General features: G+C 61.1%; 35 protein-coding genes. 18 read left to right on the top strand and 17 right to left on the bottom strand.

The genetic code is table 11. The annotated features are described in order from the left end of the window. Positions 1 to 13 precede the first annotated feature (13 nt). The 3 genes from PQG80_RS17715 to PQG80_RS17705 form a co-directional block, all read right to left on the bottom strand. Positions 14 to 610, bottom strand: a complete 597-nt coding sequence (locus PQG80_RS17715) for a DUF1802 family protein (RefSeq protein WP_271752768.1) — start codon at positions 608 to 610, stop codon at positions 14 to 16. 76 nt (positions 611 to 686) lie between these two features. Continuing rightward, on the bottom strand, positions 687 to 2,063 hold the full coding sequence (locus PQG80_RS17710) for a cryptochrome/photolyase family protein (RefSeq protein WP_271752767.1): 1,377 nt from the start codon (positions 2,061 to 2,063) through the stop codon (positions 687 to 689). Further along, on the bottom strand, positions 2,060 to 3,496 hold the full coding sequence (locus PQG80_RS17705; RefSeq protein ID WP_271752766.1) for an NAD-dependent malic enzyme: 1,437 nt from the start codon (positions 3,494 to 3,496) through the stop codon (positions 2,060 to 2,062). The genes PQG80_RS17710 and PQG80_RS17705 overlap by 4 nt, the downstream gene beginning before the upstream one ends. Positions 3,497 to 3,723: 227 nt before the next feature. Here PQG80_RS17705 and mtnK point away from each other — a divergent pair, with 227 nt between their 5' ends. Both mtnK and mtnA read left to right on the top strand, forming a co-directional pair. Continuing rightward, positions 3,724 to 4,938, top strand: a complete 1,215-nt coding sequence (gene mtnK / locus PQG80_RS17700; protein ID WP_271752765.1) for an S-methyl-5-thioribose kinase — start codon at positions 3,724 to 3,726, stop codon at positions 4,936 to 4,938. A 38-nt stretch (positions 4,939 to 4,976) separates the two neighbouring features. After that, a complete protein-coding gene (gene mtnA, locus PQG80_RS17695; protein WP_271752764.1) occupies positions 4,977 to 6,056 on the top strand; it encodes an S-methyl-5-thioribose-1-phosphate isomerase in 1,080 nt (359 codons plus the stop codon). 66 nt (positions 6,057 to 6,122) lie between these two features. Here mtnA and PQG80_RS17690 read toward each other — a convergent pair whose 3' ends face one another. Next, positions 6,123 to 6,446, bottom strand: a complete 324-nt coding sequence (locus PQG80_RS17690) for a YunC family protein (protein ID WP_271752763.1) — start codon at positions 6,444 to 6,446, stop codon at positions 6,123 to 6,125. A 190-nt stretch (positions 6,447 to 6,636) separates the two neighbouring features. On the opposite strand from PQG80_RS17690, the gene PQG80_RS17685 reads away from it, so the two are divergent. Continuing rightward, positions 6,637 to 7,059, top strand: coding sequence for a hypothetical protein (locus PQG80_RS17685; protein ID WP_271752762.1), 423 nt, complete (start codon positions 6,637 to 6,639; stop codon positions 7,057 to 7,059). 36 nt (positions 7,060 to 7,095) lie between these two features. On the opposite strand, the gene PQG80_RS17680 is transcribed toward PQG80_RS17685, so the two are convergent. The 3 genes from PQG80_RS17680 to PQG80_RS17670 form a co-directional block, all read right to left on the bottom strand. Next, the gene (locus PQG80_RS17680) at positions 7,096 to 8,925 is read right to left on the bottom strand and encodes a putative bifunctional diguanylate cyclase/phosphodiesterase (protein WP_271752761.1); all 1,830 of its coding nucleotides are present in this window, start codon (positions 8,923 to 8,925) and stop codon (positions 7,096 to 7,098) included. A 140-nt stretch (positions 8,926 to 9,065) separates the two neighbouring features. Beyond that, the gene (locus PQG80_RS17675; RefSeq protein WP_271752760.1) at positions 9,066 to 9,455 is read right to left on the bottom strand and encodes a DUF423 domain-containing protein; all 390 of its coding nucleotides are present in this window, start codon (positions 9,453 to 9,455) and stop codon (positions 9,066 to 9,068) included. 62 nt (positions 9,456 to 9,517) lie between these two features. Continuing rightward, complete coding sequence (locus tag PQG80_RS17670) at positions 9,518 to 11,995, bottom strand: type IA DNA topoisomerase (protein ID WP_271752759.1); 2,478 nt, start codon at positions 11,993 to 11,995, stop codon at positions 9,518 to 9,520. A 264-nt stretch (positions 11,996 to 12,259) separates the two neighbouring features. On the opposite strand from PQG80_RS17670, the gene PQG80_RS17665 reads away from it, so the two are divergent. From PQG80_RS17665 to PQG80_RS17635, 7 genes are all read left to right on the top strand, one after another. Next, positions 12,260 to 13,882: a response regulator gene (locus PQG80_RS17665; RefSeq protein WP_271752757.1), complete on the top strand. Its 1,623-nt coding sequence runs from the start codon at positions 12,260 to 12,262 to the stop codon at positions 13,880 to 13,882. Between the two features lies 1 nt (position 13,883). Further along, positions 13,884 to 15,671, top strand: coding sequence for a sensor histidine kinase (locus tag PQG80_RS17660; protein WP_271752756.1), 1,788 nt, complete (start codon positions 13,884 to 13,886; stop codon positions 15,669 to 15,671). A 2-nt stretch (positions 15,672 to 15,673) separates the two neighbouring features. Beyond that, a complete protein-coding gene (locus PQG80_RS17655) occupies positions 15,674 to 16,660 on the top strand; it encodes a substrate-binding domain-containing protein (protein ID WP_271752755.1) in 987 nt (328 codons plus the stop codon). Positions 16,661 to 16,718: 58 nt separating this feature from the next. Further along, positions 16,719 to 18,002 (top strand): extracellular solute-binding protein, encoded by a 1,284-nt coding sequence (locus PQG80_RS17650; protein ID WP_271752754.1) that lies wholly within the window; start codon positions 16,719 to 16,721, stop codon positions 18,000 to 18,002. Positions 18,003 to 18,129: 127 nt separating this feature from the next. Further along, positions 18,130 to 19,515, top strand: coding sequence for an ABC transporter substrate-binding protein (locus PQG80_RS17645; protein ID WP_271752753.1), 1,386 nt, complete (start codon positions 18,130 to 18,132; stop codon positions 19,513 to 19,515). Positions 19,516 to 19,597: 82 nt separating this feature from the next. Continuing rightward, positions 19,598 to 20,503, top strand: a complete 906-nt coding sequence (locus tag PQG80_RS17640; RefSeq protein WP_271752752.1) for a carbohydrate ABC transporter permease — start codon at positions 19,598 to 19,600, stop codon at positions 20,501 to 20,503. 13 nt (positions 20,504 to 20,516) lie between these two features. Next, positions 20,517 to 21,362, top strand: coding sequence for a carbohydrate ABC transporter permease (locus PQG80_RS17635; protein ID WP_271752751.1), 846 nt, complete (start codon positions 20,517 to 20,519; stop codon positions 21,360 to 21,362). A 33-nt stretch (positions 21,363 to 21,395) separates the two neighbouring features. On the opposite strand, the gene PQG80_RS17630 is transcribed toward PQG80_RS17635, so the two are convergent. Both PQG80_RS17630 and PQG80_RS17625 read right to left on the bottom strand, forming a co-directional pair. Further along, a complete protein-coding gene (locus PQG80_RS17630) occupies positions 21,396 to 23,069 on the bottom strand; it encodes an ABC1 kinase family protein (protein ID WP_271752750.1) in 1,674 nt (557 codons plus the stop codon). 13 nt (positions 23,070 to 23,082) lie between these two features. Beyond that, the gene (locus PQG80_RS17625; protein WP_271752749.1) at positions 23,083 to 23,400 is read right to left on the bottom strand and encodes a phasin family protein; all 318 of its coding nucleotides are present in this window, start codon (positions 23,398 to 23,400) and stop codon (positions 23,083 to 23,085) included. Between the two features lie 207 nt (positions 23,401 to 23,607). On the opposite strand from PQG80_RS17625, the gene yhbH reads away from it, so the two are divergent. The 5 genes from yhbH to PQG80_RS17600 all read left to right on the top strand — a co-directional run bounded on the left by yhbH (position 23,608) and on the right by PQG80_RS17600 (position 29,659). Next, entirely contained in the window at positions 23,608 to 24,753 is a 1,146-nt protein-coding gene (gene yhbH, locus PQG80_RS17620; protein WP_271752912.1) for a sporulation protein YhbH, read from the top strand. Positions 24,754 to 24,834: 81 nt separating this feature from the next. After that, the gene (locus PQG80_RS17615) at positions 24,835 to 25,014 is read left to right on the top strand and encodes a hypothetical protein (protein ID WP_271752748.1); all 180 of its coding nucleotides are present in this window, start codon (positions 24,835 to 24,837) and stop codon (positions 25,012 to 25,014) included. 107 nt (positions 25,015 to 25,121) lie between these two features. Then, on the top strand, positions 25,122 to 26,768 hold the full coding sequence (locus PQG80_RS17610; RefSeq protein WP_271752747.1) for an SGNH/GDSL hydrolase family protein: 1,647 nt from the start codon (positions 25,122 to 25,124) through the stop codon (positions 26,766 to 26,768). A 120-nt stretch (positions 26,769 to 26,888) separates the two neighbouring features. Beyond that, on the top strand, positions 26,889 to 27,920 hold the full coding sequence (locus PQG80_RS17605; RefSeq protein ID WP_271752746.1) for an ABC transporter substrate-binding protein: 1,032 nt from the start codon (positions 26,889 to 26,891) through the stop codon (positions 27,918 to 27,920). 122 nt (positions 27,921 to 28,042) lie between these two features. After that, positions 28,043 to 29,659 (top strand): AraC family transcriptional regulator, encoded by a 1,617-nt coding sequence (locus tag PQG80_RS17600; protein WP_271752745.1) that lies wholly within the window; start codon positions 28,043 to 28,045, stop codon positions 29,657 to 29,659. A 109-nt stretch (positions 29,660 to 29,768) separates the two neighbouring features. Here the strand turns inward: PQG80_RS17600 and PQG80_RS17595 are convergent, their stop codons facing one another. Both PQG80_RS17595 and PQG80_RS17590 read right to left on the bottom strand, forming a co-directional pair. Then, positions 29,769 to 31,571 carry an S-layer homology domain-containing protein gene (locus PQG80_RS17595; RefSeq protein WP_271752744.1) on the bottom strand — a complete coding sequence of 601 codons (1,803 nt, stop codon included), beginning with the start codon at positions 31,569 to 31,571 and terminating at the stop codon, positions 29,769 to 29,771. A 97-nt stretch (positions 31,572 to 31,668) separates the two neighbouring features. Then, positions 31,669 to 37,779, bottom strand: coding sequence for a DUF4962 domain-containing protein (locus PQG80_RS17590; protein WP_271752743.1), 6,111 nt, complete (start codon positions 37,777 to 37,779; stop codon positions 31,669 to 31,671). 354 nt (positions 37,780 to 38,133) lie between these two features. Between PQG80_RS17590 and PQG80_RS17585 the strand changes: the two genes are divergently transcribed. After that, complete coding sequence (locus tag PQG80_RS17585) at positions 38,134 to 39,540, top strand: extracellular solute-binding protein (protein ID WP_271752742.1); 1,407 nt, start codon at positions 38,134 to 38,136, stop codon at positions 39,538 to 39,540. Positions 39,541 to 39,544: 4 nt separating this feature from the next. Here the strand turns inward: PQG80_RS17585 and PQG80_RS17580 are convergent, their stop codons facing one another. The 6 genes from PQG80_RS17580 to PQG80_RS17555 form a co-directional block, all read right to left on the bottom strand. Continuing rightward, positions 39,545 to 41,575, bottom strand: a complete 2,031-nt coding sequence (locus tag PQG80_RS17580) for a family 20 glycosylhydrolase (RefSeq protein WP_271752741.1) — start codon at positions 41,573 to 41,575, stop codon at positions 39,545 to 39,547. A 717-nt stretch (positions 41,576 to 42,292) separates the two neighbouring features. Continuing rightward, the gene (locus tag PQG80_RS17575) at positions 42,293 to 43,159 is read right to left on the bottom strand and encodes a carbohydrate ABC transporter permease (RefSeq protein WP_271752740.1); all 867 of its coding nucleotides are present in this window, start codon (positions 43,157 to 43,159) and stop codon (positions 42,293 to 42,295) included. 12 nt (positions 43,160 to 43,171) lie between these two features. Then, positions 43,172 to 44,080 (bottom strand): ABC transporter permease, encoded by a 909-nt coding sequence (locus PQG80_RS17570; protein ID WP_271752739.1) that lies wholly within the window; start codon positions 44,078 to 44,080, stop codon positions 43,172 to 43,174. Positions 44,081 to 44,167: 87 nt separating this feature from the next. Then, a complete protein-coding gene (locus PQG80_RS17565; RefSeq protein ID WP_271752738.1) occupies positions 44,168 to 45,751 on the bottom strand; it encodes an extracellular solute-binding protein in 1,584 nt (527 codons plus the stop codon). Positions 45,752 to 45,981: 230 nt separating this feature from the next. Beyond that, positions 45,982 to 48,192: a helix-turn-helix domain-containing protein gene (locus PQG80_RS17560; RefSeq protein ID WP_271752737.1), complete on the bottom strand. Its 2,211-nt coding sequence runs from the start codon at positions 48,190 to 48,192 to the stop codon at positions 45,982 to 45,984. 31 nt (positions 48,193 to 48,223) lie between these two features. Continuing rightward, on the bottom strand, positions 48,224 to 51,388 hold the full coding sequence (locus tag PQG80_RS17555; protein ID WP_271752736.1) for a glycosyl hydrolase: 3,165 nt from the start codon (positions 51,386 to 51,388) through the stop codon (positions 48,224 to 48,226). A gap of 811 nt (positions 51,389 to 52,199) precedes the next feature. On the opposite strand from PQG80_RS17555, the gene PQG80_RS17550 reads away from it, so the two are divergent. After that, positions 52,200 to 57,110, top strand: coding sequence for a DUF4962 domain-containing protein (locus PQG80_RS17550; protein WP_271752735.1), 4,911 nt, complete (start codon positions 52,200 to 52,202; stop codon positions 57,108 to 57,110). Between the two features lie 40 nt (positions 57,111 to 57,150). Further along, a partial coding sequence (locus PQG80_RS17545) for a cohesin domain-containing protein (protein WP_271752734.1) occupies positions 57,151 to 57,671 on the top strand: 521 nt, incomplete at its 3' end.

The following is a 57,671-nucleotide window of genomic DNA, read 5'->3' as shown; positions in this document are numbered from 1 at the left end:
CCGGGTCCGGCCTCTAGTGAGGCTGACCCGCTCCGGCGCCGCGACGGTCAAGCGCATGCTTGACGGCTTGCAATTGTTCTTGAAACGCCTCGTCGCCCAGGACGGGACGCGCGTCAGCGCGGGATACCTCGCTTGCCAGACGAAGCCAGGACTTGCAGCCGCCGTACTGGTCTCCGTTCGGCAGCGCGACCGGACGGTCCAGCAGGTAGACGCGCAGCAGCAGCACGTGAAGCGGCTTCGTTTTTTTCCACTTCAGCCGCTCTTCGGCATACTGCTCAGTCCATAGGTGATAAGGCTCCAGCTTCTGCAGCGTCTCGCTGTCCGTAACCTCGATATCCGCTACGACGTCGGCATACGAAGAGATCGTGATCGTATCCGGGCTTGCATTAAACGCTGCGATCGTCTCCGCGACGCTCGGATCCGCGCCCGGCTTCACCAACTGCTCGCGCTGATGCTCATACGACGGAAACAAGAAAAACGACGGACTCTCCAGCCGGAATTCCCGCGTCTCCTCCGCGATCCCGCCCTTGCGCAGCACCATGATCTGCTTGCCCGCCTCGAGCGCCTTGACTGCCACCGCCCATTCCCGCAGCGCGATCGGTTGTTCCATAGTCGACACGCCTCCTGTCGAATCAGCTCCCCTTATTATAGCATGCGAGGGAAGGAAGCCAAGGCAGGCATCTATATTAATGAGAGCGGTCGCGTTCATCCGGTTCGTGCGCCGCCCGTTTGAACATCGATTTGTAGGTCGCGATGGCGTCCAGCCGGGACTGCCTGAGGTCGACGATCGCGTCGGGCGCGGGCTCGTGGATCGAGGCGGCGGCATTCACGCGGGAGGGCGGCAGCCAGGTCCGAAGGTATTCGCCTAGGGGATCGTAGCGTTTGGACTGCGTGACAGGGTTCATAATCCGGAAATATGGCGCGGCGTCAAAGCCGAGGGAGGAAGCCCACAGCCAGCCGCCTCTATTCAGCGCGTTGTCGTAATCGGACAGCTTCAGCCTGAAGTATCGTTCCCCGAAAATAAAAGGACAACGCAGATTTTTCGTCAAAAACATGGCGCTGGTCATCCGCAGACGATTGGGCATCCAGCCGGTCTCTTTCAGCTGCGTCATCGCGGCGTCGATCACCGGAATGCCGGTTCTGCCCTCGCGCCAGGCGGCAAAATGCCGGTCGTCCAGGCCGGACAGGTCGAACTTGCGCTCATAATGGAAATAGTCCGGGTCCATGCGGGATTGATAGAGATAGAAATCGCGCCAAGCCAGCTGCCGAAGCCAGCTCTCTTTCGCCTCGGAAGCAGCGTCGCCGGCCGAGACATATACGGTTCTGGCGGAGATCGCGCCGCAATTCAGCGATTCGGAAAGACGGCTCGAGCCGTCTCTCGCATATTCGTCTCTTGCCTCGCTATATCGCGTCAGCCCGCCGCTTAGAAACTGGCGGAGACGCCTCTCCGGGTCCAGGACGCGCGGACCGGCGCGCATGACGGCGGCGACCGCTTCGGGGATCCCGAAGCCAGGCAAATCCGCCTCGCGCACGTCGGTCAAATCCTGTAAAGTCATGACGTACGCCGCTGTGAAGCGCTGCGCGAGATAGGCCCGCCAGCGCTGATAGAAGGGCGTGAATACCTTGTAGCCCTCCTGCCGGCCCGTCCATTCATGAAAATCGCGGATGGGCGCGAGCGGGAGATCCGGCAGCGCGCGATAGATAACGCCATGCTCCCGCGCGACCTCCGCCAGCTCGCGATCCCGCTTGATCGCATAGGGGGTGTAATCCTCGTGCACGACGACCTCGCCGATCTCCGGGTGACGCGCGAGCAAAGCCGCCAGCAGGCGCGCCGGCTCGCCGTAGAACAGATTCAGCTTGCGGCCGACCGCTTCGTATGCCGCATGGAGCCTGCCGGCCGCCCGGAGGAAAGCGATGCCGCTATGCTCCGATAGCCGATCGTGCCGCAGCAGGAACGGATCGAGAAACAGCGCGTGCATGCTGGCTTCCCCGCTCGCGGCGATATAATCCAGCGCCGGCAGATCGGAGGTCCGCAAGTCCTTGCGATGAATATACAGCTTCACATTCCGGCCTCCGCTTGCCCCGCCTTTTCGTCGTCGTGGAGACTGCGCTTGTCCTGCCTGCGGGCGACTTTGTCCGCATAGGCAGCGTCGATGACCGCTTTTCTCACGTTCTCGACCACCGCGGCGTTGAATACGCTTGGTACGATGTATTCGCTGCTCAGTTGCTCGTCCGTGACGACTGCGGCGATCGCCTTGGCGGCGGCCAGCTTCATTCCTTCGGTGATGCGGGAAGCGCGGCAGTCGAGCGCGCCGCGGAATATGCCGGGAAAGCAGAGCACGTTGTTGATCTGGTTCGGGTAGTCGCTGCGCCCGGTGCCGATGACGGCGGCGATGCCCTGGATCAAGTCCGGCCGGATCTCCGGCTCCGGATTCGCCATCGCGAACACGATCGGATCGGCGGCCATCGACCGAACCTGCTCTGCCTGGAGCACGCCGGGGCCCGATACGCCGATAAAGACGTCGGCGCCTACCAACGCCTCCGTCAGACCGCCCTTGCGGCCCTCCGGGTTCGTGTTCTGCGCGCACCACTGCCAGGCCGGGTTGTCGTACGCGCGGTCTCGGTCCAAGATGCCTTCGCGATCGACGGCGACCACCGACGGCACGCCTGCCGAATGCAGCATCCGGACGATCGACATGCCGGCCGCGCCGATCCCGCAGACGACGACGCGGAGCGCGTCCATGCGTTTGCCGACGCATTTGGCCGCGTTCATGAGCGCGGCGATCAGCACGACCGCCGTACCGTGCTGGTCGTCGTGGAAGACGGGGATATCGAGCAGCTCCTGCAAACGGCGCTCGATCTCGAAGCAGCGGGGCGACGAAATATCCTCCAGGTTGATGCCTCCGAACCCGGGCGCGAGGCTGCGCACGATCTCGACGATCGCGTCCGAATCCTGCGTATCCAGGCAGATCGGAAAGGCGTCGACACCCGCCAGCTCCTTGAACAGCATCGCCTTCCCCTCCATGACGGGCATCGCGGCGGCAGGGCCGATGTTGCCCAGGCCGAGCACCGCGCTGCCGTCGCTGACGACAGCCACCGTGTTGCGCTTGATCGTCAGCGAAAAGGCGGATGCCGGGTCCTCATGGATGGCCATGCATACCTTGGCCACCCCCGGCGTATAGACACGGGAGAGATCGTCGCGCGTACGGATCTTGATGCGCGGCGTGACCTCCAGCTTGCCGCCGAGATGGATCAGGAGCGTCTGGTCGGAGATATTCACGATCCGCACGCCTTCTACGGAGCGGATCGCCGCGGCGATCGCCTCCTGTCCGGCATCGCTGCGGATCGTCAGATCGCGTATGCTTTTCTGTCCCGGCCGTATGACGTCTATCGCGACGATATCGCCGCCGGCCGCCCCGATCGCCGTCGCGATCGCGCCGAACGCCGCCCTGTCCGTATCCATTTCGAGACGCACGATGAGATTAGAACCGTTCATCCATATCCCTCCCGTAATCTTCGTTCGGCAATACCTTAACATGCCTTAAGGGCGACATCAAACGCCTCCGCTATTCCGTCTGTTCGCGAGGCCCATTTTACCTTTATAATAGGAACCGGATCGAGACCGTCAGCATTCGCCTTGCCGGGCGATTTGTTCTATACTGTCTTGTAGATCGTCCGCCCCGCGGCGGACAAGCCGCGCACATTACCGGAGGTGCCCCTTTCATGAGCAAGTATCATCCGCTGAGCGAATCCGAAGCCATCGAGATCGCCAGCACTTTCACAGAAGTGTTCCCGACAGGCGAGGAACTGGTCTCCCGGGAGATCGGGGACGGCAACCTGAATCTCGTATTCCATATCACCCAGCCGGCGACCGGCCGCAGCCTTATCGTCAAGCAAGCGCTCCCCTACGTTAAGATCATCGGCGATTCGTGGCCGCTCAGCCTCGACCGCGCGCGGATCGAGGGCGAGGCGCTCATCAAGCAGGGCGAACTCGCGCCCGGCCTCGTGCCGGTCGTATACCGGTCCGATGCCGACATGGCCCTTACGATCATGGAGGACCTCAGCGATCACGTTATTATGCGCAAGGGGCTGATCGAAGGCGGCGTTTATCCCGAATTCGCCGAGCATCTCGCGGAGTTTCTGTCCCGCACGCTGTTCTTCACGTCGGACCTCGGCATGAATCAGCAGGACAAGAAGGTGCAGCTCGGCCGCTTCATCAATCCCGATCTGTGCAAGATTACGGAAGACTTCGTACTTAATTTTCCTTATTACGACGCGGAGTCCAACAATATCGAGCCTCACCTGCGCGACGCGGCGGAGGCGGTATGGCGCGATAGCGAGCTTCAGCTCGAAGCTGCCAAGCTGCGCGAGAAGTTCCTGACCCAAGCCCAGGCGCTCCTCCACGGCGATCTCCATACGGGCAGCATCTTCGTCACGCTGACGTCGACCAAGGTCATCGATCCGGAATTCGCCTACTACGGACCGATGGGCTTCGACATCGGCGCGACGATCGCGAACCTGCTGCTGAACTATGCGGGTCAAGAGCACTGGAGCGCGGACGAATCTACCCGCCGGGATCGAAGAGCTTATCTGCTCACGACCGTGACGGAGCTGTGGACGCGGTTCGAGCGCAAGTTCCGCGCGCTGTGGGACGCGCACGGCACGGATCGCCGTCTCGCCGTGCCGGGTTATCAAGACGATTATATGAAGCGATTGCTCCAGGACACGATCGGCTTCGCGGGGGCCAAGGCGCTGAGGCGCGTATACGGGCTTGCCCAAGTCGCCGACATCGCGACGATCCCCGACCGCGAGGCGCGCGAGCGGGCGCAGCGGCTGGCGCTGAACATCGCGCGGAACCTGATCGTATCGAATCGCGCCGCCTCGTCCATCGAGGACCTCGTCCGGATCGCCGAGACGGCTGCCGGAGGCCGGAGCTAGTCAGACAAGACGAACTTAAAACGTAAGGAGATCGATCGATGAGCGACATTCAAAATACGGCGAACCCGATTAAAGGCGTGCTGGAGCCGATCCGGTGGAACGACGGGAAGCTGGAGCTGCTGGACCAGCGGCTGCTCCCCGAGCAAACCGTGTACCTGAGCCTGACCACGGCGCAAGAGGTATGGGATGCCATCCGCGAACTGGCCGTGCGCGGCGCGCCGGCCATCGGCATCGCCGCCGCCTTCGGCGTCGTGCTGGGCGTGCAGGGCTTCGGCGGATCGCCGGCGGCCTTGGCCGAGGAGGCGCTCCGGCACGCCGCTCATCTCGCGACGTCGCGTCCGACGGCCGTAAACCTGTTCTGGGCGCTGGACCGCATGAAGGAACGCGCCAAGACGCTCGCGGCATCGGGCATCGCGACCGGCGAGATCATCGGCGCGCTCCTCGAAGAAGCGCAGCGGATCCAGGCCGAGGATATCGAGACCAACCGCCGGATCGGCGAGCATGCCCTCACTTTGTTCCAGGACGGCATGGGCGTGCTGACCCACTGCAATGCGGGCGGACTGGCGACCTCCAAGTACGGCACGGCGCTGGCTCCCTTCTATCTGGCGCTGGAGCAAGGCATCGCGCTCAAGGTATACGCGGACGAGACCCGGCCGGTGCTGCAGGGCGCGCGCCTCACCGCGTTCGAGCTGCAGCAGGCGGGCGTGGACGTTACGCTGATCACGGACAACATGGCGGCGCACGTGATGTCCAAGGGCTGGGTGCAGGCGGTCATCGTCGGCACCGACAGGGTCGCAGCCAACGGCGACGTGGCCAACAAGATCGGCACGTACGGCGTCGCGGTGCTCGCCAAGGCGCACAACATTCCGTTCTATGTCGCTTGTCCGATGTCTACGATCGACCTGTCGACGCCGACCGGCGCGAGCATCCCGATCGAGGAGCGCCATGCGGACGAGGTCACCTTCGGCTTCGGCAAGCGGACGGCGCCCGAGGGCGTCAAAGTATACAATCCCGCGTTCGACGTGACGCCGAGCGAGCTGGTGACGGCCATCGTCACGGAGAAGGGCATCGTGACCGCGCCGTACGACAGCGGACTCCGCAAGCTGTTCGAAGAATAAAAGGATGGCCGTCATCGGCAAATGCGGTTACTCGGGGAGTAACCGCATTTGCCTTCGAATCGGCCTTTAGTTCTTCGGCGCGGACAGCTCAGCCATGCGGGCGATCGCCGCGCGGCCTTGCATGCCGGGCACGATGCCTGCCCGCTGCGCCTCGTGCGTGACGGATTCGAGCGGCGCCGCCAGCAGCTGGTCGAGCGTCTTGACGCCGACCGCCCGGCCGGCGAGAATGCCTCTGTCCTTCAGCTTGTCGTTGAGCAGCGCGACGTCGAGCGCGCCGCACATAATGTAACCGTCTCCGGCGGTTACCGCCAGCAGCGTCGTCTTGGGAAGCAGAACCTCGATTCCGAGAGCGGTGTGTCCGTCGATGACGATCGGTACCATCCTCATCATATCGTTCACCTCCATGGAGCGACTTGGCCAAGCGCGGGTTTCCGCCTTACAACATATGCGTCCTGCGACCTATAAGACGATATGCCGGTACCCAAAATAATACTATGTCGCCCTCTTCATTCATGATATATTTATCCTTGCAAAGTGATCCTTTAGATAGACAAACTGTTTATTAGATAGGAGGCAACTCATGACTAAAGCTTCAGATAGCAGCTCAGAACATTCCTATCTATTCTCAGTGGAGATCATGGTGCGGGGCAACACCAGCGGGGAAGCGCTGGAGAAGCTGTTGAAGCCTTTGAACGAAGCGGGGTATGCCGACTTCCGCATACAATCCGGCATCTCGCTCGGAGAGACGATTCAAAAGGAATTGAAGGAAGCCAAGACCAAGCATCAGGTGCTCACCGAATCGCTCGATGCGCGGATTCGGAATTATATCAAAACCTCCCGCTTGATCCGTCTTACCGTGAACCGGGCCAAAGGGGACAAGCTCAGCGTCCCGTGCAGGGTCGTGAACTTCGACCCGGACAACGAGCTGCTGACGGTCTATCACGTAGACGAGAAAAGCGTATATTCGTTCCGGTTGAACGAAATCGACGATTTTGCCGAATAAATGCGATAGCGTAAAAACGAAAACGCCGCTCCCTCGTCAGAGGGCAGCGGCGTTGTTATTGTCCAAGGCGGTAATGGCGGGCAATCCGTGGTCGCGGTTCAGCAAATCGGCGATCTCTTCAGCGGGAAGCGGCGGGCTGCCGTAGTAGCCCTGCATCTCGTCGCAGGCATGCTGCTGCAGGAAAAGAACTTGCTCCTCGGTCTCGACGCCTTCGGCGATGACGCCGATCTGGAGATTGTGCGCCATGGCGATGATCGCGGCGACGATCGCTCTGTCGTTGGGATCCTGGTGGATATCCCGCACGAACGAGCGGTCGATCTTGAGGCAATCGATCGGCAGCCTCTTGAGGTAGCTGAAGGAGCTGTAGCCCGTGCCGAAATCGTCCACGCTGATGCCGACGCCCAGATCGCTGAGCGACTCCAGAATCGCCGTCGCCCGTTCGACGTCCATCGCGATGCTCTCCGTGATCTCCAGCTTAAGGTACGGAGCCGCCAGGTCGGTCTGGTCCAGAATCTCGGCGATCCGCCCGACGAGGTTCGGCTGGGCGAACTGCCGGATCGACAGATTGACGGAGATCGGATAGGCCGGCAGCCCTGCCAGCTGCCAGTCCCGGTTCTGCCTGCAAGCCTCGAGCAGCACCCAGTCTCCGAGCGCCATGATCAAGCCGCTCTCCTCCGCGGCCGGAATGAAATGGGATGGCGGCACCATGCCGCGCTCCGGATGCCGCCAACGGATCAGCGCTTCGAAGCCCACGAGCCCGCCGCTCCTGAGATCGTATTGGGGCTGATAATACAGCAGGAATTGGCGGCGGTTCATCGCTTCGACCAGCTCATGCTGCAGCGTCAGCTTGTGGAGCGCGGTATTCTCGAAGGCGGGGTCGTAGAGCAGGCAGCCGTTGCGGCCGTTTTCCTTGAGTCGGTGCAAGGCGGTGTCGGCTCGCTTGAGCAGCCCGTCCGCACCGGTCGGGTCGCCATCCCGGGTCGCCAGTCCGATGCTGACCGTGACATGGATCATCACGCCGCCGAGCTCGAACGGCGCCTCGAATTGCTTCATTAACCCTTGAATCTGCGCGATCGCCTGCTCGTCGCGCTCGAAGCCCTCGAACATGCCGATGAACTCGTCGCCCTCCGCGCGGGCGATGTTCTCCGTATCCGGGAACCAGCGCGTCAGCCGCTCCGCGACCTGCAGCAGCAGCATGTCGCCGAAGTCCCGGCCGTATGACGCGTTGACCAGCTTGAAGCGGTCGATATCCATATACCACACGGCGATCCGGCTCCCGGATCCATCGGCGGCCTGCATCCGCTCCGACAGTCGGTTCATGAAAAACCTGCGGTTCGGCAAACCCGTCATATCGTCGTAATAAGCCATGTAGCGGATCCGTTCGATCGAGCGTTTCTGGTCGCTGTTGTCCTGGGTGAACACGGCGATGCCCGCGACTTCTCCCCCGCGCAAATAAGGGCTCGTCTCGACATGCGCTTCGATGGCGGCCCCGTCGGCGCGCAGGAGCTTGATGTCCGCTACGCACTTTTCCCCTTGCAGCGTTCGCTTGAAGATGTCGGCGGCCTGACCGGCCGATCCCGCATGCATGATATCTCGAAAATGGAGGCCGAATACCCGTTCGGAAGTGGTGCCGAGCAGAGGCAGCAGTTGTCGGCTGATGTTCTCGACGACGCCGCTGCGGTTAATGATCGTCAGCGAGATCGGGCTCTCCCGAAGCAGGTTCATCCAGTCCGCGTCGACCTCGGCCGCGATCTTCCGCGATTGCCGTCGCTCGCGTCCAAGCATGAACAGCAGCATCGCCGCCACGACCAGCAGCACCGCCGCGAGGCTCGCGGCGAAGAGCGCTGCCGCGCTCCAATCGTCCATGATGCGTCCCTCCTTTCTCCATGGAAGTTCGTCCGTTGCAGTTTGCTCTAGGTTTCATTATAGTGCAAACTTACCAATCGTACAGCAATATTCCATTCGAGAAAGAAAAGCGGAGACCGAAGCGGCGCGAATGCTGCCGATTAAGACGCGGAACGGACGCCCTTGCGGGCCGCAAGCACTAGACAAGCCCACCCTGCCAGGAACGCGACGCCGCCGATCGGCGTAATCGCGCCGAGCCAATCGACGCCGCTAAGCGCCAGGATGTATAGGCTGCCCGAGAAGATCACGGTGCCGGTCAGCAGGAGCCTGGCGGACCAGCGGATCAGGCCGGCGGCCGACTGGAGGCGGTCGGACAGTAGCGCCACCAGCAGAATGCCTAAGCCGTGATACATCTGATAGCGTACGCCGGTCTCGAAGATCTCCAGGTAATGCTCCGACAGCGCGTCCTTGAGCGAATGGGCGCCGAATGCCCCGAACGCGACAGCCAGTCCGCCGACGATCGCGCCGATGCTCACGTATTTGGTTTGCATCTCGTAATTACCTCCGTTGATAAGTAAAAGTTCGTTCGCAGCCGATGGCGGGTTGCGACGGTTCAATCTTCTATGTCCAGCCTGCCGGTGGACGGATCCGCGAGTACGATCCGACCTTCGCGCGACGAGCCGGACGCGTCCGTGAGCCGGAGCTTGCCGGTCCGGCCCTGCCGGATCAGCTCGGACGCCAGCCGGTCGTCCAGCGTCTGGCCGAAGCTGTCCCGCCAGACGACGAAGCCGCATCCGGATTTGTACTCGCTGCACCCGTAGCCTTTGCGGCCCATGAAGATCGAACCGCCGCAGCCCGGACGGGGGCACTTGGCAATCACGGCAGGCCGGCTGGCCGGCGGCGCTGCCGACTCATGAGACGCAGGCGGCGCGGAAGTGCCGGACGACTTCGGCGGAGCGGATGCGCGCGATTTGGCACTCGTCGCGGTGCCGGCGCTCTTTGCGGTCCCGGCGCTCTTCGCTCGCGGCGATCGCCCGCCGGCAGCCTCGCCCGCTTGCCCCTCGGCGCGCTTGCTCCCCGCGCCCTGGGCCCGGCTGCGCGTCGACGCCCCGCCGGCGCGATCGGCCCCGGTCTCGCCTTCGCCGGCGGCTCCGCCTCTGCCGCGTCCGCGCCCCCGGCCCGCTGCCGGCTCCGGCCGCGCGAACGCGTCCTTCGCCGCAGGCTGCTGGACGCGGACCTTGTCCACGATCAGTCGCGTGAACTTCTGCACGTTGGCCATAAATACGTCGGCCGAGGCTTGTCCGCGCGAGATCTCGGCGAGCCGCCGCTCCCACTGGCCCGTCATCTCGGGCGAGGCGAGCAGCTCGACGCCGGCGCCGCGGATGAGCTGGATCGCGGACCTTCCCTTCGGCGTGATGACGATGCGCTTCCCCTGCATTTCCACGTAGCCGACCTGCTTGAGCCGCTCGATCGTCGCCGCGCGCGTCGCGGGCGTGCCGAGCCCGGAATCCTTCATGACGTCGCGCAGCTCCTCGTCCTCAATTTGCTTGCCCGCGCTCTCCATCGCCTTCAGCAGTGTACCCTCGGTATACGGCTTGGGCGGCTGCGTCTCCTTCTCCTTGGCCTCGGACTCGGCGCACAGCACCGGCGCCTCCGCCTGCAGCGAGAAGTCCCCGCTCGTCTCCACCTCTTCGCCCCTCTCGGACTCCGCATCGTCGTCCTTGCCCGACGCAGGCGCATCCGCCTTGCCTTTCTTCGCGCCTCCGCCGGATGCCGAACCTCCGCCCGCAGCGTCTTCGTAGACGACCTTCCAGCCCTTGGCGATCATCTGCTTGACCGTCGTCTTGAACGTCTCGCCGGACACCTCGGTGAGCACCGTGTGCACCTTGAACTCCGCCGGGGGATAGAAATGAGAGATAAACCGGCGGACGATCATGTCGTACAGCTTGCGCTCGTCCGGCGACAGCGCCCCCGCCTTCTTCGCGGTCGGCATGATCGCGTGGTGATCCTCGACCTTGGCCGGATTGCACACGCCCTTGTTGCCGGTATGGACGAGCCGTTTGTTGCCGCCGGCCGCGAGCGCCTCGAAGTCCGTTCCGCGCAGCGCGTCAAGCGCCTTGTGCATCTCCGGGATATTCTCGTTGTTCACGTAGTTCGAGTTGGTCCGCGGATAGGTGATGACCTTGTGCTTCTCGTACAGCGCCTGCGCGACGTCCAGCGTCTTCTTGGCCGAGAAGCCGAGCTTGCCGTTCGCCTCGCGCTGCAGCAGCGTCAGATCGTACAGCCGCCAAGGATATTCCTTCGTATCCTTGACTTCGTAGCTCGCGATCCGGCCTTCTTTGCCTCGTACCTTGTCCGCGATGGCCTTCGCCTTGTCAGGATCCGCGATCCGCTCCCCCTGCCATAATCCGCGGTAATCGGTCTCGCCCTGGACGAACTGCGCCGACACCTCGTAAAACTTGAGAGAATCGAACGCCTCGATCTGCACCTGCCTGTCGTAAATCAGCGCCAGAACCGGCGTCTGCACCCTGCCGACGGACAACAGCTCGTTGTGCCTCGTCGTGAACGCGCGCGAGCCGTTCATCCCGATCAGCCAGTCCGCCTCGCTCCGGGCCCGCGCCGCCCGCGTCAGGTTCTCGTATTCGGCCCCGTCCTTGAGCTCGGCGAAGCCCCTGCGGATCGTCTCGGCCGTCAAGTCCGAGATCCACAGCCGCTTCACCGGCTGCGACAGGCCGAGGTGCCGCTGGATCAGCGAGAATATATGCTGGCCCTCGCGCCCCGCGTCGCATGCGTTGACCAGCCGGTCGCAGCGCTTCGCCACCTCGCGGATCGTCTCGAGCTGGTCCTTGGTCCGCGGGTTGGGCAGCAGCTTGAAGCGGTCGGGGATGATCGGCAGATCGGCGAGTCTCCACTTCTTGTATTTCTCGTCGTACAGATCCGGCTCCGCGAGCCCGATCAGATGGCCGATGGCCCATGTAATAATGTAATGTTCTCCCTCAAGGTAGGAGCGTCTGTTCTGGGCCTTCGGCTCGATGACGGCGGCGATGTTACGGCCCATGTCCGGCTTCTCCGCGATGACCAGGGTCTTCAACGGCGCTCTCCCTCCCGCATGGCGATTGTCGAAGCGCAAAAACGAACCCCCGGCTGACAGAGGACCGTCGTCCGGGGGCGTGCTTCGCCGCGCTCGCGCTTATATTCAAATGATAACATGAAGGCGTCAATTTGCGCCACAACGCCAGTCCTTCGTTCCCCGTCGTCGGATAATGCCCCCCGACGATACATTATTATCCCCTCGTCCGGCAGGCGGGTCTTCGATTATGATGAGAACTAGGATACGAGGGGAGGAACGCGCGACATGTACAAAGTCATGCTTGTCGACGACGAGGCCGTCGTCCGCGACGGCTTGAAGAACACCATCGACTGGGCCAAGCACGGCTTTGCCCTGATCGGCGACTATGCCAACGGCCGGGAAGCCTGGGACGCGATCGAAGAAGCGAAGCCGGATCTCGTCATCTCCGACATCAGCATGCCCTTCATGGACGGCCTCGAGCTGACCGGCCTGATCGCCGCAAGCTATCCTTATATCAAGGTGCTGATCCTGACGGGCTACGATCAATTCGAATACGCGCAGCAGGCGATCAGGCTGAAGGTGACCGACTTCATCCTGAAGCCGATCACGGCCGCGGAGATCCGGACGCTGCTGGACAGGATCCGAGCGGAGATGGACCAGGAGATGCAGCGCCGCGAGGATCTTACCCGACTGCACAGCCAGCTGCATCAGAGCCTCCCCCTGCTTAAGGAGCGGTTCCTGGAGCGGCTCGTCGCGCTTGGCCTTACCCGCCCCGAGATCGAGGAGCGGTTCGCTTACTTCGGCATCCCGCCGGCTTCTCCGCCTTTTCTTGCGATCGCCGCGGACATCGACGATTTCGGCGATCGCGACGCGCATTTCAGCGACGCGCACGACGCGGAGTTCCTCCGCTTCGCCGCCTACAATATTTTCGAGGAAACGGTGCAGGACCGCGAGGACGTCCTGCTGTTCCGCACGAGAGAGGAGCGCATGGTCGCGGTGCTGTACGGTCACGACGACGAGAGCGCGCTGTACGAGCAGGCCTTCGGCGTCGCCGAGCAGCTTCGCCATCACGTAGAGCGGTTCCTCGGCTTCACGGTGACCGTCGGCATCGGCAGGCCCTGCGCGTCGGCGGAGCAGCTGCCGCAGTCTTACCGCGGCGCGCTGTCCGCGCTGGACTATCGGTTCCTGATGGGCAAGAACCGCGTGCTCGGCATCGCCGACCTCGAAGGCGAGGCCGCGGCGGCCCCCTTGCTCGCGGACAGGTGCCGACGTCTCGCCGCTGCCGTGCGCACGGGATCGTCCGACGAAGCGTACGCGCATATCGAAGATACCGTACGCGAGCTCAAGACGTCGCGTCTGCCGATCGAGGCCTGCTTTCTCCATATGCAGAAGCTCGTCCTCACATTGACCGACGCCATCCAAGAGATGGGCATCCCTACGGGCTCGGAGGCGCTCCCCCTTTGGCTGACCGACGTCTACAAGTTCAAGACGCTCGACGAGATCGAGCGCTGGCTCAAGGAGATCGTGGCGGCCATGATGGATGCCGCGGCCGGCAGCCGCAACCGGTTCATCCTGGAGCAGATCGGCAAGGCGACGGCCTATATCGAAGCGCATTACGCGAGCGACAAGCTGACCCTGCAGGAATTGTGCCGGCACGTCTTGATGAGCACCAGCTACTTCAGCCAGATGTTCAAGCAGCACACCGGCGAGACGTTCGTCGAATGTCTGACCCGCGTGCGCATGGACAAGGCCAAGACGCTCCTGCGGACGACGCCGCTCAAGTTCTACGAGATCGCCGCGCAGGTCGGGTACGCCGACCCGAACTACTTCAGCCTGCTGTTCAAGAAGCATGCCGGCATGACGCCCCGCGACTTCCGCGACGGGACGGCCGAGGAGGCGTACCGCTGACATGCTCCGTAAATTCAGGCCGTTCCTGCCGCTCTTCCCGCTTAAGAGCATCCAGGCCAGCATCGCCGTCGCCTTCTCCTGTCTCATCCTGGTGACGATCGCGGCGACGGCCTTTATCAGCTACAGGCTGTCCGCCGGCGCCGTCCGGCACAATTCCGAAAACTATATCGAAGAGGTCATCAAGCAAGTCAACACGAATATTCAGTCCTACGTCGACAATATGGAGAATATCTCACTGCTCGCGCTGACGAACAAGGACGTGAAGTACTATATATCGAACAATAGCTTCATAACCGAAGAGGAGCGCAGACCGTACGAGAAACGCATCTCGGACCTGTTCCAATCGATCCTGTACACCCGCAAGGACATCGCCTCCATCATGGTATTCGGCTACAACGGACGGTACGTGAGCGACCGCCGCATCACGACGCTGAACCCCAACGCGCCGCCCCGAGAGCAGTCCTGGTATATCGGCGCCCGGCAGGCCGGCGGCAAGTCCGTCATTTCCGCGCCGCATGTGCAGAACATCATCAAGGACGAATACCGGTGGGTGGTGTCGCTCTCCCGCGAGCTGAAGAATACGGACGGCATCACCGCGGACGGCGTGTTCCTCGTCGACCTGAACCTGAGCGTCGTGAGCGACCTGCTGAAGCAGATCGACATCGGCAAAAAGGGCTATGTATTCATCGTCGATCGCGAAGGCGACATCGTCTATCATCCGCAGCAGCAGCTCATCTACAGCAGCCTGCGAACTGAGCGCATCGAGGACGTCCTGCGGGCGCCAAGCGGTACCTCCTTCGCCGTCAGCGACGGGAACGGCAAGCGGTTCTACTCGGTGCAGGACACGAGCTTCGGCTGGAAGATCGTCGGCGTCGCCTATGCGGGAGACCTGATCGGGTACAAGGGGACGCTGCGCAATTCCCTGCTCATCTCCCTCATCGGCATCGCGGTGGCCCTCCTCATCTCGGTGGCGCTCTCCCACCGCCTGTCCCGCCCGATCCGCAGCCTGCAGCGGAATATGCGGCTCGTCGAGAAAGGAAACTTCGAAGTCAAGGCGCCCGTGCAGCAGATGGACGAGATCGGACAGCTGAGCCGAACCTTCAATATGATGGTGGGCCAGATTAAAAACCTGATGGACGAGGCCATCTCCACGCAGGAGCACAAGCGCAAGAGCGAGCTGGCCCTGCTGCAATCGCAGATTAATCCGCACTTCCTGTACAACACGCTGGATTCGATCGTCTGGATGGCCGAGCAGAAGCAGCACGAAGAAGTGGTGCTCATGACGTCCGCGCTCGCCCGCCTGTTCCGAGCGAGCATCGCCAAGGACCAGGAGCTCGTGCCGATCCGCGTCGAGCTTGAGCATATCCGCAGCTACCTGCTGATCCAGAAGATGCGGTATGCGAGCCAGCTCGAATACCGCATCGAGTTCGACGAAGACATCCTGCGGTTCAAGACGCTCAAGATTCTGCTCCAGCCCTTCGTGGAGAACGCCATCTACCACGGTATCCGCAACAAGCCGGAGAAAGGAACGATCGTGGTCCGAGGCATAGCGCTTGGAGACGCGATCGTCTTCGAGATCGAGGACGACGGAGCCGGCATGACCGCCGAGGCGATCGATAGGATCTGGCATCCCGCGCCTGTCGAGAGCGGGTTCGCCGGAGGGATCGGCATCGGCAACGTACACGAGCGCATTCGCCTGTTTTTCGGACCGGCTTACGGCATCTCCATCCAAAGCGAGCCGTACGAGGGCACGCGCGTCACGATTAAAATACCGAAGGTGGCGGATTAGCGATGCGCAATCATAAATATGCCTGGTCGCTCTCGCTGCTGCTGGCTTCGGCCGCCCTGTGCGCCGGCTTGTATATCAAGCTATATTATTCGGCATCGGGCGGAGAGCGCTCCGTCTCCGTCGTGCTCAAATCGAGCAGCGTGCGTTCGAGCTTCTGGCAGGCCGTCAGCGCCGGCGCTGCCGCGGCCGCCAAGGAAGCGGGCGCGACGATCGATATCCAGGGCCCGCTGCAGGAGTCCGACGCCGAGACGCAGATCCGGCTGCTCCACGATGCGCTGGCCGCCCGCCCGTCGTCCGTCGTCGTGGCACCGGTCGACGACCCGCGCGTCTCGGAGGCCGTGCACGCGATCCGAAGGGCGGGCATCCGGGTCGTCGTGATCGATATGCCGCTTCTGACGGGCAATACCCCGGTGTCGGTGCTGAACGATCACCTTGAAGCGGGCCGGCAGGCGGGCGAGACGGCCGCCGGGCTGGCGGACGGCAGCCCCAACGTCGCGATCGTCGGCGACTTCGAGAGCTCCCGCGTGTCCAGGGAGCGCGAGGCGGGGGTCAAAGAGGCGGTCGGAGCGTATCCGGGCGGCGCCACGGAGATCTATTATTGCGAAGATTCGGAGGACAAGGCGTACCAGATCATGCAAGCCGTGCTCGCCATGCCGGAGCCGCCTGGTGCCGTCGTCGCGCTCAACGAGCCGGCGGCGCTCGGCGCCGCGCGCGCCATCGTCGAGGCGGGCGACCAGCGGATCAAGCTGATCGGCTTCGACAGCTCGGTATACGAGATCCGGCTGCTCGAGGACGGCATCATGAGCGCGCTAATCGTGCAGAAGCCGTTCAACATGGGATATCTGGGCGTGAAGGCGGCGCTGAGGCGCGCGGAGCCCAAAGGCGCGAGCCGAGTCGCGTATACCGACTCGGTCGTAGTCACCAAGTCCAATATGTATACGCCGGAAAACCAGAAGCTGCTGTTCCCGTTCGACGGCGAGGGCAGCTGACGGGCTAAGCTTCAGTCAATTTCCTCAAAACCGATTTCAAAGGAGGTTTCGTCTCGTCATGCCGAGTCCATATCGCGCAGCGGCCGCAGGATGGATCGCCGCTGCCTGCCTGGCGCTCCCGCTCGCCGCGTGCGCCGACCGCCAGCCTGAGCCGGCCGCCCCGGCGGAGCCCAAGCAATCGCTCATCCGGTTCGTCGCCGCTGAATACAGCACGGAGACGAAGTCGATCCTGGAGAAACTCGTACACGAGTTCGAACTCAAAAATCCGGACATTATCGTCGAGCTCCAGGTCGCCAACTGGAATGTGCTGGACGGCATCTATACCGCGATGATCAGCCGCAACCAGCCGCCGGATCTGCTGAACACGAACGTCTACGCCCATTTCTCCAAAGCCGGCATCCTGAACGAACTGGGCGAGATCGCGTCGCCCGAGCTCCTGGCGAAGTTTTATCCGAATCTGTCCGGCATGGACCGGCTGGACGGCAAGCAGTACGCGATTCCCTACGTGGCCTCGGTCCGCAATCTGTATTACAACAAGAAGCTGTTCGCCGCCGCCGGCATCGGACAGCCTCCCTCCACCTGGTCCGAGCTCGAAGCGAGCGCTCGGGGGCTGGTGGACGCAGGCTTATCCCGCGGCTTCGGCGTCGACCTGACGGACGACGAGGTACAGGCCTACCTATCTTATTTCTTCTTCGGATCGGGAGGCGACTGGATCAAGGACGGACGCTGGGCCATCAACTCGCCCGCCAACGTCGAAGCGCTGACCTTCCTCAAGCGTCTGTACGACGAGGGGCTGACCGACGAGGAACCGACCGTGACGACGCGGGACGAGAAGCAGCGCATCATGGGCGACGGCAAGCTCGGCATGATGATCTCGGGCAATTACTTCTCGTCCGTGGTGCCGCGGGAATTTCCCGGCTTCGAGTGGGGATCGGGCCCGATTCCGGTGAAGGATGGCCAGGCGCCCGTCTCCTTCGGCGTGCAGGACGTGCTCGTGTCGTTCAAGACGGACCACACCGACCCCGTCGCCCTGTCCAAGTTCCTCGATTTCCTGTACGACGACGCGAACTATGGGGACATGGTCGTCCGCGAAGGCTTCATCCCGGTCACGTCGACCGTCGGCGATACGCTGTCGGCCGCCCAGCCGTCGATGAAGCGCGACATCGCCTCGCTGTCGGCGGCCAAGTTTTATCCGATCCAGGAGCCTGCATGGCAAGCCGTTCTGGACAAGACGCGCAAAATGGGGGACGCCGTCCTGTACGACCACCTCTCCCCCAAGGCCGCGCTGGACCAGCTTCAGTCGTTCGCGATCACCCGCAGCGCGGCTTACGCCGCCGAATAATACAATCATAAGATCCTCTAGATTTCCCGGAATATATTCGATAGAGCCGCTAAGCCCTCCCCGGTATGATGATTTCAGGCGCCAAGTTAAGCGACCGTATCATCATTTCCGGGGAGGGTTTTGCTGCATGGTATTGAACAAAAAAATGGCGGCCGTCGGTCTGGCCGCGGCGATGACCGTGCTGCCGCTGGCAGGCTGCGGATCTAACGACAAGGAAAACAACGCGGGCGGTTCCGCGCCGGCCTCGCCGAGCGCATCCGCTTCCGCGCCGGCGGCTTCAAGCGCGTCCGCCAGCGCGGGCGACGCCGATGCCGTGAAGCTGACCGGCGACTTCGAGATCCAGTACTTCGTCGGCGGTTACGGCGACAAGTGGTGGAAAAAAGTCATCGCCGACTTCAAGGCGGCCAATCCCGATCTGAACGTCATCGAGAGCGGCGGACCCAAGATCAACGAGCAGAACAAGCCCCGCTGGATCGGGGGCAATCCGCCGGACTTCGTCTACATCGACGGCGCCGGACTCAACGACCGCCAGATGGTCGAGGACGGCCAGGTCGAGGACCTGACGGAGTGGTTCGGCACGGCCAAAAACGTGGACGGCAACCTCATCAAGGACATCCTCGCGCAGCAGCCGCAGCAGTATGACGGCAAGATCTACAACATTCCTCTCGTCCTGAACTCGTGGGGGATCTTCTGGGACAAGGCGCTGTTCAAGGAAAAGGGCTGGACGGAGCCGACGGACTATGCGTCCTTCATCGACGTCAGCGACAAGATCAAGGCGGCCGGCGTCACGCCGTTCATCCATACCGGCAAATACCCCTATTACATCCAGGATGCCTTCCTCTTCCCGGCGATCGTCTCCGCGAACGGCGACGACTATCAGATCCTGCAGGACATGGCCGATTCAAAGGCCGACGCGTTCAAGAGTCCCGCGGTCATGGCTGGCCTGAACAAGATCGTCGAGTTGCGCGACAAGGGCTTCATCGACAAGGCCTCCATCCAGATCAACCATACCGACTCCCAAATGTCGTTCCTGCAGCACAAGGACGCGTTTATCCCGAACGGCCTCTGGCTGCCCAACGAGATGAGCAAGGACGTGCCAGCCGGCTTCGAATTCGGCTTCATCCCTTCGGTCACGCAGGAGGCAGGCGGCAAGGTCGTCGCCAACACGTCCACCGCCTCGGTCGCCATCGCGAGCAAAGCCAAGAACAAGGAAGCGGCGAAGGCGTTCTTGTCCTTCATCTTCTCCGAGGCTCAGGCATCGCAGTGGGCCGAGCTGAGCGGCGCGCCGTCCAACATCAAGGGCGACATCTCCAGCTCGAATGCGCCAAGCTTCGTCAAGGACGCGGCCAAGTTCCTCAACGATCCGAACACGGTCGTCATCCCGATGATCACGTTCAACGCGGACGTCGAGAAGGTCATGTGGGATGCCACCGACGCCTTGTCCATCGGCAAGATCACGCCCGACGAATGGGTGAAGCGCGTGACGGATGCCGCCGCCAAGGTGAGCAAATAACAGACATCGATGCATGCTGGCTGCGGGAGGCCCGATCTTCGGGTCTCCTGCGGCTCATGACGAAGAAAGGACGGGGGCTATCTTGAACACATCCGGTACGGCCAAATGGCAGCGCAACCTGTTTATCGCCAGCTTCACGCTGCCGACGCTCGCGTTTTTCTGCGTTTTTACCATCTATCCGGTCATCAAGGCGCTGTATTATTCGCTCTTCGACTGGTCCGGCATGTCGGATCACATGGACTTCATCGGTCTGCAGAACTTCAAGGACATGCTGCGCGACCCGATCGTGTGGCAGGCGCTCGGCAACGACTACTTCCTCGTCGCCGGCAAGATTGCGGGCATCATGCTGCTTGCGACTTTTTTCGCGGTGGCGCTGACGCGCTTCGGCTTCCGCCTGTCCGGGTTTTTCCGCTCGATCTACTTCATTCCGAACGTCATCTCCGTGGTCGTCGTCGGCGTCCTCTGGAACTTCATATACAATCCGCAGATCGGCTTCCTGAACGCCTTCCTTTCGCTGTTCACCAAGGAACCGGTCGCGATCACCTGGCTCGGTTTCACGTCGCATACGATCTGGATGCTGCTGCCGCCGTCGATCTGGGCGGGCATCGGCTTCTACATGATCCTGCTCATCGCGGCCATCCAGAACGTGCCGGATTCCCTCTACGAGGCCGCCGAGCTCGAGGGCGCGAACCAATGGCATCAATATTGCCATATCACGCTGCCTCTCGTGTGGGAGCAAATGAAGGTGTCCATCATCAACATCATGATGACGACGCTTAACGGCTCCTTCGTCATCGTCTGGCTCATGACCGAAGGCGGCCCGGACAACACGACGCAGGTCATGGGCTCCTATTTGTACCAGATGGCCTTCCGGCAATACCACTTCGGCTTCGGCGCCGCGATCGGCGTGCTCATCCTGGTCACGTCGCTGATCACGACCGTCGCCATGCAGCGGCTGCTGCACCGGGAAACCATCGAGATGAGTTAGGGGGAAACAGAGGATGAATAGGGGACTTCGCAACCCGGCCGCCAAAACGATATTTTTCGCGATCCTGCTCGCATGGAGCTTTGCCGTGCTGTATCCGCTCGCATGGACGCTGCTGGACGCGTTAAAGAACAACGCACAGTTTCTCGCTAACGCGCCCTGGGCGCTGCCGAAGCTGCCGCTGCTCTGGTCGAACTTCTCGTATGTATGGGATAAATACAACTTCGACGCTTACTTCATCAATTCGCTCGTCATCACGGCCGGATCGACCGCGCTCGGGCTGCTGCTGTCGGCCTCGACCGCCTACGTCATCGCCCGCTATTCGTTCAAGGGCAGCGGCTTGCTCTACCTTTTTTATATCGCCTCGATGATGGTTCCGTTCGTCCTGGCGCTTATCCCGCTTTTTTTTCTGCTCAACTCGCTGCATCTGATCAACACGTGGATCGGCTTGATCCTCGTATACGCGTCCAGCGTGCTCGCCTTCGGCGTGTTCGTCCTCGTCGGGTTTTTCAAGTCGCTGCCCAAGGAGCTTGAGGAGTCCGCCGTCATCGACGGGGCCTCGTACTATGGCACGTTCTTCCGGATCATGCTCCCTCTGTCGCAGCCCGGGCTCGTCACCGTCGCCATCATCAACGTCCTGAATATCTGGAATGAATATGTCGTAGGCACGGTGCTGATCAACGACCCGAAGCAATATACGCTGCCGGTCGAGATCGGCGTCCTCCAGGCCGAGATGCAGTACCGCACCGAATGGGGACCGCTGTTCGCCGCGCTGCTGATCACGATTATCCCGGTGCTCGTGGTCTACATTTTGTTCCAGCGCAAGATCGCGAGCGGCATCACGGCCGGCGCGGTCAAATAAAGCCAGGCCGGCCGCAAGCGCTGCCGGCCCGCGCTAGAATTTACCGGAACGAATGATGGCAAAAATGAGCCAGCCGAACATCAGCGCGGCGATGACGAAGCCCGTCTCGATGATGGGGAAGCGCCAGATCGACGTCTCCGCATGTCCGAGGGCGGCGCCGATGATGAGCCCGGCCATGATGATGCTGAGCGCCAGCAGCACGATGCTGAACGAGAGACGGTTGCCGATGCGGCTCAGCTTGCGGGTGAGGGAGTCGGCATTCCCGAGCTCGACCTCGGCCCGCAGGCGGCCCTTTTGCACCAGCGACGACCACTGCTTAAGACCCGCCGGCACGTCGCGGATGAGGTCCGCGAACTCGGGCGCCTCTTCGAGCCACGCCATGGCGATCCGCGACGGACTGAGCTGCTCGCGCAGCAGCTTCTTGCCGAACGGCTCCGCCACGTCGAAGACGCTGAACCCCGGATCGAGCGCCGACACGACGCCCTCCATCGTGAGCAGCGACTTGCCGAGCAGCGTCAGCTCCGCCGGGATCCTGATCTGATGGCGGAACGCGACGGCGAACAGGTCCTGTACCGCTTCCCCCATCGAGATCTGGTCGAAAGGAACCTTGTAGTACTTCTCCCGCATCTCGTCGATATCCGCGTAGAGGCGTTCCTCGTCCGCCGTCTCCGGGATGGCCCCCATATTGCCGATCGCGCGGAGGACGCCCTTGGTGCTCTGATTGCGCAGCGCGATGACGAAGCCCGCGAAGTTGCGCTTGGCGGAAGGCGTCAGGCGCCCGACCATGCCGAAGTCCAGCAGCGCCAGCCTGCCGTCCGGGAGCGCGAGCACGTTGCCCGGATGCGGATCGCCGTGGAAAAAGCCCTCGACGAGCGCCTGCTCGAAAATGGTCGCCGCATAGCGTTCGGCGAGCAGCCGCCGCGGCAGCCCCGCCGCGTCCAGCAGCGCCCGGTCCGAGAGCTTGATGCCTTCTATGTAGTCCATCGTCAGCACCCGCCGCGAGCAATAATCCCAGTGGATATCCGGCACGTCCACATGCGGCCACTTCTCGCTGAGTCTGGCGAACCGCTCGCCGTTGCGGGCCTCTGCGCCGTAATCCAGCTCGGCGCGCAGCGCCTTGGCGAGCTCCTCGACCATATCCCGCAGGCGGTACTGCCTGGCCCACTCCAGCCTGTGCTCGGCGAGCCGCGTCAGGTCCGCCAAGATCTCCAGGTCCGTCTCCATCTGCGCCGAGATGCCGGGCCGCTGCACCTTCACCGCGACCTCCGTCCCGTCCCTGAGCGTCGCTCGATGTACCTGGCCGATCGACGCGGCCGCGAGCGGCGTCTCCTCGAACCGGGCGAACATCTCGTCCAGCGGCGCGCCGAGCTCCCGCTCGACGATGCGCGACGCCTCGTCGAAGGAGAACGCCGGCACCTGGTCCTGCAGATGCTCGAGCTCCTTCAGGATCGACGGCGGGATCAGATCCGGGCGCGTGCTCGCCAACTGCCCGAGCTTCACGAAGGTCGGTCCCAGCTCCTCCAGCATGAGGCGCAGCCGCTCTCCGACGCCCTTCGCCCGGATGTCCCTGCGCTCGGTCACGCGGAAGATCGCGAGCTTGTCGACGATACCTAGCTCGTCGGACACGTAGCCGAACCCGTTGCGCGCGAGCGCCGCCGCGATCGTCCGATAACGCCTGAGCTGCCGAATCCGTTGCCCCGCGCTCATGACCGCACCGCGCTCACATTTCCGCCTGGCGCATCTTCTCTTCGAGCGCTTCCAGCCTGAGCTCGACGGCGGCCAGCTTGGCCGCGAGCTCCTCGCGGGTCGCGTACCGGTTGTCGCCCCTGAAGGCGCCGGCTTTCTCCTGCGCCATCGCTTCGATCTTGCTGCGCGCCTCAGCGCCCTTGCGCATCAGTTCGTCGACGAGCCCCTTGGACTCCTCGCGCCCGACTTCCCCTTTTTTCACCAGTTCGTCGACCGTCTTCTCGATCTGCTCCTTGCTCGCGACCACGACGCCCAGCCCCAGCGAGATGAACCTCTGTATCGTATCCTTCACCCGTCCCACCGCTCCTTTTCGTTTGTCATCATTTTCATGATGATTCAAAAACTTCTTTTTCATCCCTTTACCCCATTGTATGCGACTCAGAATCGGAAAATTAAGCGGCCCGGCGCACGCAGCCCCAATTCGCACACATCGTACGGCCGAAGCCGAATATATTAAATCCATACCGGAGCAGAAGGCCGAAAAGGGGTGCGAAGTATCGTGAACAAGCCGTCGTTCATCCTGTCGAGAGAAGATTGGTCGCTTCACCGCAAAGGCTACCAGGATCAGTCGCGTCACCAGAAAAAGGTCCGCGAGGCGCTCAAGCAGAACCTGCCCGACCTGCTGTCCGAAGAAAATATCATCATGTCGAACGGCAAACAGATCATCAAGATCCCGATCCGCAGCATGGACGAATACCATATCGTATACAACCATAATAAGAAGAAGCATGTCGGCCAGGGGGACGGCGACAGCCAGGTGGGCGACGTGCTCGGCACCGACCCGGCGGCGAAAGGCGGCAAAGGCGATGGCGCGGGCAGCGAGCCTGGCGAGGACGTCGTCGAAGCCGAGATCTCGATCGCGGAGCTCGAGAACATGCTGTTCGAGGAGCTCGAGCTGCCTTACCTGAAGCGCAAGGACAAAGAGATCATCGAACAGTCCGAGATCCGGTTCACGGACGTGCGGCGCAAGGGCATCATGTCCAACATCGACAAGAAGCGCACGATCCTCGAGAATCTGCGGCGCAACGCCCGGGACGGGCGCTCGGAGATCGCCGGCATCTCGCCGGACGACCTGCGGTTCAAGACCTGGGAGGAGATCGTGAAGCCGCAGAACAATGCCGTCATCATCGCGATGATGGATACGTCGGGATCGATGGGTTCGTTCGAAAAGTACTGCGCGCGCTCCTTCTTCTTCTGGATGACCCGCTTCCTGCGGCGGCAGTACGAAAAGGTGGAGATCGTTTTTATCGCGCACCATACCGAAGCCAAAGAAGTGACCGAGGAGGAGTTCTTCACGCGCGGGGAGAGCGGCGGCACGATCTGCTCCTCCGCCTACATCAAGGCGCTCGAGATCATCGACAGCAGGTACCCGACGTCCAGCTACAACATCTACCCGTTCCACTTTTCCGACGGCGACAATCTGACGAGCGACAACGAGCGCTGCGTACGGCTGATCAAGGAGCTGCTGAACAGGGCCAACATCTTCGGCTACGGCGAAGTCAACCAATACAATCGTTCGAGTACGCTCATGTCGGCCTACAAGCATCTGGACCACCAGCAGTTCCTCTACTACGTCATCCGCGAGAAGTCCGAGGTGTACAACGCGCTGAAGACGTTTTTCAAGAAGCGGGAAGTCGTCGTATAAGCACGAGAAAGCGATCGCCCCCCTCTCGGGAGCGATCGCTTCTTCGCCGTAAGCGGAAATCGAATTAAGGAGATGAGCCTTATGATCGCTTGGAGCCGATTGATGCGGAGCTTAATCGTCGGGATCATCGTCGCCGCGCTCGCGATCGGGCTGCTGCCCTTCCTGTTCGCCGATCTGATCGGCGACCTGAGCGGCTTGAACGAGCTGGATTCGAGCCCTTTTTACACACTCATGAACAAGTTTATTCGCTGGGGAAAGTAGAGGCTTCACAATATTCAATAAGCGAATGTACGATTATCTATATAGGTTCGGAGGGAAGCGTTTTACAATAGGGAGAAATTAAACAGAACTCGAAGGAGTGACTCCCCTTGAACGCGCAGGTTTCCGGCCTTTCCGTCGTCTCTACCGTTCCCGCGTCGATGGCGGTTGTCGTACGACCCGGCATTCTTGCGATAGCGGACCGCGTCATCGAGGTGCCTCGAGAAGCGAAGCTGGCGATCCGGCCGGCCGGGCGGAGGCAGTACCGCGACCAGGTCTACAAGATCCGCGGCGAAGGTACCGCCTCTCCTTCCTGGTGGAACGGCGAAGATATTCGCGGCAGCGGCGGCGTGCCCTACCAGCGCATGGTACCGGGTACGCTGTCGGTTTATTCGAGCGACCGCGAGACGAAGTATGCGCCCGATGCCGACTATACGTACGACTATCATTGGGGTACCGTGAAGCGAATGCCTGGCGGCCGCATCGCTGAGGGCGAGACGCTCTCGCTCGATTATGCGGTCTGGCTATGCCGGTACGACGCGGTCGTACTCCATGACGACGGTACGCTGGCGGTCGTCGAAGGGGATGTCGACGCCCCCGATTCCAGAGAGCTTCTGCTGCCCGAGCCGCCGTTCGTCAGGGAAGGCTTCGTGCTGGCCCATATATTCACCGGGTGGGGGCAGTCCTGCGTCTATGGCGGGGAGAGCGCGCTGTCGAGCATGACCACGTCCGCGCCGCCGGTCATGCTCCGCGGCCGATTCGAGGATATGACGCGCCGGACGTACTATGTCGAGATCGAGCCGAATCCCGGCGGCCGTCCCCGGATCCGGATCGGCGCGAGTGGCGAAGACTACGGCACCGGACTGACGCTGGCGCAGGAATCCCTGCGCTGGACGACGCCCCGTACGTTCGAATGGAGCGAAGCGCTCCCGCTTGTCATGGAGACGGCTTACGGCTTCGAGGTCGACTGGGGACTCGAGCTCGCTTTTACGCACCCTCCCCGCGACGGCGCCGAAGCGCGCCTGAAATTCACAATCGAAGCGATCCCGGAGATGATCCTGAATCGCCGAACCGAGCTTGCCGGCGCCTCGCCGTCGGCGTCGATTCCGCTGGAGCAGACCGGTCATCTCGACGCATTCCGGCAAGCGCTGGCTTCCGGGCGCGCGCAGCGCATCGCTTTTTTCGGCGAGAGCGCGACCCGCGCGGGCTTGTGGCCCTATCAGGTGATGTCGGGCCTCCGTGCAAAGTACCCGGACGCCAGACTGTTCAGCTCGAACGTCGCGGTCGGCGGAGAGCAATCGGCCATGGGCATTCATCGGCTGGAAAAAGAGGTGCTTGCGACGGCGCCCGACCTCGTCGTGCTCGAATATCTGATCAACGACGCCTGCTCCGGTCACGTCGAAGCGGATATCGAACGGACGGTCAGAGCGATCTTGGAGCGAATCCTCGCATACGGCGCGGCTTGCATGATCGTGATGGCGAACGGCGTCAATCCGCTCTTTACGAAGCACGGCGCGAAGCGCAATATTCGCCGGATTTACGCGTTGTACCGCAGACTGGCTGCCGAATACGGCGTGGCTTTCGTCGGCGGGTTCGAATACTTCGACAATCTGCACCGTTACGGCAAATATTTCGTGACGGAACTCAAGGGCAACATGGTCAACCACACGTTCGGAAATGAAGATATTGCTTGGGGACCGTTCGACCGCGTCCTGGGCGTAGCGATGCTGGAAGCGCTGCTGGGAACCGAAAGCTAATAATTTGTATAAAAAATCCGCGATAAAAAGTGCATTGTTTCCCATTCCCCCGTGCGCTACCCTAGGTTTATTGACTGAGAATGAATATCAGTGATAATACAACCAGGGGAGAAATGAGAAATGTCCGGATGGATGAAGAAAACGGCGTTAACGATGGCGGCTGTATTGTGGGTAGGTTTATTAGCGGGATGCGGGGCCGGGGAGGACAAGCCAAGCGAGCCTTCGACGCCCTCCGTCTCTCAGAGCGCAGCGGCGGAAAACGCGCAGTCTTCGCAGGGGGCGGCTGCATCGGGCGCCGAAGCATCGGCGGATGACGAAACGCGGGTCGTCACGGATGAATTCGGCGAAGTGACCGTGCCTGCGCATCCGAAGCGGATCGCGGCCATCTATCTGGAAGACTACTTAAAGGCGCTGGGCGTGACGCCGATCGTCCAGTGGTACAATCCGAACTGGGGCAAGCAGGACTATCTGAACCTGGACGCCCCCCTGTTCGATACGACCGGCAGCATCGAGGCGCTGCTCGCGCAAAGTCCAGATCTCATCATCGTCGACGGCGCCGTGGATCGGGCGGCCTACGATCAATATGCCAAGGTGGCGCCGACCTTCAGGCTGCCCGAGGACATCCTTCAGAGCTCGGAACAAATTCTGAAGACGATCGGCGATGTCATCGGCATGCCCGAGAAAGCCGAGAGCGTGGCTGCGGCCTATGAAGCTAAGGTAGCGGACGCCAAGGCCAAACTGGCGCAAGCCGTCGGCCAAGAGACGTTAGCGGTTATCCGCGTCAATGTCGGCGAGCGGACGATCGCATTGTTCGGCGTCAACAACCGTTTTGTGGGCAGTCTTTTGTTCGACGAACTGGGGCTTACGCCGCACCCGATGGTGAAAAAAATGACGGAATTCCAAGAGATTCTATCCGAAGAAGCGTTCTCGCTGCTGGATGCGGATCACATCATCGTGATTCCGTCCAACGGAGACTGGCAGACGGCAGACAATCAAGAGGCGTTTTCCTTGCTGGATAGTCCGCTTTGGCAATCGGTGCCCGCTTTCAAAAACGGCCATGTGTACAAGGTCGAACGCAGCCACTGGCAGAGCGGCGCGATCACGGCGAACGGCATGAAGATCGACGATCTTCTGAAGCTTATGGTGAAGTAAAGAAGAAGCGAATATAAGCATTCATATCGGGGGCTCTTCAATTTTAGGATTGAAGCGCTCCTTTTTTTTATTTAAACTAGACGGATAATAGTTGAGAATGATTATCAATTGTGGAGGCCCCGATGACAAACGATTGGCAGAACGGTGCGGCGACGCCTGCTAAGGGAGCGGTTCAGCTCCGACTGGCGGATACAGAAGCATTTCAAATCGAGGCCGGACGAGCGAACGCGATGTCGTCAAGGGTCTATATGATGCTATTGATCACGGATGGTGTCGGACAGGGGCTGCTGGAAAATAGAGAGGCCGCCCTCCTGCAAGGCGCCTGCCTGATGCTGCATCCTCTTGCGATCTGCCGGCTGGAAGCCGGAGAAGCTGGGCTGACGGGCTACCGATTCGAATTCGATACAGCGGGGCTTCAACATTCGGCCGCGAGTATGACCGGACTTGCGACGCTCGATGATTGGCTCGTTTCGTGGGTGCACCAATTTGGCGATTCCGCTGGCGGCATGCTGCTGGAGGCGGAGCAATTGCACCGCAGCCGGATCGAAGGCGACGAACTGGAACGGCTGGAACGGCAGATTCGTTTTCAGTCCCTGCTGCTCTCCATGCTTAGAGCTTACCGCAGCTCGGTAGCCGGCGAACATTCGCAGCGGCAGGCCGTGGCCCGCTCTATCGAATATGTAAGAGCGCATTACGCGCAGCCGATGTCCATCGGTCGGCTCGCCGATATGTCGGCAACCAACCGTTGGCGCTATACGCAGCTATTCAAGGAAGAGACGGGACAGCTGCCGGTCGACTTCCTGAACACCGTTCGTATCGACAAGGCGCAGGAGCTGCTGCTGCTGACCGGCGACAAGCTGAAGCAGATCGCGCTGGCGGTCGGATACAGCAACGAATATTACTTCAATCGAAAATTTAAGCAAAAAATTGGAATCACGCCTGGGCAGTACCGCAGCCGGAACAGCGGAAAAACACGCATTTTCGCTCCTTTTATGGAAGATTACCTTGTCGCGTTGGGCGTTACGCCTATCTTGCAATTTTTCCATCGCGAATGGGGCAGACAAGAATACTTGGGGCTGTACGGCGTGCCCGACTTCGATATAGTAGGTGACGATTGCAAGGTCCTCTCCAGCCATCAGCCCGACTTCATCCTCTTGAACGAAGGTCACCGGAGATGGAATTTGGAGCAGTACAGCCGGATATCGCCCGTTTTTAAAATTCCCTTTGCCGGGGAAGATTGGAGATTGATGCTCAGATCGATCGGAAATGTCCTGGGCAGACAGCAAGAAGCGACGGCGGCCGTCGAACGGCTGGAACGTCAAATCGCGGAGGCTCGTTTTCGGCTGGGGCGCCATTCAGCCAAGGAGTCCGTAGCCGTGCTGAGAATTTCGGGGCAGTCGATCGTGCTGTACGGCGGCGGAGATTGCGGCTATACGGGACCGCTCCTCTACCGCGGTCTCGGTCTAACCGAGCCGGACCTTGTACGCAGGTTGGCTTCAGGCGTTCGAAGGGTCAGTCTGTCGCTTGAGGAGCTGCAGGAGCTGGATGCCGATCATTTGTTCATTACCTTCGAGGGCGAAGAAGAGGGCCGGGCATTGCTCGATTCCGGCGTATGGAAAAGTCTGCGCGCCGTCAGAGCACGCCGCGTGTACGAGGTCGATTTTCTTGCCTGGATGAACTATGGCGTACTATCCCATAGCCGCAAGATCAGCGACGTGCTGCAGGCCATGGGCAGGTGACGGAAGAAGCGCGACGATCGCGAAAAAACCCGGCTGCGAGGCGGAAATATCGCGCCTTCGAAAGCCGGGCTTTGGTGCGAGTCAGGCCATGTGAAACAGAATCGCAATCTTATAGCAGCCGGTACAATCGGTACAGCATGACCGCCGCCTGCGCCCGGGTCGCGGGCTTGGCCGGCGCGATTCGGTCTCCGCCGACGCCGGTCAAGATGCCGGCCGCGTGCAATGCGTCGACGGCATCGCGCGCATAAGGCGCGATCGCGTCGCTGTCCGCGAAGGCAAAGGCGGATGGATTGCCGGTGGGCGTCGCTTCATCGTCGTCGCCGGTTCGAACGCCGGCGAGGCGAAGCGCGCGTTCCATCATGACCGCCATATCCTGGCGGCTGATCTCGTCCCGGATGCCGAAGCTGCCGTCCGGGCGGCCGCGCGCGATGCCGAGTTCGGCCGCCGCGGACACGGCGCCGGCGTACCAGGCGTCTGCCTTCACGTCCGTGAAGACGCCAATGGACGTACCGTCCCTCGCATCGAGCGCGCCTGTCAGCATCGCGACGAACTCCGCGCGCGTGACGGGCCGGTCGGGCGCGAACCGATCCGCGCCGACGCCGCTTACGATTCCGCGCGCGGCAAGCGCCTCGATGCCTGATTGCGCCCAAGGCACGCGGTCCAGATCCGCGAACGTCAGGGAAGGCGCCTCTCCAACGGCGTACAAGCTGAGATGCCGCGGCTTAAACGAGACGCGGCCTGTCGCGGAATCGTAAGCGGTCCGCTTGACGATCTCTCGTCGTCCGTCCTCTTCGACGAAGTAAGCGACGATGCTTGCTTCCGATTCGCCGGGATCCGGCGTATAGGGCAGGCTCACCGTCACGGGCCAGCCGTCGCCGAATGGACCGATCGGCCGCTCGTCCGCCGTCAAGGCGAAGTCGTAAACCGGCTGATCGCCGATGCTAGCCGACGCCGCGGCAGGCAGCGTCGCGACGTCGACGCGGCGCATGGAGACGCGCAGATTCGACGCTTCCTCCCCTGCCAGGGACAGCAGCCTGGCCGGATCGAAGGCGATCGTCGCCAGGCCGGCGTCGATCTCGATCCGCGCCGGGCCTCCGGCACCGCGCAGCTCCGCGAGCGGCAGATCGACCGCTACGGAGGCGGCCGATGCGCCCGGATCCACGGCGATACGGACCGTACCGCCCGGCGCTTCCGCGAGCGCCTGCGCGAACCGGTCGGCCGGCACCGCGGCGACCGCCGTTCCGTCGGCATCCGGCGCGGCCGCCGTCAGACGGATGACCGATGGCGAAGCAGACGACCCGCGTCCTGCGAGAGGCGTCGGCGTCGGACTACCCGTCGGCGTTGGCGCCGGACTACCCGTCGGCGTTGGCGTCGGGCTACCCGTCGGCGTCGGCGTTGGCGTCGCCGTGCCGTCTGAGACGCTCACCTGGACGGAAGCGCCGGACTCATACGTCGTCGCAGCGAGGTCCGCATCCAGCAGTTGGACCGCCGTCAGCGTGATCCTTGCTTGGCCGGTCCCCGTCCCAGAAAACGTAAAGGAGGCCAGATCGGCATCGCCGGTTACCGCCTGTTGTCCGCCCTGAAGCGCGTAGGCGAACGTCACTGCGTCCCCGCTGCGCGTTTTCGCGGAAAATCCGTTTCGCTGGAGCAGGTTGCGCTCCGACTGCAAGGTCAGCCCCGCCGTCTGGCCGCCAGCCGCCGGCTGTACCTTCAGACGCAGCTCGTAGGCGCTCGTCTCCGGCAGCCCGCTCGCGCTTACCTTCACCGTCACTTTGCCGCCCGGCGCGATCGATTCGGCCGATGCCGCGACCCGGAATACCGGCATTTCGGCCGCTGAGGCCGATCCGCCGACAGGAAGAGCCAGGCCTGCGACAAGCGCGAATATCCATACGTATAACAAGGTGCGCCTCATTCGGTCCGCCTCCGTTCAAAGGATATAAGAGGAGGAAGGCAAGGCGCCTTCCTCTCCAAGATTCCATAAGCCGTTAACCCCTGCGAAAAAGCGGAGATTACTCGCTCTCGATCAGCTTCTGCGAGACGAAGCCCAGCTCATAGAGCCCGACCGCCCCGTCCCCGTCCAGGTCGTACGCCGCCGACCAGCCAGCCTCGCCTGCGTGTTGGCCGTAATGGCCGGCCACGATGCCGACGTCGCCGATGTCGATGCCGCCCGAGCCGTTCAGGTCGCCCGTATCGGCCGCGATAACGTACTGCCCGAACTTCTGCAGCGCGGCCTGCAGCGCAGCGATTGCCTCGTCAGCTTGCGCCTCCGTCGTCTGCGCGTCGGCCAGTACGGCCTGCGCCGCGGCGATCGCCGTCAGTAGCGCCGTCCGCGCGGCGGCCGGATACTGCCCGGTCGCCATGCCGGTCTCGGATTGATCGTATGCCGCCTGCGCCTGCGCGATCGCCGCGGCCAGCTCCGCGTGATCCGCAATCGCCACTGTCAGCGCGGCGCCGCTCAGATCCGCGTCCAGCACGCGGCCGTCGCCGTCGGACAGCTTGAGCCGCGTGACCGCGATCGTACCGCTCCCCGAAGCCCCCGCTTTGGACTTAAAGGTCAAATCGAGCAGCGGCACGTTGCCGGATATTGCATTTTCCGCGCCGGGATTCGCCAGGATCAGCCTGACGGTACCCGCCTCCGGATTGTCGACGGCCGATTGGACGACGGTCGTCTCCTGGACCGCAGAAGCGTCGACATATTCGAAACGGGATTTGTCGTAGCTCACGACGACCTCCTGCGCGGACACGTTGTGCACGCTGGCGACGGACAGCCTGACGGCGAACGACTCGCCCGACCGCGCCGTGCTCGGTCCCGTCAGCAGCGCCGCCGAGTCGTTCACGACCGTCACCACGGCCTGAGCCGGAATGCCGGTTCCCGCGACCGTGCCGGTCACCGTAAACGTGCCCGGCACCGCGTACTGCGAAGGATCGACCGAAGCCCAGGTCACAGTCGCGGGACCCGTCGTCTGTTCGGCGTAGACGGCCGTCACCGTCTGCGGCAGTTCGGGCGCCGCGCCGACCGGCGTCACGACGATGGCCGGCTCAAGCTCCGTGATGACATGGACGCCGATCGTCTTGCCCGGCAAGCTGACGGCGCCAAGCGTGACGCCTGCCTGATCTTTCGACGCCGCCGCTTCAATCCGCACTGATCCGAAGCCGGAGGCGCCGGCTTTGGTCCGAAGCTGCAGCAGCGCCAGCGGCCCCGAGCCGCCAATCGGACCGCCGTTGTCTACGGCGAAGGACACCGTGCCTTGTGCCGGATCGTTCAAGACGCCGGTCAAGGTGATGCCCGGACCTGCCGCTTCGACGCCGACATAATCGAACAAAGCCGGATCGTATCGCAATGACACGTTCTCGTATACGGCGTTCGTCACGCTGCCGACGCCGATCGCGACGGGGACAAGCTCATCCTGGCCCGCGTAATGCGGACTATCGAGCGTGAATGCCGGCGGGGTCGTCGCCTTGTACAACGCCATATCGTCAAACGTATATTCACCCGTATACCGCGTGCCGGCAAAGGCTACCGCGTTGACCGAGCTCAGCGTCGGGGTATTGAAAGGAAGTCCGTTGATTCTGTAAATGCCGTTCGTTTTATCGAGCGTTCCGGGAGCGTCGACCGGTCCCGCGTAGCTTTTGAGCGCATCCGCTTGATAGATGAGATCGTAGGTCTTCGTACTGGTGTCCATCTCGAACCTCACCTTGATCCACTGGTCGAGCGGAATCTTGAAATCGCCGTTTTTGGACGGGAAAGCCACGGCCTTCGTCGTTCCGTTTTCCGGTATGCGATAAGAAACGGTGCCCGTGCTCCCGCCGGAAATTCGGACGGCGTCCGCGTTGCCCGAGACGACCTGCAGCTCATAGTTGCCCGAGTCGGACCGGCCGAGCGCCTTCGACTTGAATTTCGTCTCGAAGACGACCTTCCCGCTCACGGCCGGGATCACCTTGGATATGCCGGGGGCGCGACCGTATTCGTTTTGAAGATCGTAGTACGAGTCCGTAAGCGTGAGGACCTTGTTGCCGTCTCCGGCCGCGGTGATCGCGATCGACGTACCGTGCCCCGGATCGACGGTCCATCCGTTTCCTGCCGGACTCGTCCCCGCGGCCATCCCTGTAAACGGCTCGTAGAAGCCGTTGCCGTTCATGTTAGCGCCGGGCGTGCGAACCGTGACGGACGGTCCGTCCTTCGTCGCATTGCCGGCGGTATCGACCGCTTCGAGCTTGAAGCCGTAACTGCCGGATGGCTGCAGGCCCGTGACTTCGTAGGTCGTGCCCGTCACGGATGCCAACTTCGTCGCCGCCGCGCCGTCGATTCGATACAAGTCATAGGCGACCGGCTGCCCGGAATTGTCCGTCGCGCTGCCGCTCCAGGACAGCGTCGCCTTATCCGGGAAGACGTTCGCGGCGCTCAGGACGGCGCCTTCCGCCCATACCGGCGCGAGCGTATCGGTCGTGACGACGTCGAGCGCCGGGCTGTCGTGCGATTCATTGTCGCTCGTGTCGATCGCTCTGACCATGATCTTGTAGCTTTTGCCTGCGGTCAGCCCCGTTAATTGGGCTTCGGTGGAGCCGGCCGGCACCGTCTTCGCAAGCTGGCCGTTCGAATAGATCCGGTATTCTTTAACGCCGACATTGTCGGTCGAGCCGCCCCACCGGACCGTCGCGCTCGTATTCGTCTTGGAGACGAGCTGCGGCGCGCCCGGCGCCGAAGGCCGGATCTCGTCGTCCTTAACCTCCACGAGCCCGATCCAATCAAGGTTCATCGATGCGACGGAGTTCCACATCGTCAGCTTCAGCGGCCCTGCCGGCAGCAGCGCCCCCGTCTTCACCCGGATCGACTTCCAGTACTCGGGCAGCGTACCGAAGTCGACCGTCTTCGGCGCTTCGAAGTAATAAGCGTTGTCGCCCAGCTTCGCAAGCCTGCTCGTCAGCGCTCCCTCGGGGGCGTCCCAGCCCGCCACGTATTTGAGGACAAGGTCGTAGCGTCCTTGCTTGGGCACGTTCAGCGTCCAATCCAGCCATTGGCCCTTGTTCGTCCAGTTGCTCACGCCGACCCCGCCGGACAAGAACGGCCGATTCGTATATCTGTTGAGTGTGCCGCCGCTAGAATTTTGAAAGGATTCGGCCTCCGCGAACACGCTCAGCATATCGCGCACGGCGTCGTAATCGTCCCGTACGACGGTCTCGGCCGGGGAACCCGATCCGGCCTTGAGCAGCGTCAGCGGACGGTCGGCCTCGCCGCGCAGCAGAATCGCGGCGCCAGGTTCGAGATACGGCGCGTTCTGGCCGCCATGGCGCTCGAAGGCGAAGCCCGTCGGCGCCTCGACGACCTGATAGAGCCCTTCCTCGTTCGTCAGCTTCCCCCAGGCCACGCTCTCGCCTTCGATGTCGCTGCGGGCCTGCAGCGAGACCGTCTGAGGGGCGCCGTTATCGCTGACCTGCAGCTCGACGTTTTCCAGCGGCTGCGAGGACGGCGCGTCGTTCAGCTTGAAAGTATGCGAGCCCTTCTCCGCTCTAACCGTGAGCTTGTCGGCGGCAGCCTGCCAATAGACGCCGCGAAGCGCGATCGAAGCATCAGGCGTGCCGCTGTGCGCGATATCTTCGCCGTTCACGTCTCGGACGCGGACGACGCCCGGCGTCTGCACGGCGACGTTGATCTCCTCCGTGCCGGAGATCGACAGCTGCCGGTCGCCGAAGGCGATCGTCGCGGGCTTGTCGCTCGACAGGAGCGTGACGCCGTCTTTGACGAGCTTCGTGCCCGACACGAGCATGACCGAATCTCCTTTGACCGCGGCGGCTTCGCCGTCGAATCGAATGGAACCGGTATCGATCTCGCCGCCGTTCGTCATCCGGACATACACGATCGTACCGTCCTCGAAGGTCAGCTCCATATAGCTCCCATGATTTACGGAGACGACCTCCGGCGCTTCGCCGCTGGACGGATATACGCCCATCGTCGAGACGATCGTCGTTTCTTGAGACTTGGGCGTGATGAACGCCGCATGCATCTGATTCGGAATATTGACGTCTTGGGGCCTTACCTCCACGCCCTCCGCGTTCAGATACCGGTTATCCACCGTAGCCCGTATATTGGCCGGAAAGTGAATTCTCGTCTTCAGCGCGGCCCGGCCCTCGACGATGGTCGCGCCGGCTTGATCCGCGTCCAGCTTGAGATCATGCTCGGCGTGAAGTACCCATTCGAATTCGGAGCCGGCCGGGTTCGCCGACTTCAGACGATCGATCACGACGAACGAGTTCGGCCTGACGTACAACAGGTGACGCACGGCTTTGCCGATGCCGCCCATATAGGCGGCGGTCGCATCTCCGCTCGTCGCCGCGAAGCCGGCGCTGTCGACGAAGCCCGTGACCGTGCCGTTCGCGTCGAGCTTGTTGATCGGCTGGCCTTGCCTGCCGTCGAACGTGATCGCGTTGCTGGACAGGGTCTGGCGGGTGTATTGACCATGATGCGGCGCGTTGAAACCAAAACTTTCGTAATAGCCGGCTTTGATCGCCAGCGGTTCGCCGTACGCGTTGATGACGAAGCTGTTCTGGTCGGCGTGGCTGTGGACGTAGCTGCCGTACGGACTCGACTTGAAGTACATCGAGACGCGGTCGGGGTTGACCAGGTCGGAGTGCATCGCGACCACGCCGATATCCTTGAACCACCTCGACTTCGGCAACTCGACCGGCGGCTCCGCCGGCAAGTCGGGGTCTCCGTGGAAATAGGTGTACAGCTGATCGATCGGCGTCGCCCCTACTGCCTGCGCGCCCCATTGCAAATGCGGATCCTGATACATCTGGGCGGCGCGACGGAAAAACGAGACGTTGTAGAAAGTAGGCGCCTCCGTGTTGCCGTCGCCGATGAGGCCATGGGGCGACCCGTGCGGAAACGCATACAAAGGAAAGTTGCCTTCGTTGCGGGCAAACGCCTTGTCGTACAGATTGAAACCTGTAGCGTACAGCAGGACGTCCATGGTCTCTTTATTCGAGAGGTTCGCACCCTGCCAGTAGCCGGTCCCCATGGACCACCCGCCATCCTCTCCGCCCCATGGCGGCAGCAGATTGATATAGGCCGGCGCCAGCATCCGGAACCAGGACTCCGCCTGATCGACATCGTGAAGCATCGCTGTCGCGATGACCGTCAGGAGTCCGAACGAGGTCCAGCCGTGCGAATCGTACGGATTTTTGAACATCGAGTGGACGTTGAAAAGGTCCGCGATAAGCGTGTTCGTGCGTACGGTGACCATCGTCTGTACGTTCTGGATGTCGGCAGGCGCCAGCCTGTCGTAGATCCAGTCGTAAGCGATCGCGGCCTTATTGACGATCGCGCGATGGATCTGATCGTCCGTGACGTAGCCGGTCGTGCCGTTCGGGTCGGTGTTCCAGCTTGCGATCGCAAGCAATTGGCGCTTGGCGCTGTCCCCGAATCGCGTATCGCCGGAGATCAGGTACGTGAACGCCGCGTTCATCATTTTCGTCAGCGACTCGTCGACATACCTTTTGTCTACCGCGGTAACCGTGGTAGGTTCGACGGGAACGAAGTCCAGATTAGCAAGCGCTTGCGAGCGTCTCCGTTCGTAAATGGTCTTTCCTTGGCCCGTGGAGAGCGCCCGGAAGTCATCCAGCGTGTCGGCAGTCGTCCAAATGCGCGGATGCGCGTCCGGCACGCTGTTCACCAACGTATCGACTGGCGGCACCGGGAACGGCACCGCATCCTCCTCGATCCGGAACTTGCGCGGCGCGGTCCATTCGGATGCCGTCCCGTCCTGATCGTACCGGACTCTCCAATACCAGGTGCCGGCATCGAACGAGACCGGAAAGTTATAATAATTGGTCGTAAGCGCGGCCGCCTCGTGCGCGACGGTCGCGAAGTCGCTCGTGCGGGATACTTGAAGCTGATAGCTGTCCGCGTTCTGCACGAGCGGCCAGCTGAAGTCGGGCGGGCTTTGCGAGGTGACGAGCGAATCGATCGGCCGATAAGGCATGTGCGCGGAATCCGTAAGTTGCGGCCACGCGGGCGCCGCTGCCGACGCGCGGGCCGGGCCGAGCAGCGAATGCGGGAATACCCCGCCGATCATGAACAATACGAGGCCGAGGGCCGTCCAACGTTTGGCGTTTACTCTCATTTTTGCCTTTCCCCTCTCCGTGGATATGCAGGGCGGACAAGCATGATGCGGTCTTCGCTAACGGATGAAGCCTTTCGAAAATACGAAACCCGGTGGCCAGACGCGTTCGCGATACACCCCCATGAAGTGAAATTATCTGAGGCTTAATAATTTGTTTATAAATAATAAGTCAAAATAAAATGCCCCAGATGTGACCCAGTATAACATATGGAAATTCATTTGGAACACAGTTTCCTCGCGAAAATAGCGGTTTGTCGCGTATTTATTTTTCGATTAGAATAGGGTCATAGCTAGGTCCTAAGGTACGGGAGTGCCTGCAAGCCCGAATTTCAAAATCCGCTGATGAGGTGCGTCATGACCAACCGACCGAAGCGCACGACGTTCAAGACCCGCATGGACGACATGCTCGCCGCGCTCGCGAACGACATCGCGACGGGCAAGTATAAGCAAGGCGAGTTGCTCCCCTCCGAGATCGCGCTCGGAGAGCAATACCGGCTCAGCAAAAAGTCCGTCCGCAAAGCGCTCGATAAGCTCGTGGACCAGGGGTACATCGAAAAACAGCCGCGGGTCGGCGCCCGTGTTCTTGCTATGAATCCCGGAATGCGTACGATCGTTAAATTCGGCTACTACCCTTCGCTCGTACAAGACGCGAATCTGAATGCGTTGATCGACGCCTTTCGCGCGCGATATCCGCATATACGCGTCGAGATGATCCCGTTGCCGTTCACCCAATATTCTCCGACCATGCGCGAGAGCATGGAGCGGGAAGCGATCGATTTGGTGACCGTTAATCTGCAGAACTACGAGCAGTTTCAGGATCGAAGTCTTCATCCGGACGCTTTCGAGCCACTCGAGCCCATCGACGGCATCTATCCTTTCCTGACCAAGCCGTTCACGACGGACGGCACGCTATACGTACAGCCGTTCGTTTTTTCCCCGATCGTGCTGTGCTACAACAAGAGCCATTTTCGGGAAGCCGGCTTGTCCGAACCCGACAGCGGCTGGACGTGGGCCGACGTCGGCCGGGCGAACGAAGCGCTCTCCCGCGGACGCGACCGTCTCGGCTTTTTGTTCAATCTCGCCTCTACCAATCGCTGGCCGCTATTTTTGCTTCAAGAAGGCTTTAAGTTCCGGACGGAGCCGGATGGCAGACCGATCTATCGGGACGCGCATCTCATTCGATGCCTGGAAAAAGGCCTCGGCTACGTGGATGACCAGTTGGCCTCGCTGTCCATGACGGACGAGGAAGTGTCGGAGCGTCTGTTCGTCCATCAGAAGGTATCGATGATCGTTACGAGTTACTTCCGCATGAACGCGCTGCGTCAATCGGGGCTGGACTTCGATATTTCTCCGCTCCCTTACTCGAAGGAAGCCCGCACGCTATTGCTGGTCATCGGCCTCGCGATCAACAAGCATGGCGCTTCCAAGCAGGCGGCGAAGACGCTTATGGACTTTCTGCTATCCCAAGAGTCTCAACTGAGCGTTCGCAGGCATACGCTGAGCATTCCAAGCCTGAGATCAGCTGCCGAAAACAGAGAACATAAGGACGAACGGCCTCTTCGTTTTCACATGTACCGCGATATTATCCCGACCTTTCATTTTCATGGCGACCTGAACGCGACCTCCGCTTCGCTAAACCGGATGAACCATGAGCTGACGCTATTTTGGACAAAACTGGAGGATGCGGAAACCGTCCTTCAGCGGCTGGAGGACATGGAAAAGCCCGCCTCCGAATCGGAGCGGGCTTCTACGTCGATCTAGCGGGTCAGACGATGCCGCCTTCCCCGAGGATACGGACCAGCGGCTTGCGGGCCGCTCTTCCGGCCGTCCAGGCGGACGACATCGGCGCGGGCTGGATTTCCTTGACGAAAATGTTGGCTGCCGCCGGGTCGTCCACCGTCAGGCGGACGCGCGCAACGGTCTTGCCGGGAAACGGGTTTTGGAGTATCCAGCGATAATACGTGCCCGCCGGCGTACGCACGGGGCGCGTCGTATAGGCGGCTTCCAGCAAGGAATCGTCGACATTGTAACCGTCCTTGCTCAGCGGGTCGTCGTCCGGCACGACGCGTTCCCAGCCGCGTTCGATGCCCGAAATATTCGTGCCGTAGCAGATCGGAGCTTCCGCCTCGGTGCCGTCGGCGTATACGAGCGTGTACGCGCCGATCCGGTACTCGTTCTCGTCCAGGAAGATGCCGTCGAAGAAGCGTCGGTACGGCCAAAAATCGTCCGTCGCGTGCACGATCTCCACGTATACGGTGCCCGAATCGGCATCAGCGTCCGCCGCGCGGCGCTTAAGGAACCGGTAGCGGTCGCGGAACAACGCTTCGAACGACGCTTCGGCAACGTTCGCATAGTCCTCTTCCTCGTAGTCCGCCCGCCAGAACATACAAGCCGAATAAGCCATCGAAAAAAGAATCCCGTTGCGCTGCAGATTTCCTTCTGCGGTCTCGCTCCAGTTCGAGATGATGCCGCCCTGCGCGCCCGCGCCGAGCCGCTCCTTCCAGTTCAAAAAGGAAGGACCGTCGAAGTTCCCGTAGACGAGCCGCATGCCGCGCTCCAGGAACAGCTTGTCGTACGCCGCGTCGATCTGCCAGTACCAATGAAGCATATGAATATCCTTCGGCACCCGATCGATCGCCGTGTAGGTAGGCGGGATCGTCTCGCCGAAGGGCTCGCCCGTCTCGTGGTTCTTCATCGGACGCTCCGCGCCGCCCCATGGCTTGCCGCTCGTATCCTTGGCATCGATCAGCTTCTCGCACCAGATCATCGTCTGCACGCCCTTGTCCGCGAGATACGCATGGATGCGCCGCAGATCGCCGGCATACAGCTCTTCGGCAGGCTTGCCCTTGCATCGCTCGCACAGGCCGATGCTGTAGTACTCGTCGTGGCCGACGTGAACCGTCTGGGGCTCGAATACGTCCAGCACCTCGTCCAGCACGTCGAAAAGCAGCGCGTACGAGCGTTCGTCGGACGGGCAGTACGTGTCTGGATACGGATCGTTCTTCCGCTCCGCGAGCTCCGGATGATTGATCAGCAAGTAGTCGCAATGGCTGAGCGAGGGCACTTCGGGAATGACGTCCATAAAGCGCGCTTTGCAGTATCGTACAAGCTCCCGCACCTCGTCTTCGGTCAGGAAGCTTCCTCCCCCGTTCTCGACATGCATCGAATTTTTGTACCACGGGAAGGTCTGCTCCTGGATGCGGATCGTCTTGCCGCTGTATTCCCGCATCTCCGCGCAGTAACGAACCCAGCCCTCGTTGATCTCGGGATGGCGCTCGTACGCCATCGCCCCGCCGACCTCCAGCATGACCGTGTTGTACTGGAAGCGGCACAGCATATCCACGAAACGTTTAAAATAAGCGATGCCTTCGCGCGTCGGCAAATACAACTTCACGCCGCGCACGGGACAAGTCGGCCGATTATAGACGAGTCCGTGTCGGACGAAGCCCTCTTCGGCCATTCGGACCAGCGTCGCCGCGCCGTACATCAAGCCTCGTCCGGAAGCGGAATAAACCGTGATCGCGTCCGCCTCGGCTACGATCGCGTAGGCTTCCGGATCGTCCGTCATCGCGACGCCGAATTCGCGCTCGATGCGAGCCGCAAGCTCGGCCGGCCACTGCACGCGGAAGGTCACGCTCCGATAGGCGGCTTGTCCCGCATTCGCAACGACGGCTTCCGACAGCACGCCGCCAACGACGCCGGAGTCGCAGACCACCTCCGTATCGGGCGTAAGATAGGCGCCTGTCTCCGCCAACGCGGCATGGGCGGTCAAGTAATCCTTTACGGGGATTTGCATCTCGTCTCCTACATCCTCTCGCGATGTTTACATTTAGGCCCGTATTAACGAGCGTACGGACTGTTTCCCATGATCGTATCACACCCGAGAATGCATGAATACGAGAGCACGATGACGAATACATGGAAAAATTTGACTGAATTAAAAAAGAACCCGGGAAGGTCGAAGCTCTCCTCGGGTAGATGATTAGCGGAAATTAGTTCCGCTATCGCGCACGGATCCGCCCGGGGCGAGCGCTTAGCGGAAATTAGTTCCGCTATCGCGCACGATTCCGCCCGGGGAGAGCGCTTAGCGGAAATTAGTTCCGCTAGCGCGCGCGGATCCGCCCAAGGCGAGCGCTTAGCGGAAATTAGTTCCGCTAAGCGCGCGATTCCGCCCGGGGCAAGCGCTTAGCGGAAATTAGTTCCGCTAAGCGCGCGATTCCGCCCGGGGCAAGCGCTTAGCGGAAATTAGTTCCGCTATCGCGCGCGATTCCGCCCGGGGCGAGCGCTTAGCGGAAATTAGTTCCGCTATCGCGCGCGATTCCGCCCGGGGCGAGCGCTTAGCGGAAATTAGTTCAGCTAAGCGCTCGATTCCGCCCGGGGCGAGCGCTTAGCGGAAATTAGTTCAGCTAGCGCGCGCGGATCCGCCCAAGGCGAGCGCTTAGCGGAAATTAGTTCCGCTATCGCGCGATTCCGCCCAGCGTTAGCGGTCAGCGGAGGTGCCACTCCGCCGCCGTCAGCCCTTCACCGAGCCGATCAGCACGCCGTTCACGAAATGCCGCTGGATGAACGGATAAACGACGAGAATCGGAAGCGTGCCCACGAGTATAAACGCATACTTTAGCGATTCGAGCACGATGCCCTGCTGATCGCTGGCAGCGCTCGTGATGGCGTCGCCGATCTGGCCGACCATGACGATATTGCGGATGACGAGCTGCAGCGGGTACAGGCTCTCTTCCCGCAAATAGAGCAGCGCATGAAAGAAGTTGTTCCAAATGCCGACGGCATAGAACAGCCCGATCGTCATCAGCACCGGCTTGGACAGCGGGAGCACGATGCTGAACAGCGTTCGCAGGTCGGATGAGCCGTCGATCTTGGCCGACTCCTCAATCTCAGTGGGTATGCCTTGGAAAAAGGTGCGCATCACGATGAGATTCCAGGTCGAGATGAGACCGGGCAGCACCATCGCCCACACCGTATCCATCAGATGGTAGCTGCGCACGACCAGGTACGTCGGGATCATCCCGCCGCTGAACAGCATCGTGAACACGATGAACAGCATGATCTGCTTGCTAAAGGTGAGCGTCCGCTTCGAGAGCGAGTATGCGCCCAACGACGTGAAAAAAAGCGACAGCGCGGTGCCCAACACGACGTAAATGATCGTATTTTTGTAGCCAACGAGCAAACGATTGTCCCGAAGCACCTCGGCATAGACATCGAACTGCAGACCCTTCGGCCAGAAGCTGACCTCGTTGCGGACGACGTAATGCGCCGAGCTGAGAGATACGGATGCCATGTGGATAAACGGAAACAAGGCCACTGCCGCGACGAAGGACAGGATGAGGACGTTGACGATATCGAAGACGCCGATGCGTTTAGTCATGAGAGTCGCTCCTTACCATAGGCTGGTCTCTCCGAGTCTGCGGCTCACCTGGTTGGCGGAGTAGACGAAGACCAGGCCGATGATCCCCATGAACAGGTCGATCGCCGTCGCGTAGCTGAAGTTGCCTTGAATGATCCCCATGCGGTATACATAAGTCGCGATGATGTCGGACGTCTCGTACGTGGCCGCGTTGGAGAGCAGGTACACCTTGTCGAAGCCGAACTCGAGGATTTTGCCGATTTGCAAAATAAACAGGATGACGATCGCTGGCGCGATGCCGGGCAGGGTCACGTGCAGCGTCTGCTTCCACCTGCTCGCGCCGTCCATGCGGGCTGCTTCGTACAACTGCGGATCGATCGAGGTGAGCGCGGCCAGGTAGATGATCGAGCCCCAGCCGATCTCCTGCCAGATTTCCGAACTGATATAGACCGTCCTGAACCAGGACGCCTGCTGCAAGAAGTTGACCGGCTCGAAGCCGAAGCTCTGGATGACATGGTTAATCCAGCCCGTGCTCGGAGACAGCAGCATGATGATGATGCCCGAGGCGACGACGGCGGACAGAAAGTGAGGCAGGTAGCTGACGGTCTGAACGAAGCGCTTGTATGCCTTCCACCGCAGCTCGTTGAGCAGCAGCGCCAGAATGATCGGCGCGGGGAACCCGAATACGACCTTGTAAATGCCGAGCACGAACGTATTTTTGATAATGTCGTAAGCGTCGGGGTTCTGGAAAAACATTTTGTAATATTTCAGCCCGACCCAGTCGCTTTTCCATACGCCTGCGAACAGATTGTAGTCCTTGAAGGATACGATGATCCCGAACATGGGGACATACTTGAACAGCACGTAGTACAGCAACACGGGGGCGAGCAGCAGGAAGTAAGTCCGGTCTCGCTTTAGATTCCGGATCAGCGTTGGCTTCACGGCTTCATCCCCTTTCCGCGGAATGGAGAGGCCGTCGGTCGATGCTCCGACGACGGCCCCGTTCATCATTGTTTTGCCGAATCCTCGTTATTGAGCCGCGGTTTGACGATCGAGCGCGACCTGATACGTCTGCAGCACTTTTTGCAGGCCGTACTTATCCAGCTCTTTAATGAAGTTGTCCCACTCGGTGAGCGGCGTCTCGCCCATGATGAACTTGCTGATGGACGTCGAGTAATACTTGTAGATGGCGTCGATCTGCGTAGAGATCGAATCCGTCTCTTCCTTGGACAGGATCGGCAGGGTGCTGGTGACCGGGAACTGATACTTCGGCGACTCGACGTAAGCTTCCCGCTCGCTTTCCTTGATCAGGGACAGCGGCGCTTCGAAGTCGAACCAGCCGTACGTGCCCGCCGACAGAATGCCGGATACGCGGCGCAGGTCGTTCGATTCCTTATAAACGTCGTTCAGCTTGCGCTTGCCGTCGACGATCGTGTACGTTTCGCCTTCCTTGCCCCAGCTTTGAATGTCGCGTCCCTTTTCCGAGTAGATATAGTCCAGGTAACGCAGCGCGGCGTCCAGATTTTTCGTATTCGAAGCGACGGAGAAGCCGTAATCCTCGTAACCGCCCTGTGGAAGGTAAGCCTTGTCGCCCGCGCCGAGCGGCGGCGCCATGAACTTCAGGCGCCCTTCGGTCAGCTGGTTGTTCATCGTCTCGATCTGACCGATGTACTGAACGCTGATGAACGATTTGTTCGTGGCCATGAACTGCGTCCACGCCTTGTAGTCCATCGACAGCCAGTCCGGCGGGAACAAACCTTCTTTGTAAAATTTGTTCAAGTATTCGATCATCGTCTTGTAGTTCGGGCTAAGCGGCCCGTACGTCATCTTGCCGGTCGTCTTATCCTTCTGTAATTCAGGCAAGATTCCGAAGGACGGGGCGAAGATGGACAGCGTGCCGAGGCCGTGCCGGAACACGAGCGGGTAGCTGTCCGGATACAGCTGCTTCAATTTTTTGGACGTCTCATAGAGCTCATCCCAGGTTTTAGGCGGCGTCAGTCCGTTCTTGTCGAAGATGTCTTCGCGATAGAACCAGACCAGCTGGTTGCCCGCGCCGGCGCCGTCGTTGATGATATTCAGGATCTTGCCGTCCGGCTGCGTCACCCGCATCTTGATGACGGGATGGCTGTCCAGGTAAGCTTTAACGTTCGGCATTTTGTCCATGTGCTTCGACAGATCGAGGAAGGCGCCTTGCGAGCCGAACTTCTGCACGTCTCCCGGGAAGACGGACATGACGTCCGCCATATCGCCGGACGAGACGGCGAGCGCGAGCGCTTCCGACGGCACGGTCGTCGTGGACGTCTTTTGCTCGACGGTGATATTCGTTTCTTCCTTCACCCATTTCCAGACGCCCCAGTCCGCCTGAGGCGGCCATGCGGTCGAATATTCGGTGAAGATCGAGATCTTGGCCGGCTCCGGCAGCGCCGCGCTCGGCGATGCGGATGCGGAGGCGCTGCCGCTAGCGGAGGCGCTGGCGCTCGGCGATGCCGCCGCGGAGCTGGACGCTCCCGCATTGTTATTGTTGTTGCCGCTGCAGCCCGCCAGCATGGCGGCGGTCAGCGCGGAGGCGACCAGGACGCCTGCGGCGCTTTTGCCCGTCGTTTTCTTTTTCATAGGAAACCCCTTCCCGAATGGTTTGCTAAGCCGATGGAGCGGCTGCGCTTACAAAGGCGGCTCGGCGCGTTTGCTTTTCGTCCGCCGCCTTATGCAACCCATCGTAAACAGCGTCCGGCCGGTCCGTAAATCACCGGAAAGCGGCCATTTTGCAGCTTTTTTCGGATAGTCGAAAAAAAGCCCACTTTTCTAAACATCAGCCTAAACGCTTATTGTCGTACGTGCCGCCCTTAACTCTCCGCGCCGGGTTTCCTGCGGAATTCGCTCGGGGTGAGTCCCATGTACTTTTTGAACATGCGGTTGAAGGAGGTGATGTTGCGGTAGCCGACGGCTTCGGCCACGTCCTGAACCTTATATTTGCTGTCCGCGAGCAAGCTCGCCGACTTCATGATCCGGGTTTCGTTGATGAAGTCGACGATGTTCATCCCCGTCTTCTCTTTGAAATAGGAGGACAAGTAGCCGCCGCTCAGGTTGAGCCGCTCGGCCAGCGTGTCCAGATAGATTTCTTCCGACAGATGCTGATTGACGTATTCGACGACAAACGTCGTGATCGGGTCCCGAAGCTGCTTTTTCTCCCGGAACGCCTCGGCGGCGAGCGCCGTCTTGGCCGTTAACAGCGCCTCTAGCTCGGACATGGTGATGCAGCGCCGCATCTGACGATCGATGTCCAGGAAGATCGCCTGCAGCCGGTCGGGCGCGATGACGAGCGGGCTGGCCTCGCTCTTGATCTTGCCGATCAGGCCCTCGCCGAACGCCAGCCAGGCGGCCGCGGTCGCTTCCTTGCCCTGCCATTTGGCGAACACGCGCTTGATCAGGCCCGTCAACTGCGCCTCGTTGCCTTCGCGCAGGTTCGACTGGAACTCCTTCCATTGATCCGGCGAAAATCCGATAGCCTCCGCACCTGCCGTACGATCGGTCACGATCTGCATCCGGTCGGCCAGCTTGCGCTCGAGCACCAGATCTTGCGCTTCTTGGTAGGCGGCGCCGATGCGGCTCGCATTGCCGAATACGGAGGAGACGGCGACCGTCACCGTGCCGAACGCCCGATCCTGCTCGAACAGCGGCTCCATCTGCTTCAGGCGAATGATGGCTTCCTCGCGCTGACTCGTATAGACGAGACTCAAGATTTGATTGGCTTCGATGTGAAAAGTCATCGATTCGGGGAAGGCCCGTCCAAGGCGGTCTTCCATATGTACCTTTATATAACTGAGCCACGTCCGGAAGAACGCCTGCTCGTCCTCTTCCTCCCGCCTGCTCATCGCGTGGAACAGCACGATGACGAACGGCTCGTCTCTAAAGGCGGTTGGCGGCGGGGCGCCATGACTGGGGATCGCCTTGAGCTGCTGCAGGAACGCAAGCTGTTTCTGCATCTTGTCCTTGTCCTGCAGCTGATGGCGTATAATATTGAACTCGCGGATCGACGAGCGAAACGAAGCGCTGCCGGAATCGCCCCGGATGGCGCCGATCACCTTCTGCAGCGGGTTGTTGATGCCGGCCGCGAACAGCCAGGAGATGACGATGCCGAGCGCGATCGATACGCCCGCCGCGACGATCAGCGTGACGTTCATCCGGGTTTGCGACGCGATCCGCTCGACCGGCACGCGCTGAACGTAGGTGAATCCGGACAGGGCGCCTTTCGACTGAAAATAGTATTTGCCGTTCGTTACGTACTCCCCGTCGGTTGCCGAGCGCAGCGCAGCGGGGTCGATCTCCGGCGTTTGGCCGAAGCTGCGGAAGATCGCGCGGCCCGTATCGTCCAAGATCATAAAATCGTCGCCGGCGGCCTGATGGAGCGCCCGATATATTTTCTGGGCGTCCAAAAAGACGATCATCAAAAAATCATGGCTGCTCTTGGTCTTGAATACGATCGGTACGAGCTCGCCGATGGTCGACGTCGCTTCGCGGAACATATGATTGCGGAAAACGGCGGCTGGCAGCACGCGCGCGCTGTAATTTTCGTCGAACTGCTTATCCCAGAACGCAGGATCGTAAGCCTCGCTCTCGTAAAACACTTTAAACATTGAATCCGCGGACGCGCTCGTGCCCTTTTCGACGATCAGATTGTTGGACCTGCTGTAAAAGACGATATTGTTCATGTACATCTGCACGTCCGAGGTCCATCCGTTAATCTCTTGCTGCAAAAGCGGAATCTCGCGGTAATTCGGAGTCGTCCGCAGGCTTTGCGCCTTCTCGCTGAGCAGGAAGACGAGCATCTGGCGCTTGACCAAGTCCAGATGCTTTTCGTAGCCCTCCGTCGTATGCTGGAGCATCAGCGTGTTGTACTTGACGATCTCTTCGCGGACGCTTTTTTTGGATTCGGAGTAAAAATAGAGCACGAGGGAGCTCATGAGCAGGATGATGCAGAGGAAACCTGAGAGAAGCCGCAAAAACAACGATGTGGACCGGTCTTTAAGCAAGGGGATCGGATTCAATTTGCGCATGGGCTTCCTCCTTTTTCCTCTGATCGTACCATTAAATAACTGTATTGGGGACAAGGAATAGCTCGATCGGCCCCGTCAGTCCGTAGGGCAGCAGCTGGTACGACGGCGTATACGCGTCCCCCGTCGGCCGGAACGACCACCAGTCGGTCCATGCGGCGCCCGTCTCCGCCTCGTGCAGGGGGCCGAGCAGATTGCGGGGGCTGCCCGCGACTTCGACTTCGAGCCGGTTGACGCCGTCCGCCAGTCCCTCGGTCAGCTCGACCGTCCCGGCCGCGCGCCACGGAATCGCCCGCTCGTGAAGACCGTTCAGCGTCAGCTTGATCGTGACCGCTTCATACGTCCCCATTTTCAGGAAAAGCCGCGCCGGGTCCGCCCGATTCGCATTCGCCGAAAATTCATATCGATAGACCATGCTCCCGCAGTAGTGCGGGTAGCCTTGAAGGCACCAGTCGCCAAGCGCTAGCCGCTCAGGCTCACGCACCAGACTGCGATGCGCGTCCAGCGCGAAGCTTCCGATCAGGAAGGCGTCCTCCAGCTCCATGTCGTGGGTATAGGCGCAATCGACGATCAGCGCGTTGTCCCCGGCGACGAGCCGCGGCAGCGTGACGGTCCGCAGGCTCTTGTCCAGATACCAGCCTGACGGCCGTGCTTCTACAAGCTCGCCGTTCAGCGTGAAGCGGAAGCGCTCCGCCTGCTCGAACGCCAGGTGAGTGTCCTCCTCGGGAATATCTACGACATGAAACGTGAAGCGGAACGATGCTTCCGCCCCGTCCTCGGGATGCGGCTCGCGAACCCAGTGATACCGCTGGAGCTTGCCGTTGGCATACACCTGCCGCATGCCGAGCCGCTCGCGCAGCTCGCGCTGCGCCTGCCACACGTCCATCGTCTCCGACCAATCCCCGCCGCCAAGCCGATACTGACAGCGGTCGAGGACGAGCGCGTTGGGAGCGGTCCGGGAAAATGCGGTTGGCTGCGCGAATACCTTCCATGGCTCCTTTGACGCGGCGGCGGCGGCCGATGAGACGGATTCGGAATCATCGAGCGGCGCGGCCCCCGTAACGGTCTCGGCCCGGCGCAGCACGTACAGCTTGGAATCCGTCGGTCCGAACCGTTCCCGAAATACGGTGCAGCCCGCCTCTTGCCTGGACGGCACGCGGTACGTTTCGCCCGTCAGCGGATCCCAGCGTTCGAGCGTACCGACACCCTCGATGCGAACCTCGGCTTCGCAGCCGGCCTCCCTGTCGTTGTTCGCCGCAAACACAACCGTACAATCCGGCAGCTCCCGCCGCATGCAGAGCAGGCGCTTCTCCTCCGCGCCGTCCGCCCGGCGCAGACTGACGGGCCGAGGGAGCCGCGCCGCGAGCGCCGCCGGGAGATCGTCCATCGAGGTCAGCGGATTGTAACGCGGATGGCCGATCAGCGCCCGCAGCTCGGCGGCGGCCTCTCTGCCGTCCAGCATCGCCGGCGCGCTGCCGTAAGAGAGCAGGTCGCCCCCGGCGTTCATATAAGCGAGCAGCAGCTCGAATGTCGGACGGGCGAGATTGCGCAGATCCGGCAGCACGACGACGCGGTAACCGGCGGCACCCACCTCGAGCAGCGCGCCGCGCACGCGCCCGGTCTCGCGCAGGATCGTCTCATCGCCGAGGTCGAAGTCGTAGTGCTCGCCGAGCAGCAGCCTCACCATCCGGTTAAAGTCCGCGTCGTAGGCTTCCAGCTCCCCGGAAATCCCCGCCCGGTTGCGCCACTCCCCCGATTGCACGTTCCGTCCGAGCTGCGTCCATACCGAGGATGCGGGGTGGACGACGAGCACGTCCCTACGTACCGCGCCCTCGCTCAACACCGCGCCGAGACGCGAGAAATAGTCCTCGATCGTCCGGTTGTGCGGCCACCAGTTCGCGTTGTAATTAAACGACGGCGGATAATCCCTTTTCCGGCAGCCGCGAAGCGTATACAGGGCCAAATGGTGCGTCAGCACGTTTACGCCCAGCGCGAACTGCCAGTCGCCGATCCACTTGCGGCTCTCGAAGTTCAGGCCCCAGCCCGTCACGCCGTACGTTTCCGTGATGACCTTTTTTCTGCCGTACTGGTTCGCGACGCTCGAGATCTGCTTGACCGTCAGGCTCTCGTCCGTCTGCTCGCACAGCGTATCGATGCCCGGCACGTCGAGATATCGGTAATGGGGCATGACCGCGCCGCAGTGGAGCGTCTGGCCGATGAGGCTGCCCTCCTCGCAGTAGTGGCCCGCGAGCGCGATGCCGTTCGCCGCGCACCAGTCGGCGATCTGCCTCGTATAGGCATCGGTGAACTGCTCCGTCACCGTCGCCCAATAATCGTGCCTCAGCGCCGCCGCATGCGTGCCGCGGAAGAAAAAATAGGGCAGCCGATCCCAGATGTCGTAGCCGTGTCGCGCGGCAAACGCCTCCGGCAGCAAGTCGGACCATGCGATCCAGGTCAGATCCGGCCGGCTCAGGCCCTCGTTGAACCCCCGGATCGACGGCTCGTCGGTGAAGATGGCCGGGATCGTGCGCCCGAACGCTTCTCCGACCGCTTCCTTGTAACGCTCGTAAGTCGTCTTGAGGAACAGCCTGGCCGCCTCGGGATTCAACGCGTCCGGATACGTGTCCCCGTGGCACCATTCGTTAGGCGCGGCGACATGGCGGCGCAGGATCAGATAGACCTCGTCTTCCGCAAGGGGCCGCTGCGCCGCGGTCGCCGGCTCCGCCAGTCTGGCGCAGCTGCGCAGCTCGTCGCCCGCCAGGACCGCGGCGTATACGGCCTGCACCTCGTCGTCCTGGTCCAAGCTGCGGGCGACGGTCAGCGATAGCGCCTTCGCGCGCACGGCATCCCCGCCCGCTCGCCCTACCAGGCCGCCGCCCATGCCCGAAGAATATTTATCCTCATCGTACAGCCAGGCGTGCATGCCTTCCGCCTTCGCCTTGGCCACGGTGTCTTTGATCCGGTCCATGAACGCATCGCCGAGATACGGCGTCTCGAGTCCCTCGCGCACGTGCATCATGAAGCCGCCCATGCCTTGCGCCTTGAATCCCTCGACCTGCGCATCCAGCTCTTCCTGCTCCAGGTCGCCGTTCCACGACCAGAACGGTACCGGACGGTTCGCCATGGGCGGTTCGGCCCACTTGTCTCGCAGCTCCGCGTATCCGGCGTTACCCTCTTGCGAATCTGGTCTTTTTTTCATGTTGAACACAACGCCCCTCTCCCGTCTCTCTGCTCTACCTACATCATATAGGCACGGGCATCTGCGGGAAATGAGCGGTAATCGCGCTAGTTGCAATTTCTTTCGAGTTCCTCGAAAAAGGATCAAAATCTATAAAAAAGCCCAGTCAGGATGATCCCGGGGCGTAGCTCCTCTCTTGCCGAATAGTCCGTTTTTCGAAAGCTGGTACTTTTATCAGAAAATATGAGAGGAATTGCAGGACCGTAAGTATCGATGATTTACCGCACCCGCACGCAATCTTATGATGCTCTTATCAGGAGACGCCACCTATTTGAAAGCGGATACATACTTCCTGATGATCGCATTGGGCAACGAGCGCTTCTAAGCCTGGATCCTAGTATTAGGAGGTGAAGGTGACTTTTCATCGGATTCGTACCTGCAGCCATTTGAAAAATAGGAGGCTAACCCTTTGAACATCCGAACGATTCGGCGTAAAACGTCTATTTTTCTTGTATTCATAATGGGATTAAATCTGCTTCTAAGTTTATTCTCCTCTCCCTTCGCAAGCGCGGCCGGATCGAATCCGGTCCTTGGACCCGAACTGCTGCCTAATCCGGGATTCGAACAGGTGTCCGGCAGCATGCCGGCAGGTTGGTCCAAGTTTAACGCGGCCATCAGCGTGGAATCCACCACGGATCAAGCAACGGAAGGGACGCGCAGCGTCAAGATATTCAATAACGCGGGCGGCATACAAAGTCCGTTGATTCCTTATTCCCCCGGCGCTTCATATACGGCCAGTATCCAAGCGAAAATCGAAACCGGCGGCCTTTCCATGATTATCAGATATTTCGATGCCAATCTTAATTCAAGCGCGCAAAAAGCGACCCCGCACGCAGCCGGCGTTCAATGGCAAACCATTCAGGCTAACGCAACGCCGCCGGCGGATACCGCCTATTTGCAAATGATTGTCGTCATCCCAAGCAGCGCCGGAACCGGCACCGTCTATGTAGATGAGGCATCGCTGAAAACGACGGATCTGCTGCTGAACCCGAGCTTTGAGGAAGTAACGGGCGCAAGGCCGACCGGTTGGACCGCAATCGACCGCGGCATCCCGTCCAGCATCGCTTCGGCGACGGGCAGCGTCTATGCCACGCATGGCAATAAATCGCTGCATTTGCTGGATGCTTCCGCTACGGACGCTTACAGCGTAAAAAGCCCGGCAGCGCCAGTCGTATCCGGCAAGGCCTATACGGCTTCCGTAAATGCGAAAGCCTTGTCCGGAGGCGGCAGCTTGATCCTCCACTTTCTAGGCTCGTCCGGCCAGCAATTCGCCGAAGCGCAGACCGCGGGTACCGGCAGCTGGGAAGCCTTAACCTTAACGGCCGAGCCCCCTGCAGGGACGACTGGCGTGCAGGTGGAATTGTCTACGTCCGGGGCAGGTACGGCGGATCTGTATTTCGATCAGGCGAAACTGACGGCCGCGGATACGACTCCCGGTCCGACGCCGACTGCGACGCCGACCGCTACGCCGACCATGACGCCTCCGCCGAATGGTTCACTGGCGTGGCCCACCGACCTGAATCCGGCGTACACGCGGCATTTTCAACCGATCGACCATCTCGTCACGACGCAGAATCCCCCGGATTTCGGCTGGCCTGCCATCTCGGGCGCCGATCTTTACGAGCTGCAGGTGGCGACAGACAGCGGCTTCGAAAACGTTCAGTATGAGAAAAACGATATCGCGATCAACTACTACAATTTCCCCGACACGTTCGCTGGCGGTCAATCCTACTTCTGGAGAGTCCGGTTCCATAAGACGGCGGGCTGGTCGAATTGGAGCGATGTCCGCCAGTTCAGGATCGATGCGAATTCCGTACCCTTCCCGGTACCGTCCATCACCGAGCTCATCGCGAACGTGCCTGAATCGCATCCCCGCGTGCTGACGACTGCCGACACGCTTGCCGAGTTCCGCGCCAGAAAAGACGGGGCAGGCAAAAAAACGTTCGACCGGATTAAATCCATCATCAATACAGGCGACCATACCCTGCCTGGCGAACCGGTAAAAACGGCAAACGGTCCGACCGTGCTCAGCCAAACTCAAAAGGTAACCGCTCCGATGGTCAACGCCGCCTTCGTTTACTTGATTACCGGCGATCCCGTATATGGCGAGTTCGCCAAGGAACGGCTCCTTCACGTCTCTACCTGGAGAACCCAGGAAGGCCCTACCCAATATGATAACGCGGCAGGCGGCAACGACCAGGTGCATCGAGACATCGCGCTTACGAGCGCAATGGCTTATGACTGGATTTACGATCTCCTCGATGCCGAGCAAAGGAAAACGGTATTAACGATGGTGCTGGACCGCGCGCAGACGATCGCCGATCACGTCTTGGAAAGCGCGACCCCGATTACGAGCTTCCCCTACGACTCGCACGGCTGGACGGTCAACGGCTACCTGGGCATCATCGCGACTTCCTTGCTGCATGACGACGTCGATATTAACGGCATCGTCGTGTCGCAAAAAGCGCAGCAATGGTTCAATCAAATCGTGCCTGCATACATGAATTTATCTCCGGTATGGGGCGGCGAGGACGGCGGCTGGGGCAACGGCGAAGGCTATTGGCAGTGGTCCTCCATGTCCGGCAAGCAATTCCTGGATACGCTCTATGCGGCGACGGGCTTTAACGCTTATAAGAAAGCCTATTTCCGCAACGAGTCCTCTTACGCGATGTACATGCTGCCGCCCGGCCAGCTAGGCGGCGCGTTCGGCAACGGCAACGACGGCATCTCCCGGAATTACGTCTCCGCCACCGTCATGCGCAACGCGCAAATGCAGCAAGACCAGGTGATGCAATGGTACGCGCAGCAGTACCTATACGATATTGACAACTTCATGACCTACTTATACGAAGACGGAAACTTGCCGGCTCGTCCTCCCGTGGAGCTGCCGACGGCCAAATATTTCGAGCAGATCGGAACGGTGGCGATGCACTCGAGCCTCGTCGATCCCAAGCGCATCTCCCTCTTTATCAAGTCCAGTCCGTTCGGCAGCTTCAATCACAGTCAAGCGGATCAGAACAGCCTCATCATCAAAGCCTTCGGCGAAGAACTTACGGTCGAAGGCGGGTTCTACGACGCGTATGCCAGCGATCACTATACGAAATTTGCCAAGCAAACCTTTTCCCATAATGCGATTACGTACGATGGAAAAAAGGGCCAGAACACAAACGATATGAGCGCCTCCGGTCAAATTACGGGCTTCGCCACGAATAAAGAGTTCGACGCGGCGGTCGGCGACGCGACGGCGGCGTACAATGCCGGAAGCAACGCCGGCCTCGACCTGGCGCAGCGCAGCGTTATCTACGTCAAGCCGGGCGCCTTTGTGGTCGTCGATAATCTGGACGCGCGCGAGCCCGGCGGCTCGAGCTTCGAATATTGGCTTCACGCCGACAAAAGCTTAAGTCTGGACGAAGCGCATAACAGCGCGACGATCGTGAAGAATCAGGCTGCTTTAAAAGTCAATCTGTACTACCCGGGTTTAAGTGAAATTCCGGTAACCGACAAGTATATCGGAGCCGACGGCGCGGAGTATAATCCCGAAGCTGCTCCGTATATCGGCAGGAAACGGGTTCATGGCGGATTTAAAACGCCCGAAACGGATACCGCGACGATCGTGTCCACCTACGTACCCTACGAGGTCGGTTCCACGCCGCAGAATATCGTCGCCGAGGAGCACGATACGTACCGGAAGCTCCGGTTCGCCGACGGCACGAATGTTTATGTGCGCACTGCCCTGAGCGGCTCCGTTGTTACCGAGGACAACGTTCGATTCGACGGCATCGCGGCTACGGTCAAAGGCGATTCCGTTCTATTGGTAGGCGGCACCGAGCTGACCGTGAACGGAGAGACGCGGATTAGCAGCACGCGGCAGGCGACCGTCGCGCTCTCCGGCGACGAGCTGTCCATCGCCGGAACGCAGGGTTCGCAGGTCAGCTTGCTGAAGCCCGGCGTTACAACCGTACTCGACGAAAAGTACCGCAGCCTTCCGCAAGGCGGAAGCGTAACGGAGGCCGTATACGCGCGAGGCGTGCATTGGGATACGGCGGGCAGTCTGATAACGTTGAACGTCGAGCCTGGACAGCATCAGCTTCTATTAAGCGATATTCCGGCTCCTGCCCCGCTCGCTCCGATCTCATATCCGGTCGAAATAAACGGTGTGCCGGCTACGGTCGCGCTATCCGTCTACGGGGATGGGCACGGCGGCGCGGCGGCCTGGGGCACTTTATCCAATCCGGCAGGTTTGTACGAGGTGCTCGAAGCGCCGGCCGGGATCGTTTTCGAGGGTAGCGGCGGCATCAAGCCCGCCATGTTCATAGGCGCGAATGCCAAGATTATCGTGCCTAACCCGACAGGCGCGCTTAAGCTGCGCAGCGCGGGCTCGGGCGCGGCCACTCCAATGGATCAGTCGGCCGAATTCGATGCCGTCAAGGCAGGTCTGGACATCTTCGCGGAAGCGGAAAGCTTCGGCAGCGCGGATAGCGGGGTCACGACGTATAATACGCGCAGCTTCCTCTCCGGCGGGGTTGGCGTCAGCGGCTGGAGCAATCCGGGCCAGACGATTACGTGGCAGCTGAACGTGCCCGAAGCCGGCAACTACGATGTCGCGATGAAATACGTAGGAGGATGGGAGCTTAGCGGCGCTCCAATGAAGCGCCTGATTCAGCTGGGACCGGACCTTTTCTCGGCGGAAATACCGAGCACGCCGAGCTGGGGGACTACCCCGGAGGAGTGGAGAGCGGCGACGATACATGCGGGCACCTACCTGCCCGCCGGACCGGTGACGCTTAAGATGTGGAACGTCGTCGGGGCGTCCAATCTCGATTGGATCGGCTTGAAAAAGACCGATGCCGCCGCCGAGCCGGCCTTAAAGGCGTCGGCGAGCGCAAGCTCCTTAGCGCCCGGTCAGCCGCTCGACGTCCAGCTGGCGCTGGATGAGGCCGAACCGGCGGCCGGCGTAGATCTGACGCTGTCTTACGATCCGGCTAGATTCACGTACACGGGATATGCCAAGGATTACGGGCAGCAGGCGGTTATCGTCACGAACGATGCGGCGGCGGGCGCGCTGCGAATTCTGTCCGGCCGAATCGGAACCGGCATGCTGCCGGCAGACGCCCCCTTCCTGACGCTCCGCTTCCTGGCGAAGGCGGATGCTTCCTCCGGGCCGGCGAGCTTCACGACGTCAGCCGTGTCCGCGTCCTCGGCATCCGGCGAGATCACGTCGCTGGCTGGCAGTACGGCGCAAGTGAGCATCTCGGAGCGAGCGTCGCTCGGAGAGTTGATCGCGCAGGCGGAGGCGACGCGCGACGAGGCTGTCGCCGGCACGTCCGAAGGGACCTTTTTCAACGCTATGCTGGCCGGGTTGAAGTCGGCGCTCACCTCGGCCATCGACGCTGCCAAAGCGGTATTTAACCAGGCCGATGCCGACGAGGCTCAGGTGCAAGCGGCGAGAACGAACTTGTCGGCGGCGATCGCGGCGTTCGAATCCCATCGCATTACGGCGACGACCGGCAACATGGACGATAACCCGTCGTTCAATATCGCCGACTTCGTCCAGGTATCGACCTATTACGGAAAAGACGCATCCGGCTCCGATTGGACCGCCGCGAAGCGTGCGGACATCAATGGAGACGGCGGCGTCGATATCGAGGACTTGGCCTTCATCGCCTTCCGGATTATCGGATAATGCGGTACGCAAGAGAATCCAGCATCCAGGAGGAACCCCATTGAAAAACGACTTGTATAGGCGCGCGACAGCCATGCTGCTCTTCATCTGCTTGATAAGTTCGGCCGCGGGGATGCCAAGCGCGGGCGCCGCAGCGGGGCAAACCGCCTTCGACATTCGATCGAACGTCGCTTCGGTCAGGGTAGGCGACAGCTTCGTCGTAACCGTCGATGGATTGAATCTCGATCGATTGTACGCTTATGAGCTGACGCTCGAGCTGCCCTCCGGCGTTGCCTTCGCGAGCGCGAAGGCGAGGGATTACCTGCCGGGCGGTATGTCGGTGTATCGCCAAGAGGGCTATACGCTGCGCTACGGATCGACGAAGACCGGCCAGTCCGCCGGAGAGAGCGGCGCGCTCCCGCTGGCCGGCTTCACCCTGGAGGCGAATGCCTCCGGCAGCGCCGAGATCAAGCTGGTCAGCGTCAAAACGCTCGATCCCGAGCTGCGCGCGACGATGCATGAGGTGCAGAAGAAGATCGTCGTCGAGATCGGTTCGCAGCAGGGCAACGGAAACAACAACAA

Origin of the sequence: Cohnella rhizoplanae, from assembly GCF_948329515.1 — a bacterium.
Lineage (GTDB): Bacteria > Bacillota > Bacilli > Paenibacillales > Paenibacillaceae > Cohnella > Cohnella rhizoplanae.
This window is presented reverse-complemented; position numbering and strand designations above follow the sequence as displayed.

Excerpts from the sequence above, each read along its gene's own strand:
- PQG80_RS17565 (WP_271752738.1), bottom strand. The coding sequence starts at position 45,751 with ATGAAAAAGAAAACGACGGGCAAAAGCGCCGCAGGCGTCCTGGTCGCC.
- PQG80_RS17660 (WP_271752756.1), top strand. The coding sequence starts at position 13,884 with ATGCTCCGTAAATTCAGGCCGTTCCTGCCGCTCTTCCCGCTTAAGAGC.
- mtnK (WP_271752765.1), top strand. The coding sequence starts at position 3,724 with ATGAGCAAGTATCATCCGCTGAGCGAATCCGAAGCCATCGAGATCGCC.
- PQG80_RS17685 (WP_271752762.1), top strand. The coding sequence starts at position 6,637 with ATGACTAAAGCTTCAGATAGCAGCTCAGAACATTCCTATCTATTCTCA.
- PQG80_RS17630 (WP_271752750.1), bottom strand. The coding sequence starts at position 23,069 with ATGAGCGCGGGGCAACGGATTCGGCAGCTCAGGCGTTATCGGACGATC.
- PQG80_RS17715 (WP_271752768.1), bottom strand. The coding sequence starts at position 610 with ATGGAACAACCGATCGCGCTGCGGGAATGGGCGGTGGCAGTCAAGGCG.
- PQG80_RS17675 (WP_271752760.1), bottom strand. The coding sequence starts at position 9,455 with ATGCAAACCAAATACGTGAGCATCGGCGCGATCGTCGGCGGACTGGCT.
- mtnA (WP_271752764.1), top strand. The coding sequence starts at position 4,977 with ATGAGCGACATTCAAAATACGGCGAACCCGATTAAAGGCGTGCTGGAG.
- PQG80_RS17645 (WP_271752753.1), top strand. The coding sequence starts at position 18,130 with ATGGTATTGAACAAAAAAATGGCGGCCGTCGGTCTGGCCGCGGCGATG.
- PQG80_RS17560 (WP_271752737.1), bottom strand. The coding sequence starts at position 48,192 with ATGCGCAAATTGAATCCGATCCCCTTGCTTAAAGACCGGTCCACATCG.
- PQG80_RS17690 (WP_271752763.1), bottom strand. The coding sequence starts at position 6,446 with ATGATGAGGATGGTACCGATCGTCATCGACGGACACACCGCTCTCGGA.
- PQG80_RS17575 (WP_271752740.1), bottom strand. The coding sequence starts at position 43,159 with ATGACTAAACGCATCGGCGTCTTCGATATCGTCAACGTCCTCATCCTG.
- PQG80_RS17680 (WP_271752761.1), bottom strand. The coding sequence starts at position 8,925 with ATGGACGATTGGAGCGCGGCAGCGCTCTTCGCCGCGAGCCTCGCGGCG.
- PQG80_RS17600 (WP_271752745.1), top strand. The coding sequence starts at position 28,043 with ATGACAAACGATTGGCAGAACGGTGCGGCGACGCCTGCTAAGGGAGCG.
- PQG80_RS17650 (WP_271752754.1), top strand. The coding sequence starts at position 16,719 with ATGCCGAGTCCATATCGCGCAGCGGCCGCAGGATGGATCGCCGCTGCC.
- PQG80_RS17550 (WP_271752735.1), top strand. The coding sequence starts at position 52,200 with ATGATTATCAGATATTTCGATGCCAATCTTAATTCAAGCGCGCAAAAA.
- PQG80_RS17555 (WP_271752736.1), bottom strand. The coding sequence starts at position 51,388 with ATGAAAAAAAGACCAGATTCGCAAGAGGGTAACGCCGGATACGCGGAG.
- PQG80_RS17665 (WP_271752757.1), top strand. The coding sequence starts at position 12,260 with ATGTACAAAGTCATGCTTGTCGACGACGAGGCCGTCGTCCGCGACGGC.
- PQG80_RS17605 (WP_271752746.1), top strand. The coding sequence starts at position 26,889 with ATGTCCGGATGGATGAAGAAAACGGCGTTAACGATGGCGGCTGTATTG.
- PQG80_RS17705 (WP_271752766.1), bottom strand. The coding sequence starts at position 3,496 with ATGAACGGTTCTAATCTCATCGTGCGTCTCGAAATGGATACGGACAGG.
- PQG80_RS17595 (WP_271752744.1), bottom strand. The coding sequence starts at position 31,571 with ATGAGGCGCACCTTGTTATACGTATGGATATTCGCGCTTGTCGCAGGC.
- PQG80_RS17635 (WP_271752751.1), top strand. The coding sequence starts at position 20,517 with ATGAATAGGGGACTTCGCAACCCGGCCGCCAAAACGATATTTTTCGCG.
- PQG80_RS17585 (WP_271752742.1), top strand. The coding sequence starts at position 38,134 with ATGACCAACCGACCGAAGCGCACGACGTTCAAGACCCGCATGGACGAC.
- PQG80_RS17590 (WP_271752743.1), bottom strand. The coding sequence starts at position 37,779 with ATGAGAGTAAACGCCAAACGTTGGACGGCCCTCGGCCTCGTATTGTTC.
- PQG80_RS17655 (WP_271752755.1), top strand. The coding sequence starts at position 15,674 with ATGCGCAATCATAAATATGCCTGGTCGCTCTCGCTGCTGCTGGCTTCG.
- PQG80_RS17580 (WP_271752741.1), bottom strand. The coding sequence starts at position 41,575 with ATGCAAATCCCCGTAAAGGATTACTTGACCGCCCATGCCGCGTTGGCG.
- PQG80_RS17615 (WP_271752748.1), top strand. The coding sequence starts at position 24,835 with ATGATCGCTTGGAGCCGATTGATGCGGAGCTTAATCGTCGGGATCATC.